Consider the following 54,377-nt stretch of genomic DNA (forward strand, 5'->3'; position numbering starts at 1 on the left):
AGTGAGGGGCGGGCATGAGCGACAGCGTCACGCGACAATTCGAGATCGTGAACGAAAAGGGCCTGCACGCCCGGGCCTCGGCGAAATTCGTCGAGGTGGTCGAGGCCTTTGACGCCACGGCCGAGGTCAGCCGCGACGGGATGTCCACCGGCGGCGACAGCATCATGGGGCTTTTGATGTTGGCAGCGGGCAAGGGAAGTTCTATTGAAGTTGAAACTTCGGGGCCCGATGCCACGGCGCTGGCCGATGCGCTGGAAAAGCTGGTGGCGGACCGCTTCGGCGAAGATATGTAGAGACGGAATTTCCGGCCCGCCGCGTAGAAGCCTGAGATCCCAGCGGTGGAAGACGAAGACAGGTGACTTGCCTTGGTAGACTCGACTGATAACCACGTCACGCGCGAGCGGGCTTCGGCCGCCGAGCCGGTCAACTATACCAAGTATGATCGCCGGTCTCTGACCTATTCCAACACCTTCGACAATGCGTTTCAGCGCAATGCGATCCGTACCCTGGAATGGTTCACCGGCAAGCTGACCATCCTGCGGCTGATCCGCAAGTTCGAGCGTCAGGGCGCCCCCCAGGGCCAGGCCTTCTGGAAGGCCTGTCTGGACGTGATGGGTATCCCGGTGGTCACCCCCGAAGAGCAATTGGCCAAGATCCCCGCCGACGGCCCCGTGGTCGTGGTGGCCAACCACCCGCACGGCATGGTCGACGGCATGATCCTGGCCGAGATGATCGGTCGCCGTCGGCTGGACTACAAGATCCTGACCCGCTCTGTGCTGACCGGTATCGACGAGGTGGCCTCGTCCTACATGATCCCGGTGCCCTTCCCCCATGATCCCGAAGCGCAGAAGAAGATGATCGAGATGCGCGCCAAGGCCATGGCGCATCTGAAGGAAGGTGGGCTGGTCGCGCTCTTCCCCTCGGGGGTCGTGGCGGCCTCCGAGACCATGTTCGGCCCGGCCATCGAGGCCGAGTGGAACGTCTTCACCGCGCAGATGATCCGCCGGTCCGGCGCCAAGGTGGTGCCGATCCATTTCACCGGGGGCAATTCGCGCTGGTATCACGTGGCCAACCGCATCTCGGCCACCCTGCGTCAGGGCCTGCTGCTGCACGAGATCGTCCATTCGCTGAACAAGCCCCAGGCGCCGATCGTCGGCGAGGTGGTGGACGAGGCGCATATGGAAGAGCTGCAAAAGAACCCGCGCGGCTTCATGGCCTGGCTGCGGGAACACACGCTGGAGCTGGGCAAGAAGGGCTGAGGGCCCGCACCCCGATTGGGCGGCAGAGGGGGCTTTGCCCCCCGGCGTGGCAGGCCACGCCTCCCCCCAGAGTATTTTCGGCCATCGAATAGATAGATCGGCGGCGCGCGCCGGACGGACCGTTGTGCACAAGGCCGGAACGGGGCGCCTGTCCTGTTGCTATTCGACGGCTGGAAATACTCCGGGGGTGCGGGGGCTGGCCCCCGCTGAATCCCTTGTGCGGGGGGGGGCCCCCGCAGCGCGCCGTCGCAAATCGCGCGACGCCTACTGGTTGCGCAGCAGGCGGAAGATTTCCGAGGCGCCCCAGCCCGCAAGGATGGCGATGACGATCGCCAGCAGCGCGTAAAGCACCCCCTGTTCGCGCGACAGCGCGTAAAGCCATTGTTCCAGCCCCACCTTGCCGACCCGGATGGCCGTTTCATGGGTCGAAACCACGGTGCCGTTGCGCACCAGGTAGACGTCGACGCTGTAGACCCCGGTGGGCAGCGACGAGGGCAGCGGCACCGAGGTGCGGAAGAGGGTCTGCTGATCGAAGCCCACGGTCTCTTCGCGCATCTGGTAAAGGCCCGCCTGCTGGCGGATCCGCACCAGGGCCTCGACGAAGGCGTCTTCGTCCGTCACCTCGTCGCCCGAGGTGATCGAGCGGATGGCGCGGGGGATCGAGATGCGGTGGCGCAGGTCTTCGGTGGCCGACAGGATCTCTGCCAGCGGGGCCGAGGTGGCCACGGCGTAGAAGCTGGGGGCCTGGCGGATGATCACCTGGTCGGCGTTGACCCAGATGCCCGCGCGGCGTTCCTTGCGCTGCACGCTGACCGGTTCGGTCGGGCCGGCGACGGTGACGATGACCTGGGCCTCGACCGGCTGGGCCGGGGCGTCGCGTTTCACCGCGCCGAAGATCAGGATCTCGGAGCCGTCGAAATTGGCGGTGATCGCCACCCGGTTCTGCGACAGGCCAAGGACCAGTTCCTCGGGGGCGGCGGCGGTGGCCTCGGGGCCGTCCTCGGCCGGGGCGGCCAGCGGCAGGGCCAGCAGCGCGGCGGCCAGCAGCGACCGGAGGGAAGCGAGGAGGGGCGGGCGGCGCATGGTCATTGCACCTCGGCCAGGGAGTAGAGCTCGGCCGGGGGCAGCACCAGGTCCAGCCCCAGCTTGAAACAGACCGACAGCACCAGCAGCGCCAGCAGGATGCGCAGCTGTTCGGCCTTCATCTTGGCGCCGATGCGGGTGCCGAACTGCGCCCCCACCACCCCGCCGATCAGCAGGAACAGCGCCAGGGCGATGTCGACCGAATGGTTGGTCACCGCGTGCAGGAAGGTGGTGACCCCAGCCACCAGGATGATCTGGAACAGCGAGGTGCCGATCACCACCTTGGTGGGCATGTGCAGCAGGTAGATCATCGCGGGCACCATGATGAAACCGCCGCCCACGCCCATCACCGCGGACAGCACGCCCACGGCGGCCCCCACCAGGAAGGGCGGGATCACCGAGATATAAAGGCCCGAGGTGCGAAAGCGCATCTTCAGCGGCAGGGTATGGACCAGTCCACGCTGCTTGCGTTTCTTCACCGGCCCGCCGCCGTGGCGCGCCCGGCGCAGCGCCGTCAGGCTTTCCACAAACATCAGCGAGCCGATGGCGCCCAGGAAGACGACGTAGCAGAGGTTCACCAGCAGATCGACATGGCCCAGCTGTTTCAGCCAGTTGAACAGCACCATCCCCAGCCCGGCGCCCACCACGCCACCGCCCTGCAAAAGCAGCCCCATGCGCATGTCCACATTGCGCCGTTTCAGATGCGCAAACAGGCCCGAGACCGACGAGGCGATGATCTGGTTGGCCGAGGTGGCCACGGCCACCCCCGGCGGGATGCCGATCAGGAACAGCAGCGGGGTGATCAGAAAGCCGCCGCCGACGCCGAACATGCCCGACAGGATGCCCACCATCCCGCCCAATCCCAGCAGCAGGAAGATGTTCACGGAAACTTCGGCAATGGGCAGGTAGATCTGCATGATGTCTCCTAGCGCGATTGCCGCGATGCCGCAACGGAGGGCTGGGCGCCTGCGGCCCCGGCGCGGGGGTCATCTTCGACTGTGCCGCGAAGCGCGGGCAAGGGCAATCACCCCGGGGTCAAGGCGAGGCCAGGTGTTGCAGTCAGGCGCGGGGCCTGGGGGGATGCGGGGAGGATGCGAGGGAGAGAGGCGCGGCAGCTGGTGCGCGCGCGGGGTCCCGGGCGGGCGGCTCGGCGCCGCCCGGGACGGGTCTTTGGTCTAGCGTTCCTTGACGTAGGGATCGCCCGAGGCGCGCGGCGGGATGGCCGCGCCGACGAAGCCCGCCAGGATCACGATGGTCAGGATATAGGGCAGCGCGTTCATGAACTGCACCGGGATCACGAAGGGCCCCAGGTCGATGTTCTGATAGCGCAGCGCGATGGCTTGCAGCAGGCCGAACAGCATCGTCGCCGACAGGCAGTACCAGGGCCGCCACTTGGCAAAGATCAGCGCCGCCAGGGCGATATAGCCCCGCCCCGCTGTCATCTCGCGGGTAAAGCCCGCTTGCAGACCGGTGGCCAGATAGCTGCCCGCCAGGCCGCAGAGCACCCCCGCGATCAGGATCGCGGCAAAGCGCAGGCGCACCACCGAGATACCCGCGGTATCCACCGCCGCCGGGTTTTCCCCCACGGCGCGCAGGCGCAGGCCAAAGCGGGTGCGGTACAGCACCCACCAGGACAGCGGCACCAGCAGGAAGGCCACATAGACCAGGATGGAATGGCCCGAGATCAGCTCGGCATAGATCGGGCCCAGCACCGGCACGTCGCGCAGCGCCTCGGCGCCGGGCAGGGGGATGCTTTGGAACCGCGCGGTTTCCAGGGTGGGCGTGCGGCCCCCCTGGGCGAACCAGGTCTGCGCCACCAGCACCGTCAGCCCCGAGGCGAGGAAGTTCAGCGCCACCCCCGAGATCAGCTGGTTGCCGCGGAAGGTGATCGAGGCCACCCCGTGGATCAGCGAGAAGCAGATCGAGGCGAAGATGCCGACCAGCAGCCCCACCCAGACAGAGCCCGAGTAGAAGGCGAAGGCGGCCGAGAAGAAGGCGGCGGCCAGGGCCTTGCCCTCGAGGCCGATGTCGACCACGCCCGCGCGTTCGGAAAAGAGGCCGGCCAGGCACATCAGCAACAGCGGCGTGCCCAGTCGGACGGTGGAATCGAGGATCTGGAGGATCGTCATCAGGTCCATGGGTCAGCTCTCCGATGTGGCGATTTTCCAGGCGGCGAAGGCGAAGAAGACGCCAAGCGCCCCCTCGATCCAGCGCCGTCCGGCGGCATAGGCCCGGCGCACGGGGGCCGAGGACAGGATCAGCGCCCAGGCCGCGTGGCAGGTGAAGGAAATGACGAAGGAGCAGGCGATGAAGGCCGCAACGACCAGCGCGCTGCCCCCCTCGGTGGCGCCGACGGCAGCGATGGCCAGCCAGAAGGCGATGGCCTTGGGGTTGGTCACCTGCATCAGGTAGCCCGAGGCGAAAAGGTGATGCGCCTTGGCGGGCGTCACCTTGGCCGCGACCACCTGCGGCGGGTTCAGCGCCTTGCGGAACGACCCCCAGGCCAGCCAGGCCAGATAGCTGGCGCCCGCCAGGCGCAGGACCTCCATCGCCCAGGCCAGCTGGCTCAGCAGCAGGCCCACGCCGACCAGGGTCAGCACGTTGATGGTCGAGGATCCGGCGGCAATGCCGGTGGTGGCCAGCAGGGCCGGGCCACGCCCGCGCGCCGCCGAGACCCCCAGCAGGAAGGCCACGGCGGGCCCCGGCGAGATCGCCGCGAAGGTCAGGATCGAGAAGGCCGCGACAAAGCGGGGCAGGTAGCTCAGAAGCTCGTCCACCTCAGCCCTCCTTCCGCAGCGCCAGGAACACCCGCTCCAGCGGCCAGCGCACCATGTTGTCCAGCGCGCCGGTGAAGAGGATCACCAGGGCCTGGATCACCACGATCAGCTCGCGCGGGATCGAGGTCCACATCGCCAGTTCGGCGCCGCCCTGGTAGAGGAAGCCGAAGAGGATCGAGGCCAGCAGCACGCCGAAGGGGTGGTTGCGCCCCATCAGGGCCACGGCGATGCCGATGAAGCCCGCGCCCTCGGCCGAGTTGAGGATCAGCCGTTCCGCCTCGCCCTGGGTGACGTTGATGCCCATCAGGCCCGCCAGACCGCCCGAGATCAGCATCGCGACGATGATGATGCGGAAGGGCGAGATGCCCGCGTATTTGGCGCCCGACTCGGAATAGCCCTGGCTGCGGATCTCGTAGCCCAGCTTGGTGCGCCAGATCAGCAGCCAGACCAGCAGGCAGGCGGCCAGGGCGACGAAGAAGGTCACGTTGGCGGGCGCGCCGCGGAACAGCGTGCCCTCGCCCCCGGCGAAGATGTCGCGGAAGTTGGGCAGATGCGTCGCCGCGGGGAAGGTGGCCGAGGCCGGTTCCATCGCGCCCACGGGGCGCAGCAGGTTGACCAGCACGTAGTTCAGGAAGGCGGCGGCGATGAAGTTGAACATGATCGTGGTGATCACGATATGGCTGCCGCGCGCCGCCTGAAGATAGGCCGGGATCAGCGCCCAGAGCGCGCCGAAGAGGGCGGCGAAGACGGTCGAGCCGACCAGCGCCAGGGTCCAGTGCGGCCAGGGGATGTAGAGACAGCACAGCGCCACGCCCAGCGAGCCGATCACCGCCTGGCCTTCGCCGCCGATGTTGAACAGCTTCGCATGGAAGGCCACCGACACGGCCAGGCCGCAGAAGATGAAGTTGGTCGCGTAATACAGGGTGTAGCCCCAGCCGGACGAACGCATCAGCGCCCCGTCCACCATCAACGCGAAGGCGTCCCAGGGGTTCTCGCCGATGGCCCAGATGGCCACGGCCGACAGGATCGCCGCCAGCAGCAGCGAGATCAGCGGGATCAGGACCACATCGGCCCAGACAGGCATCCTATCCATGTTTCGGCGCCTCTCCTTGTTCGACGGCGGCGATATTCTCTTCGACCGCCTTGAAATCCTCGGTCTCGGGTTCGCCCGAGATCCCGGCCATCATCAGGCCCAGCTCGCGCTCGTCGGTCTTGGCCGGGTCGCGGAAGCCCATGAGCTGGCCGTCGAACATGACGGCGATCCGGTCGGACAGCGACATGATCTCGTCCAGCTCGACCGAGACCAGCAGGATCGCCTTGCCCGCGTCGCGCAGGCGGACGATTTCCTGGTGGATGAACTCGATCGCGCCGATGTCCACGCCGCGGGTCGGCTGGCCGACCAGCAGCAGATCGGGGTTGCGCTCGATCTCGCGGGCCAGGACGACCTTCTGCTGGTTGCCGCCCGAAAAGCTTTTGGCCTTCAGGTAGGGATCGGGCGGGCGCACGTCGAACCGTTCCATCTTGCCCGCCGCTTCCTTCTGGATCGCGGCATTGTCCATCAGCGGGCCCTTTTGCCACTGCGGGTCGCGGTGGTAGCCGAAGACGGTGTTCTCCCAGGCGGTGAACTCCATGATCAGGCCTTCGCGCTGGCGGTCCTCGGGCACGTTGCCGATCGAGGCCGCGCGCCGCGCCGCCCCGTCGGATCCCTTGCCCGACAGGGGCAGGGGGGCGCCCAGCATGGTGATCTCGCCGGTGCCGTCCATGATGCCGCCCAGGACATGCATCAGTTCCGACTGGCCATTGCCCGCGACGCCCGCCAGGCCCAGGATCTCGCCCGCGCGGATGTCAAAGGAGATGCCCTTGACCCGCTCGACGCCCTTGCCGTCGGTCACCCGCAGGTCCTTCACCGACAGCACCACGTCGCCGGGCGTCGCCGGTTTCTTGTCGACCCGCAGCAGCACCTTGCGGCCCACCATCAGCTCGGCCAGTTCTTCGGGGTTGGTCTCGGCGGTCTTCACGGTGGCGGTCATCTCGCCCCGGCGCATGACCGAGACGGTGTCGGTGATTTCCATGATCTCGCGCAGCTTGTGGGTGATCAGGATGATCGTCTTTCCCTCGCGCCGCAGGTTGTCGAGGATGCGGAACAGGTGGTCGGCCTCTGCGGGTGTCAGAACGCCGGTCGGCTCATCCAGGATCAGGATGTTGGCCTCGCGGTACAGCGCCTTCAGGATCTCGACCCGCTGCTGGTGGCCGACCGACAGCTGTTCGATCAGCGCGTCGGGGTCCACATGCATCTCGTATTCCTCGGCAAGGCTTTTCAGCGACTTGCGCGCCTTGCGGATCGAGGGTTGCAACGAGGCCCCCTCTTCGGCGCCGAGGATGATGTTCTCGACCACCGAGAAATTCTCGACCAGCTTGAAATGCTGGAAGACCATGCCGATGCCGGCCGCGATGGCGTCCTGGCTGTCGTTGATGGTCGTCTTCGTGCCGTTGATGAAGATCTCGCCCGCGTCGGCCTTGTAGAAGCCGTAGAGGATCGACATCAGCGTCGATTTGCCCGCGCCGTTCTCGCCGATGATGCCGTGGATCGTGCCCGGCATGACGCGGATCGAGATATCCTTGTTGGCCTGGACGGGGCCAAAGGCCTTGGAAATGCCCTTCAGCTCGATCGCCGGATGGGCGCCCGGGTCCGGGGCGGGCCGGTTGGCTGGTTCTGTCATGTGCAGCGTCCCGTGAATGGAAACAGGGACCGCGCGGGGGCGGCCCCTGTGAAAGTGAAGCAGGGCCGCAAAGCCCCGCCGGACCCGATCAGAATTCCACTGCCGGGCAGGTGTTGTCGGTCGAGTAGTCGTGGACGGTGATCTCGCCCGCGACGATGCCGGCGGCGGCCGCATAGACTTCGGACAGGGTGTCGAAGTCGATCAGGGTCTCGTTGAAGCCGTCCAGGGCGAAGCCCACGCCACGGTTCGACAGGTCCTTGGTCTGCACGCCGGTTTCCAGATCTTCGCCTGCGGACATCGCGTCGTAGACGGCGTTGTCGACCCGCTTCAGCATCGAGGTCAGGATCGCGCCGGGGTAGAGGTAGTTCTGGTTGCTGTCCACGCCGATGCCGTAGATGCCTTCATCGGCGGCGGTTTGCAGCACGCCCAGGCCCGAGGCGCCAGCGGCGGCAAAGACCACGTCAGAACCTTGCGAGATCTGCGCCTTGGCCAGTTCAGACCCCTTCACCGGGTCGGCCCAGGCCGAGGGATCGGTGCCGACCATGTTGGGGATGATCGTCGCATCGGCGTTCACCGCCTTCACGCCCTGGGCATAGCCGCAGGCGAATTTGCGGATCAGCGGGATGTCCATGCCGCCGACGAAGGACACGGTGTTCGATTCGGTGGTCAGACCGGCGATCATGCCGACCAGGTACGAGCCTTCATGCTCGGAGAAGCCGATGGACAGCACGTTGGGGTTGGCTTCGGGGTCGACCCAGCCGTCGATGGTGACGAACTTGGTGTCGGGGTAGTCAGCCGCGACATTGGCGATCGGGGTCGAGAAGGCAAAGCCGGTGGTGATGACCGGCGAGAAGCCCTGTTCGGCGAAGCGGCGCAGGGCCTGCTCACGCTGGGCTTCCGAGGTCAGTTCGATGTCCTTGAACTCACCGCCGGTTTCTGCGGCCCAGCGGGAGGCGCCGACGAAGGCGGCTTCGTTGAAGGATTTGTCGAACTTGCCGCCCAGGTCGTAGATCAGGGCCGGGTCGGCGAAGGCGGCGGTGGCGGTCAGGGCCAGGCCGGTGGCGGCAGCGCCAAGCATCTTGGTCATCACGGTCATTTGGGTCTCCCAGTTTTATTGCCGTCCGGCCCGGTCCGGGCACGGCGGCCCCGCATGTGCAGATTGTTTCAATTGGCCCGATTTAGGACAGAGCGGATGAAGGTGGTCAATAGCATTCTCTGACCATTTGGTAGGGGAAAAGCGCCCGGGCCCTGGGGTTAGCTCAGGTCTTTGCCCATGATTTCAGCGTCTTTCAGGCTGCCGTCCGGGGCGCGGTAGTAGCGCGGGCGCCGCCCCTGGGCGACGAAGCCCGACGCGCGGTACAGCGCCAGGGCGGGCAGATTGTCGGCGGCCACCTCCAGAAAGGCGGTCAGGGCGCCCCGGGCGCGGGCCTCGGCCTCGAAGGCCTCGATCAGCTGGCGGCCCAGACCCTGGCGGCGGGCGGCGGGATCGACGGCGATGGTCAGGATCTCGGCCTCGTCCAGCACGCTGCGGCCCAGGACGAATCCCGCGGGCCGTTCGATCAGGAAACAGGCGGGATCGGCCAGCAGCCGGTCCAGCTCGGCCGCGGTCCAGGGGCGGGGCGTGACGAAACAGGCGGCGTGCAGACGGGCCAGGCGGGTGGTGTCGGTCACGGCAGGATCCGGGGCGGCGCGTCGCGTGGCGGGGCGGCATCGGCGGGGCGCAGGTAGAAGGGCGCGGGGGCGGGCAGCGGGGTGCCTGCGGCCTTTGCCGCGACCAGGCGGCGCGCGGCGATGCGGGCCAGGGCAGGGGCGGGGTTTCCAGGCCCCGGCGTGGCGCCGGGGGCGGCACCCAGCAGGGCGGTGCCCGGGGCTTGGGCGGGCAGATCTTCGGCCGGGCACAACTGCGGCTCGGCTGCGCTGGTCTCGGCCCCGTCTTCGGTCACCAGCTGCGCATAGACCTGGCCGCGCGGGGCGGGCAGGGTGGCCAGCACCGGGCGCGGCTGCCCTTCGGCCAGCACGTCGAAGCCGGTCACGCCCAGCACGGGCACCTTCAACCCCAGGGCCAGACCGCGCGCCAGGGCCACGGAAATGCGGATGCCGGTAAAGTTGCCGGGGCCGACGCCCACGGCCAATGCGTCGAGATTTGCCCAGGTCCGGCCCGCCTCGGCCAGCAGCTCTTCCAGCAGCGGCACCAGCCGTTCGGCCTGGCCGCGCGGCATCTCTTCGCGTCGCGCGGCCAGCAGGGTGTCACCGCACAGCAAAGCGGCCGCGCAATGCGCGGCCGATGTGTCGAAGGACAGGATCAGCGGGCCGTCAGACGGCAACGGGCCGCACCTCGGTCACCTCGGGGATGTAATGGCGCAGCAGGTTCTCGATGCCCATCTTCAGGGTCAGGGTCGAAGAGGGGCAGCCGGCGCAGGCGCCCTGCATATGCAGGTAGACGACGCCGCGTTCGAACCCGTGGAAGGTGATGTCGCCGCCATCCTGGGCCACGGCGGGGCGCACCCGGGTGTCCAGTAGTTCCTTGATCTGGCCGACGATCTCGCCATCTGGGCCGTCATGCTCGGCATGGGCCGTGGCCTGGGCCGCGCCGCCCATCACCGGTTCGCCCGACTGGTAATGTTCCATGATGGCGCCCAGCAGGGCGGGCTTCAGATGGTCCCATTCCAGCCCGTCGCGCTTGGTGACGGTGATGAAGTCGGTGCCGAAGAAAATACCGGTGACACCATCGACCGAGAACAGGCGGCGGGCCATGGGCGATTTCTCGGCCGCTTCGGCAGAGGGGAAATCGGCGGTGCCCGCGTCCAGGACGGTCTGGCCGGGCAGGAATTTCAGCGTCGCCGGGTTCGGCGTGGATTCGGTCTGGATGAACATCGGCGGACCTTTCTCTGGTTGGCCCCCGATATGCGTCTTCGGGGGCGTTCTGTCAAGAATTAGAACCGTTCTAAGGTGGCGAGCCGCGATGTGCGGCTGTGCACGGGGGCGGGTCTGTTTGCAGGCCCTCCGCGCAGGTGCTGCCGGGTTCAGGTAATGGCCTCCAGCCGGTCTTTCGACAGGTCTTCGGGCACGATGGTGATCGGCACCGGCAGCGAGCCCGCGTTGCGGCTCATCTGGGTGACCAGGGGGCCGGGACCGCCCTTGCCCGCCGAGGCGCCCAGCACCAGCACGCCGATGTCGGCGTCCTCGCGGATCTGGGTCAGGATCTGCTCATAGGCTTCGCCCTCGCGCACGATCAGCTCGGGCTCGATCTTCTGGCGGTCGCGCATCCATTTGGCGAAGACGTTGAAATGCGCCTCGATCCGCTCGCGCGCCTCGGCCCGCATGATGTCGGCCACGCCCATCCAGTGGTTGAACTCTTCCGGTGGGATGATCGACAGGATGGCGACCCCGCCGCCGGTATTGGCGGCGCGCATGGCGGCAAAGCGCATGGCGTTGAGGCATTCGCGGCTGTCGTCGAGGATGACAAGAAACTTGCGCATGAGTTTCCCCCTTTGGGCGGGATCATGGCGCAAGGGGCGGGCCGGGGCAATGGCCCCTTGGGACGGGCCCGTGGGCGCCGCCTGGGTGGCGGGGCGATTGACCGGGGCGGGCGCGCCCGCTAAGGGCAGGGCGCGCGGAGGGCCGGATGGCCGCGGGGGCAGGCTGGTAACGGCGTCTCCGAGGAAAGTCCGGACTCCACAAGGCAACGGTGCCGGGTAACGCCCGGCGGGGGCAACCCCAGGGACAGCGCCACAGAGAACAGACCGCCCTGCACGCAGGGTAAGGGTGAAACGGTGCGGTAAGAGCGCACCGCGGGACTGGCAACAGGACCGGCATGGCAAGCCCCACCGGGAGCAATGCCGAATAGGAACCTCGCGCGGGGCGGGCTGGTCGGGCAACCGAAACCGCCGTCACCGCAGGGCCGCCTTGGCCCGGAGGTTCGGGTTGGCAGCTAGAGGCGCCGGGCGACCGGCGTCCCAGATGAATGGTCGTCGAACCGGCGCGAGCCGGGGAACAGAATCCGGCTTACAGGCCCTCCGCGCATATCCGATCCGTTTTCCGCCGATCCTGGCCCGTTCCACGGCATCGGAGGGAACCCGCGCAGCCGTTGCGCTGCGGCGGGCGGAACGCCGCTGTGCCCTGTCGTGGCCCCGGAACGGCGCGCGGGGATGGGCGTTGGTCTTGCGATGATCCCGCAACCCGCGGCGATCCTGTCAAGGAGGAGACCCCGATGACGACCCTGATGCGCAGTACCAGCCGTGCCGCCCTTGTTGCCCTTGCCCTGGGCGCCACGGCCCTTGCCCCCGTCGCTGCGGTGGCCCAGTCCGCCGAGCAGAGCGCCGAACAGCCTGCCGACCCGATGCTGGTGCCCGAGGAAACGCCCCCCGCCGAAGCCCCCGGGACGCCCTCGCTGATGGAGGATACCCAGACCACCGCCGATGGCATGGGCAGCATGGAGGCCGATCCGACCGAGGGTACCCTGGCGGAAGGCGAAAACATGGCCGAGGCCGAACCCGCCAAGCCGGTGGAGGGCCAGATCACCCTGCAGGACCGTGACAGCATCCTGGCGGGGGACCTGCTGGGCGCCTCGGTCTTCAACGGCGAGGATCAGAAGGTCGGGGACATCAACGACCTGATCATCGCCCTGACCGGCGAGGTGGAAGGCGTGGTGATCGGCGTCGGCGGCTTCCTCGGGATGGGGGAAAAGGACGTCGCGGTCGAGATGGCCATGCTGGACGTGGTGCGCGAGGACGGCGCCAACCCGCGTCTGGTGACCAGCGCCACCAAGACCGACCTGGAATCGGCCCCGGCCTTTGTCACCGCGAAGGAACAGGCGCGTCAGGCCGAGGCCCTGCGGATGCAGGATGGCGCGACCGACGGTGCCGCCGTGCCGGTGGAATGACCGGTCTGGCCTCGCTGCCGCCGGGCAGAGGCTGTGGAAAAGGGGGCCCTCGGGTCCCCTTTTTGCACGTCTGTGGGCGGGAAAGCATCTTTTCCGTCGATACGTGGTTGACTCGTGGCCGACTCCCGGTAAAAGGCGGGCTTCATGAGATTTCGCGGGCGGCCCGGAGTGCGCCTGCTGTAGGAGAAGCACAATGGCGAAGCCGACGACCATCAAGATCCGTCTGAACTCGACCGCGGGCACGGGCCATTTCTACGTGACCAAGAAGAACGCGCGTACCATGACCGAAAAGATGACCGTACGAAAGTACGATCCCGTGGTGCGGAAGCATGTCGAGTACAAGGAAGGCAAGATCAAGTAAGATCTGAAACACCTTGAAGACCATGCAAAGCCGCGCCGCAGAGCGCGGCTTTTTCTTTTCGGACCGCGCCCTGTCTCCCCCCTCTCCGAATGCCCCCGGCCTGACCGGGGTGCGAGACAAGGACTGCCCTCATGCCCCTTTCTTCCGGCGACGAGACGCCCCCCGATTATTGCGACGACCTTCTTGACGATTGCCCGGATGCGGGCGCGCTGACGCAGCTGCGGCCCCGGCAGGCCGCGGCCCGGCCCGCTCCCGCGCAAAGCCCTGCCGAGACCACCCCGGCGCCCCAGGCCGCCCTGCGCGGGCGGCTGGACAGCGATCCCGGCGCCCTGGCGGCGGTGATGCCGCCGCACGCGCCCGCTCTGGCGCCGGTGCGCCTGCCCGAGGATCTGATGATCCGCCCCGGCCTGCCTGCGGATACCGAGGCGCTGAACCGGATGCTGGCGCGGTCCTACCGGGCGCTGCTGGCCCCCGACTACCCGGCGGATCTGCTGCGCGAGGCACTGCCCTTCGTGAAACGGCCCCGGCCCGGGCTGCTGACCTGCGGCACCTATTTCCTGGCGCTGGATCCGGCGGATGACCGGGTGCTGGCGGCGGGCGGCTGGACCGATACCTCGCCCTGGGGCGCGGCCGGTCGGCCCGGCGAGGGGCATGTGCGCCATGTGGCCACCGACCCCGACGTGGCGCGTCAGGGGCTGGGACGGCGGATCATGGGGCAGGTGATGCGCTCTGCCGCCTCGGCGGGGGTCGAGCTGCTGCATTGCCAGGCGACGCTGACGGCGGTGCCCTTCTACGAAAGCCTGGGCTTCGAGGCGCGCCACGGCATCGACCTGCGGCTTCCCAACGGGCTGCTCTTCCCGGCGGTGCAGATGCGCTGGCGGGCCTGAGGGCGCGCTCTTCGGTCCCTGCGGTCCCCCCTTGCGGGGGCTCAAAGAAAAAGGCCGGTCCCTGGGGACCGGCCTTCGTCGTTTTCAGATCCTGGCTGGGATCACTCGCGGTTGCCGAGGAATTGCAGCAGGAACATGAACAGGTTGATGAAGTCGAGGTAGAGTTGCAGGGCGCCCATGATCGCGGACTTGCCCAGCCATTCCTGATCCATCGAATGGGCATGTTGCAGGTAGGTGGTCTTGATGTTCTGCGTGTCATAGGCGGTCAGGCCCGCGAAGATCAGAACACCGATCGCCGAGATGGCGAAGTGCAGGGCGGGCGAGCCCAGGAAGATGTTGATGATCGACGCGACGATGATGCCGATCACGCCCATCATCAGGAAGGCGCCCCAGCCCGAGATGTCCCGCTTGGTCGTGTAGCCGTAAAGCGACAGGCCCGCGAAGGCGATCGAGGTCACCAGGAAGACCTGGGCGATCGAGATGCCGGTGAAGGCCACGAAGATCCACGACAGCGACAGGCCCATCACGGCCGAGAAGACGTAGAAGAAGGTCTGCGCGCCAGCCGCCGACAGGCGGTTGATCATCGCGCCGAAGCCGAAGACCATCAGCAGCGGGGCGAACATGATCACCCAGCCCAGGATGTTGGGTTGCAGGGTCATCGGGTCGCGGAAGATGCCGAGCAGCTCGGGCGAGGAGCCGACGGCCCAGGCCACGAGGAAGGTCAGCAGGGTGCCCACGGACATGGTGCCGTAGACTTTGTTCATATGGGCGCGAAGCCCTTCGTCGATGGCGGCGGACCGGCTACCTGCCGTTGCCTGCATCGTTCTGTAGTCAGCCATTCTTGCCTCCGATCAAACAGCAATGCCCATTGGGGGCGGATTTCAGTCTCAATATCGGGAAGGTGCGCCCCGTTTTCAAGATTTTCACGTCGCAAAACAGGGCCCTGGCGGGGCCGGGGGCGTGGCTTTGGCCGCGCGGGCCGCGCGCGAGGGCCGTGCGGGCCTTGTCCGCAAGGCGCGGCGCCGGTCCGGGGTCTTGAAAAATCAGACGAAAAAACCCGCAGGCCGGGCCGGACTTTCGGGAAAGGCCGGGCGCTGCGGGCAGGTACGGGACCAGAGGACTGGCCACGGGGAGATCGGGGCCGCGTCGCCACAACGGGAGGGCGGACGCGGCGGGCGGCAGGGAGCCGGGGGGACTGGGCCCCTGCCACCGGGGGGACGTTCGGGCCGGGACGGGCCCTCAGGCGTTCAACGCGCGGGCCGGGGCGGCCCGGGACGCCTGGACCGAACGCTTAGAGCGGGCGAACCGGGGTGTCCCAGATCGGACGGGCGGCTTCGCGGCGCGCCTGGTCGCGGGTGACACCGATGTCCGCCAGCAGGGCGGCATCCAGGTTTTGCAGGGCGCGGCGTTCACGGTGCACGCGCATCATGCCCAGCAGACGGGCGAAAGGCGCGCGGGACGCGCGCGGGGAGCAGGCGACGTCGGACGTCAGGCTTTGGGTGCTCATCGGTCTTACCTTTCTTGAATGTGATGAGTGTCGGGGGTCTTCATGATTTCTGTTGATGTATATGGGCTGCTATGATCAATATTGGAAATGAATGTTTCTGACGAAACACATCACAGGAGTTGATGATATGCGGAATCTGGACATGACCTCGCTGCGCAGCTTCGTCGCGGTGGCCGATCATGGCGGGGTCACCAAGGCGGCGGGGATGCTGAATTTCACCCAAAGCGCGGTCTCCATGCAGTTGAAGCGGCTGGAGGAAATGCTGGGGATCTCGTTGCTGGACCGGTCCAACCGGCGTATCGCCCTGACCCCTGCGGGCGAGCAGCTTCTGGGCTATGCGCGACGGATCATCGACATGAATGACGAGGCGCTGACCCGGCTGACCTGCAAGAGCTATGAGGGCGAGATTGTCCTCGGCGTGCCCCATGACATCGTTTATCCGGTGGTGCCCTCGGTCCTTCAGCAGTTCGCGCAGGAATTTCCGCGCATGAAGGTGCAGCTGGTCTCGGCCTATACCCGCAGCCTGAAGGAAAGCTTCGACCGGGGCGAGGCCGACATCATCCTGACCACCGAGGCCGAGCCCGACGCCCGGGCCGAGACCCTGGACGAACGCCCCCTGGCCTGGATCGGCGCGCCCGGCGGCCAGGCCTGGCGGCAGCGGCCGCTGCGCTATGCCTCGGGGCGCAACTGCCTGTTCCGCCCCCTGGTGATCCGCACCATCGAGGAAAGCGGCGTTGATTGGGAAAACGCGGTGGATACCGCCAGCGACCGCACGGTCGAGGCCACGGTCAGCGCCGATCTGGCGGTTACCGCGATGATCGCGGGCACCGAACCGCCGCAGCTGGCGCTGATCCAGGATGGCGGCGACCTGCCCGAGCTGGGCACGCAGAAGATCTGCATGTACCGCCAGGACCGCGGCGCGGGCGAGGTGATGGAGCGTATGGCCGAGATGCTGCGCCTAGGCTACCGCAGCACTTCGGGCGGCTACAAGGCTGCCGCCCTGCGCGAAGCCGAGGCCGGCGGCAGCGGGCTGGGCCGCTTTGCCTGGCAGCAGGAGCTGAACCGCACCCGCCGCGAACGCAACGGCCTGAGCTGAGCGCGCCCCGCCCCGCCGGATCTGGCGGGGCAGGGGGGCGATGCCTAGGGTTCGATGATCACCTTGCCCGAGGCGGCGCGGCGGCGCAGCAGGTCAAGCCCCTCCATCGCCTGCTCCAGCGGCAGGCGGTGGCTGATATGGGGATGCAGCCGCCCTTCGGCGTACCAGCCCAGCAGGGAGGCCAGAGAGTCGGTCAGCACCTTGGGGCGGAAGTGGAAATAGGCCCCCCAGTAGAAGCCGATCAGGTCGATGTTCTTGACCAGCATGTGGTTGGGCTTGATCGCGGGCGTGTGGCCCGAGGCGAAGCCGATCAGCAGATAGCGCGCCTCGCGGCGGCAGGCGCGGAAAGCGGCCTCGCCCAGGGCCCCGCCGACCGGGTCATAGACCACATCGGCGCCGCCAAGCGCCTTCACGGCCTCACGGATATCCTCGGTTTCGCTGTCCAGATAGATGTCGGCCCCGGCGGCGCGGGCGATGGCCTCTTTCTCGGGGCCCTTGGCCACGGCGATGACCCGCGCGCCCATCAGTTTGCCCAGCTCGACCGCCGTCAGCCCCACACCTCCGGTGGCGCCAAGGACCAGCAGGGTCTCACCCGGGGCCAGACGCCCGCGATGGCCCAGGGCCAGATGCGAGGTGCCATAAGCGATCTGAAGCGCGGCCGCCGCGTCGAAATCCATCCCCTCGGGCAGGGGCACGACGCGATCGGCTGTGACTGTGGCGTAATCAGCAAGACCCCCTTGCCCGGGGAAGGCCGCGACTCGCGTGTCAGTTGCAAGGTGGACGCCGTCTCCTGCGGCGCGGATCACCCCGGCAATTTCCATTCCTAAGGTGAATGGGTGAGTCGGAGTTTCCTGGTATTCCCCCCGGATCATGAGCAAATCAGCGAAGTTCAGGCCGCAGGCCCGCACTTCGATCTGCACTTCTCCGGGGCCCGGCGTCCCTGCGTCGATCTGCATCAACTCTGGTTGACTGTCTTTTTCCCGGCACCGCCATGCGCGCATGGGCTCCTCCTATTGTCGAATGATTACGGGAGGATAGTTTGATCAATTCCAAATTCCTCCACCCCCTCCGGCGAGCAATTCTTGCTGCATTGCAGCGCCCCGTGCAAGTTTTGGAAATCACGACGCTTGAAGCACATCTGTCAATTGAGTTAACTGTTGCGTCAGTCTGCTCTTTCGGGAGCTGACAAGTTGCGTAAAAGTTGAAAACTGTTACGATCCTCTCACGCTGTAGGGATGTGCGGCGTGTCAAAACTGAAATCCAAAGCTCGGCTTGGAAGCCCCCGTCGCTCGCGGGGGTAACGCCCCGGGCATGACAGGAGCCGCGAATGACTCATCCGGTCGATGTGCACGTGGGAAAACGTATCCGGCATCGCCGCTGGCTGGTCGGGATGACCCAGCAGCAGCTTGCTGAACGCGTTGGCATCAAGTTTCAACAGATCCAGAAATACGAAACCGGCGCGAACCGCGTCAGCGCCTCCCGGCTTTGGGACATTGCCGATGCGCTGGACGTTCCGGTCAGCTTCTTCTTCGAAGGCATCGAGGGCGAGGCCGCCGAGGGCGAGACCGCAGCCGCACCGACCGCTGCCGTGCCGGCAGATGTGATGGGCGACAAGGAAGCCCTGGACCTGATCCGGTCGTATTACGCGATCCCGGAAAACCAGCGTCGGCGCCTGTTCGAACTGGCCCGCGTTCTGAGCGACGTCGCCTGAAAGGGCAAACGCGCGTGATCGGACATCGGGACAGTTTGGTTTGATCCGCCGTCAAGACACGAGGTTGGCCCTGCCGGGCCGATGACGAAGGTTGGCCCTGCCGGGCCGACAGGGGCGATCGCGGTCCGGGGTGGCGGACCCGCGATCTGGGAACCCGAACCGGGAACCCGATTTTGGGGACTGTCTCAGAACGATGTTTCGGGCCGGTTGGACACCGGCCGGGGGCATCGGATCGGGACCACAGGCGCCGTGGCGCCACGAAGGCTTGCCTCGCGCAGGCTCTCGGGCTAGCTCTCGCCCGCACGGGACAAAGCGGGGAGGTGCCACGATGCGGCCGGACGAAGACGACATCCTGGCGACGGCACATGAGATGGCAGAGGCGGCCCGGGCGGCCATCCTGCCCTATTTCCGCAGCCAGACCCTTTCCGAAGACAACAAGCTGGCCGGGGGCTATGACCCGGTGACCGAGGCCGACCGCGCCGCCGAACGGGCGATGCGCGCGGTACTGGCCGCGCGGCGCCCGCAGGACGCGATCCTGGGCGAGGAATACGGCGCCCAGGCGGGCGACAGCGGGCTGACCTGGGTGCTGGATCCGATCGACGGCACCCGCGCCTTCGTCAGTGGCACCCCCACCTGGGGCGTGCTGATCGCCGTCAACGACGGTGAGCGGGTTCTGATGGGCATGGTGGACCAACCCTATATCGGCGAACGCTTCTGGGGGGGCTGCGGCCCGGCGCAGATGACCGGCCCGCAGGGCGCCCGCCCCCTGGCCACCCGCGCCGAGACGCCGGGCGGTCTGGCCGGCGCGGTTCTCTTCACCACCTTCCCCGAGGTCGGCACCGCCACCGAAGGCGCGGCCTTCCGCGCCGTGGCCGAAAAGGTCAAGCTGACCCGCTACGGCATGGATTGCTACGCCTATGCCCTGCTGGCCACCGGCCAGGTGGACCTGGTGATCGAGGCCGGTCTGAACCCCTACGACATCCAGGGGCCCCTGGGCCTGATCGAGGCGGCGGGCGGCATCGTCACCGACTGGACCGGCGGCCCGGCCTTGCAGGGCGGGCGCGTGGTGGCGGCGGCCAACGGGGCGGTGCACCGTGCCGCGCTGGACATCCTGTCGGCCTTTGCGGAATAACGGCGCATGGATCGCAGCATTCTGATCCGCAACGCGGACCACATCCTGACCATGGACGACCGGCGGACAGAGCTGTTCGGCGCCGACATCCTGGTCTCGGGCGGCACGATCCGCGCCATCGGCCCCAAGCTCTCCCAGGAGGGCGCCGAGGTGATCGACGCCACGGGTTGCGTGGTGACCCCGGGGCTGGTGAACACCCATCACCACCTGTTCCAAAGCCTGACCCGCGCCGTGCCCGCCGCCCAGGATGCGCTGCTCTTCGGCTGGCTGACCTCGCTCTACCCGATCTGGGAACGCTTCGGCCCTGAAGAGATGCGCATCTCGGCCATGGTGGGCCTGGCGGAGCTGGCCCTGTCGGGCTGCACGCTGACCTCCGATCACCTCTACCTCTTCCCCAACGGGTCGCGGCTGGACGACACGATCGAGGCAGCGGCCGAGGTGGGCCTGCGCTTTCACCCCACGCGCGGCGCCATGTCCATCGGCGTCAGCCAGGGCGGTCTGCCCCCCGACAGCCTGGTCGAGGACGAGGCCGCGATCCTCGAAGACTGTATCCGCGTCATCGACCGCTTCCACGACCCGCGCGAAGGGTCGATGCTGCGCGTCGGCATCGCCCCCTGTTCGCCCTTCTCGGTTTCGCGCGAGTTGATGCGTGACGCCGCCCTGCTGGCGCGGGACAAGCGGGTGATGCTGCACACCCACCTGGCCGAGAATGACGAGGATATCGCCTATTCCGAGGCCCAGTTCGGCTGTCGCCCCGGCCAATATGCCGAGGATCTGGGCTGGACCGGCGCGGATGTCTGGCACGCCCATTGCGTGAAACTGGACGCCGCCGAGGTGTCGCTCTTTGCCCGCACCGGCACCGGCGTGGCCCATTGCCCCTGTTCCAACTGCCGGTTGGGATCGGGCATCGCGCCGGTGCGCGCCATGCGCGACGCGGGCGTCAAGGTGGGGCTGGGGGTCGACGGATCGGCCAGCAACGACAGCGGCAACCTGGTGGCCGAGGCGCGCCAGGCGATGCTGTTGCAGCGGGTCAGCCGCGGCGCCGATGCCATGAGCGCCCGCGAGGCGCTGGAGATCGCCACCCGCGGCGGCGCCGATGTGCTGGGCCGCCCCGACTGCGGCCGCCTGGCGCGGGGCAAACGCGCCGATATCGCCATCTGGGATGTCTCTGGCGTCGACTGCGCGGGCAGCTGGGATCCCGCCGCGCTGCTGCTGGCCGGGCCGATGCGGGTGAAGCACCTGCTGGTCGAGGGGCGGCAGCTGGTCCGCGACGGGCAGATGCCGCATCTGGACCTTGCCGCCCTGGCTGCACATCAGCGCCGCCTGGCGCAGGAGCTGATGGCATGAGCGCGGCGGCGCACCGATCGGGGCGCGCCCGGCTGGCCCTGCTGGCCTGTCTGGCGCTGATGGCCTGCCAGGGCGGCACGGCGCGCCAGGCGCCCCTGGCCCCGGTGGTGGCGCCGGTGGCGCTGACCGACAAGGGTCCGGCGCCGGTGGTGACCCGTGAACAGGGGGATCTGCTGGCGGCGATCAACTATGCCCGCCAAAGCCGGGGCCGCGCGGCGCTGACCGCCGATCCCCAGGCCCGCCTGGCGGCGGAACGCCATGCGCGCGACCTGCGCCATTCGGGCAGGCTCAGCCATCAGGGCTCGGACGGCAGCACGGTGGGGGAACGGGTCAGCCGCGAGGGGATCGCCTGGTGCCGGGTGGCCGAGAACCTGGCGCGCGGCCAGGATACGGCGGCGCTGGCGGTGGCGGGCTGGCTGGCCAGCCCCGGGCACCGGCGCAATCTGCTGGGCGACTACACCCGGCTGGGCATCGCCCGTAACGGCGACCTCTGGGTCGCGGTCTTCTACAAACCCTGCTGAGCGCCCCGGGGGCGGCTTGCCGCGCCCCGCCGAGGCGCGACGCGCAGGCCGCCGCGCCCGGTCGTCTTGATCAGCTCTTGCGGGCGCGGATCACCTGCATCAGCGGCAGAACCTGGCTCATGTCCGGCCCGTGGGTCATGCCGGTCACCGCCTTGCGCAGCGGCATGAAAAGGCCCCGGCCCTTGCGGCCCGTCGCCTCTTTCACCGCCTTGGTCCAGGCGCCCCAGGTGGTCTCGTCATGGGGGCCGTCGGGCAGCATCGCCATGGCCTCGGCGATGAAATCCTCATCCTCGGGGTCGATCAGCGGCTCGGCGCCGTCGCGGAACAGGGTCCACCAGCCGGGCAGATCCTTCAGCGTGGTGATATTGTCGCGCACCACCATCCAGAAGGCCTCGGCCTTGTCCTCGGGCACCCCGGCGGCGGCCACCGCCTCGGCCACATCCGCCAGCGGGCGGGCTTGCAGGATATGGGCGGTCAGCGGGAACAGATCCTTCTCGTCGAACTTCGTCGGTGCCGAGCCGAAGGTCGACAGATCGAACCCCTCGGCCAGCTCCTCGACCGAGCCTGCCACCTCGACCGGCTGCGACGAGCCCAGGCGCGCCATCAGCGACAGCAGGGCCATCGGCTCGACGCCCTGCGCCCGCAGGTCGCGGATCGACAGCACGCCCAGACGTTTCGACAGCGCCTCGCCCTGCGGGCCGGTCAGAAGCGAGTGGTGGGCGAAACTCGGAACCGTGCCGCCCAGGGCCTGGATGATCTGGATCTGGGTGGCAGTATTGGTCACATGGTCGGACCCGCGCACCACATGGGTCACGCCCATCTCGGTGTCATCAACCACCGAGGCGAGGGTATAGAGCATCTGCCCGTCGGCCCGGATCAGCACCGGGTCCGAAACCGAGGCGGCGTCGATCGAGATCTCGCCCAGGATGCCGTCCTCCCAGTTGATCCGCTGCTGGTCCAGCTTGAAGCGCCAGACGCCGGGCCCGCGCTCTTCGCGCAGCTTCGCCTTCTCGTCGTCCGACAGATCCAGGGCGGCGCGGTCATAGACCGGCGGCTTGCCCATGTTCAGCTGCTTCTTGCGCTTCAGGTCCAGCTCGGTGGGGGTCTCGAAGGCCTCGTAGAAGCGGCCCATGCCGCGCAGCTTTTCGGCGGCCTCCAGGTAACGCTCCATCCGCTTGGACTGGTATTCGATGCGGTCCCAGGTCAGGCCCAGCCAGTCCAGGTCTTCCATGATCCCGTCGATATATTCCTGCTTCGAGCGTTCCTGGTCGGTGTCGTCGATGCGCAGGATGAACTGGCCGCCGGCCTTGCGGGCGATCAGGAAGTTGAACAGCGCGGTGCGCAGGTTGCCGACGTGGATATAGCCGGTCGGGCTGGGGGCAAAACGGGTGGTGGTCATGGCGAACTCCTGTTGCGCGCCTCTAAGCACGGCCTGCGCCGATTGTCCAGAAAACGCACGGTCTCTGAGCCGGGCCGCCCCGCCGGGCGCCCCACTTTCGAAGCCGGACGCGTGGCCCCATCCACCCAAAACGCCCCGGCCGCCTCTCCACGTCACCCCTGCTCTTTCACCGGGCCGAAACTACTCCGGGGGAGCCGCAGGCGGGGGCAGAGCCCCCCTCCGCCGCCCGCCCAGGGCTCAGCGGGTGAAATCAAGGACCTCGCGCTCGGTCACGATCATGTCCAGCGGCTGATCGGTGGCCTCGCGCGGCAGGTTCTCGGCCTCCTGCGCGGCATAGGCAAAACCGATGGCCAGCGTGGGACGCAGGCCGCGCAGCTCTTCCAGGGTGCGGTCGTAGAAGCCGCCGCCATAGCCCAGGCGCGTGCCGCTGCGGTCGAAGGCCACCAGCGGCAGGATCAGGATCTCGGGGGTGATCCAGTCGTCCACCGCCGGGACGGCGGCGCCGAAGGGGCCCTCGCGCATCGCCATGCCCGGCTCCCAGCGGGAAAAGCGCAGCGGCAGCCCGTGATCCTCGATCACCGGCAGGCAGACCGGGCCATGGGCGGCGGCCTCTTCCATGGCGGCAAGCGGCGGGATCTCGGTGCGGATCGGCCAGTAGCCCGCCAGGGGCACCCCGCGATAGCCCGCCAGAACCGAGGAGAGCATCCCGGCGCGCCCCGGCCCGGCCTCGGCATGGGCGGCCTTGCGGCGGGCGAAGGCCGCCTTGCGGGCCGCCGACTTGGCTTCGGCCAGGGCGCTCATAGCAGCACCGTCCCGGCCAGGCCCAGGAAGGCGAAGAAGCCCACCACATCGGTCACCGTGGTGACGAAGGTGCCCGAGGCCAGCGCCGGGTCGATCTTCAGCCGGTCCAGCACCACCGGCACGGCGATGCCCGCCAGTCCCGCCACCACCAGGTTGATCACCATGGCCGCCGCGATCACCCCGCCCAGGGCCGGGCTGCCGAACCAGATCAGCCCGACGATGCCCATGACCACCGCAAAGGCCAGCCCGTTGACCAGCCCCACCAGGGTCTCACGCCGCAGCACCCGCCAGACGTTCGATCCGGTCAGGTCTTTCGTCGCAATGGCACGCACCGCCACGGTCAGGGCCTGGGTGCCCGCATTGCCCCCCATCGAGGCCACGATGGGCATCAGCACCGCCAGGGCCACGAACTGCGCGATGGTCTCTTCAAACAGCGAGATCACCAGAGAGGCGATGACCGCCGTGCCAAGGTTCACCGCCAGCCAGGGCAGGCGCTGTTTCACCGTCTCGGTCACCCGGTCGTTCAGCGAGCCCTCGCCGACACCGGCCAGGCGCAGGATGTCTTCCTCGTGTTCCTCGTCCATCACGATCATCGCATCGTCGATGGTGATCACGCCGACCAGCCGCTCGTCCTCGTCCACCACCGGGGCCGAGATCATGTGATACTGGTTGAAGGCATAGGCCACCTCGCCCTCGTCCTGCATCGCGGGGATGGTGCGGAAGCTGGGCTCGGTGATCTCGGACAGTTCGGTGCGCCGCGGCGAGGCCATCAGCTTGCCCAGGGTGACATGGGCCACCGGGCGCATCTTTGGGTCGACCAGGATGACGTGATAGAACTGCTCGGGCAGATCCTCGCGTTCGCGCATCATGTCGATGGCCTGGCCCACGGTCCAGAATTCGGGCACCGCCACCACCTCGCGCTGCATCAGGCGACCGGCGGATTCCTCGGGGTAGGACAGGGCCTGTTCGACGGCGTGGCGGTCGCTGTCTTCCAGCGCGTCCAGAACCGCCTCTTGCTGTTCCTCCTCCAGGTATTCGACCAGGTCGACCACGTCATCGGAATCCAGTTCCCGCACGGCTTCCTTCAGCACGTCCGGGGTCAGCAGCTGGATCACTTCCTCGCGGATGCTGTCATCCAGTTCCGACAGGATCTCGCCGTCGAATTCGCGGTCGTACAGCAGCACCAGCCGCCGCCGGTCATAGGCGTTCACCTGTTCCAGAAGGTCGGCGATGTCGGCCGCGTGCAGCGGCTCCATCAGCTCGACCAGCTTTTCGCGGTCGCCGGTGTCCACCGCAAAGAGGATGGCCGCGACATTGCGCCGGTCGAGGGTGTAGCCGTCCTGTTCCTCGGGCGGGTCCTGCGGCTCGGGAGAGAAATGCTCGGGGCCGGTTTCGGGGTCGATTTTCTGCTCGATCTCGGTCATCGCGGGCCCTCTTTGCTCTGGCTCTGACCATATGGGACGACGGGGGCGGGAAACAATGCCGGAGGTGCGTTTACGCGCCCCGGTGGCGGCGATACTCTGGGCGGCGGTCACCGCGATGGCGACCGGGGACACAGGCGGGACAGAAGGATGGGTGCCATGGCGGAAAAGCTGCTGCTGACGGGGCGGGTGATGGATTTCACCGGCGATCCCTTCAAGGCGCCCTGGGCCGATTGCGTCGAGGTCGAAGAGCACGGCGGGCTGCTGATCGAAGGCGGTACGATCACCGCGCGCGGGCCGGTCGATCCGCTGAAGGCAGCGCATCCGGATGCGCGGGTCATCGACTATGGCCAGGGCCTGATCCTGCCCGGCTTCGTCGACGCCCATGTGCATTTCCCGCAGACCGCGATGATCGCCAGCTGGGGCAAGCGGCTGATCGACTGGCTGAACAGCTATACCTTCCCCGAAGAGATGAAATTCGCCGATCCCGCCTATGCGGCCGAGATCGCGGCGCGCTATCTGGACCTGACCACGGCCCATGGCACCACCTCGATGGTCAGCTTCTGCACCATCCATCCCGAAAGCGTCGAGGCCTTCTTTGCCGAGGCCGAGAGGCGCGGTCAGCGGGTGGTGGCGGGCAAGACCTGCATGGACCGCAACGCCCCCGACGGGCTGCGCGACGACGCGCAAAGCGCCTATGACCAGTCCAAGGCCCTGCTGGAGGCCTGGCACGGCCGGGGGCGGATCTCCTACGCGATCACCCCGCGCTTCTCGCCCACCTCGACGCCCGAGCAGCTGGCGGCGCTTGGCGCGCTTTGGGCCGAGCATCCCGAGGTGCTGATGCAGACCCACCTCAGCGAGCAGACCGACGAGATCGCCTGGGTGCGCGGCCTCTACCCGCAGGCGCGCGATTACCTGGATACCTACGAGGCCTACGGCCTGCTGGGCCAGAACGGCCTTTACGGCCATTCCATCCACCTGGAGCCGCGCGAGATCGCCCGGCTCGATGAGCTGGGCGCGGCGGTGGTGCATTGCCCGACCTCGAATACCTTCATCGGCTCGGGCCTCTTCGACATGAAGGGGATCACCCAGACCAGGATCCGCGTGGGCCTGGCCACGGATACCGGCGGCGGGTCCGACTTCTCGATGCTGCGCACCATGGCCGCGGCCTATGAGGTGGGCCAGCTGCGCCACAACCCGCTGCACCCGGCGCAATTGCTGTGGCTGGCCACCGCCGGATCGGCGGGCGCCCTGGGGATGACCGACCGGATCGGCACCCTGGCGCCGGGCTCCGAGGCGGATGTGGTGGTGCTGGATCTTGCGTCCACGCCCGCCATCGCGCAGCGCGAGGCCCAGGCCGCGGACATCTGGGAGGCCGTCTTCCCCACCATCATGATGGGCGATGACCGCGCGGTGCAGGCGGTCTGGATCGGCGGGCGCCAGGCGCTCTGAGCGGCGCGATCCCCTGGCGCGCGGTGCCCGGGGCTTGGCTCGGCCCTTGGCGCGGGCGTCGTTTCTGTGGCAAAACCGCCCGAATGCCAGCAGCGACAGGGAGGCACCGCGGCCCGCATGGGATCCTTGGTTCATCAGATCTGGATCGGATCGGTCCTTGTCATCATCTCGGTGCTGATCTCGGCGGTGATCTTCGTCGCGCTGGAAGCGATGGTGGCGCGGGCGCACCGCTGGCTGATGCGCCCGCCGCACCGCCCGAAACTGGCGCTGGTGCTGGTCGGCACGGTGATCGGGGCGCTGGCGATGATCACCATCAGCGTCTGGATCTGGGCCCTGGCCTTCCTCTGGCTGGGGGTCTTCGACGGCATCGAGGAATCGCTTTATTTCGCCCTGGAAAGCTTCACCACCCTGGGGTTCGGTGACCTGCTGGCGCCGACCGAATGGCGCATCCTGGGGGGGATGACGGCGGTCAACGGGTTCCTCAACATCGGCATGATCTCGGCCATCGTGCTGGAGGTGATCCGCTATGTGCGCCGCAACCAGATGGCCACGCCGCTTTGAGGTGCCAGGGGGTAGGGGGCGCTGCCCCCGGCTCCGTGTCGGAGCCTCCCCCGGAGTATTTTCAGCCCGGTGAATGGGAATAGGGGCGCGGGAGGCGGGGGAGACGCTTCTGTTCATTCACCGGGCTGAAAATACTCCCGCCGGAGGCGGCCGCGGGCAGACAGGCGCGCGCGACCTAGTCCGAAAGGCGCGCCACCCGCAGCCGGGCCAGGTGCTGATCGACCAGCTGGCGGTCCTCGGGCGACAGGGCTTGCGCGCGCGGATAGCGGGGCGCGGCGCGATCATCCAGCACCGGCGTTGTGTCCCAGCCATCGGTGGTGTCGAAGAACCGCGCCACGCCCGGCTCGCCGAACTCGGTCCGGTAGCCCTGCACCACCACGTCGAGGTAGGACAGCAGGATCGCACGGGGCGCCGGGGCGGGCGGATGTTTCGCCGCCGGGATCGAGTAGATGGCAATCTCCACCGGGGCGCCGTCATGGGCGATATGGGGCGTGGCGGGCAGCCGGTCGTAGGCTGCTTCGCGCAGGTCCAGCGCCGCCCAGTCGGCCCCGGGCACGGGCGCGATCAGCCCCTCGATCTCGGTGCCCGCATGGGGCACTGCCGTCAGGATCGCCACCTCATGGGGGCCGGTATGCCGCCACAGCCGCCGCCACCCCTGCGCCCGGGCGGGCCGGGCGTCGCCGTAGACATGGGTGGCGCGGTTCACCAGGCTGCCGTAGCCGAAGAAATGCGGGTCTGCCGTCACTGTTTCTGCCTCCAATCGTTTCGCTTTGATGTAGGTCAAATACATCTTGCGCCGCTGCGGTCATATCTGACGCGGATGCGATACGCCGGCCGGGGGCCGTGCCGTGTCGCGATCACCCGAGGACGGGACGCCCCTGCGCGCCCCGGAACCCAGGCGAGAGGGCACGACATGCGGCTGACGAAACGCACCAATATCTCCATGCGGGTACTGATGTATTGCGCGGTGAACAAGGGTCGGCTGGTCACCAAGGCCGAGATTGCCGAGGCCTGTAACATTTCCGAAAACCACCTGGCACAGGTGATCAACCGTCTGGGCCAGCTGGGATTCCTGATGACCCAGCGGGGCCGTAACGGCGGCATGACCCTTGGCCAGCCCGCCACCGTGATCCGCGTGGGCGACGTGTTTCGCGCCGTGGAATCGCCGGTGCCGATCGCCGAATGCTTCGCCGACAGCGCCAATACCTGCCCGCTGGTCAATGTCTGCCGCCTGCGCGAGGCGATCGACCGTGCCACCCAGGCCTTCTATGCCTCGCTGGACGACGTCACCCTGGACGAACTGGTGTGCGAGAACCCCGGCCTGGCGGAATTGCTGAGCCCGGTGGCCTGTCCCGCCTGATTTTTCCCCACGTGGGTCCCCGTGCGCCCCGGACGGCGGAATGCGACCTTTGAAGAGGCTTGCGCGACCCGCATCTTTGGCTGTATCCGGGACGCGTCGGAACGGGAGAACTGGCCGCAAGGCCGGTGCCGAAGGAGCAACCGCCCCGGAAACTCTCAGGCTTCAGGACCGCCCGACATACAGACTCTGGAGAGAGGCCCGCAGGACGGGTCCGCCGAAGGGATAGCGATCTCAGGCAGAAGAACAGAGGGGGCATCAAGGCGCGGCAAGACCGTGCGATGATGCCCGGCGCATTGGCCCCGGGACCTGAGGGAGTAAGCCATGGGCCAGGACGGACCTGCCGAAGATTTGATCGACCTGCCGCTGGCGGGGCTGCACGCCGAGCTGGGCGGCAAGATGGTGCCCTTCGCGGGCTATTCCATGCCGGTGCAATATGCCGCCGGCGTGATGAAGGAACACCAGCACACCCGCGCCGCCGCGGGCCTGTTCGACGTCAGCCACATGGGGCAGGTGATCCTGCGGGGGGCGGCGCCCGAGACCCTGGCGCTGGCCTTCGAAAGCCTGACGCCTGCCGCCGTGCTGGGCCTGAAGGAAGGCCGCCAGCGCTATGGCCTGCTGACCAATGCGGCGGGCGGGATCCTGGATGACCTGATGTTCGCCAATCGTGGCGATCACCTGTTTGTCGTGGTCAACGCCGCCTGCAAGGGCGCCGACATCGCCCATATGCGCGCCAATCTGCCCGGCATCGAGGTGGAAGAGATCACCGACCGTTGTCTGCTGGCCCTGCAAGGCCCCGGCGCCGAGGCCGCCCTGGCGCGTCTGGCGCCCGAGGTGGCCCGGATGCGCTTCATGGACGTGGGCTATGTTACGCTGGAGGGGGCCGAGTGCTGGATCTCGCGCTCGGGCTATACCGGCGAGGACGGGTTCGAGATCTCGATTCCCAACGAGGCCGCCGAGAGCGTGGCGCGTGCCCTGCTGGCCGATGAGACCGTGCTGCCCATCGGGCTGGGCGCCCGTGACAGCCTGCGGCTGGAGGCGGGGCTCTGCCTTTACGGCCATGATATCGACACCACCACGACCCCGGTCGAGGCCGCCCTGACCTGGTCGATCCAGAAGGTGCGCCGTGCGGGCGGCGACCGCGCCGGGGGCTTCCCCGGGGCCGAGCGCATCCTGGCCGAGCTGGAAAGCGGCCCGGCCCGCCTGCGCGTCGGCCTGCGCCCGGAGGGCCGCGCGCCGATGCGCGAGGGCGTGACGCTGCACCAGGACGGCGCCGAGGTGGGCCGGATCACCTCGGGCGCCTTCGGCCCCACGGTGGCAGGCCCCGTCGCCATGGGCTATGTGCCCGCCCCGCTGGCCACCCCCGGCACCGCGCTGACGGGGGCGTTGCGCGGCAAGATGCTGCCCGTCAGCACCGCCGCGCTGCCCTTCCTGCCCGCCAATTTCAAACGCTGACCCATCACAGAACAGACCGGCGCGCATCGCGTCCGGCCCAAAGATCCCAGGGAGACCATGGACATGAAATTCACCGAAGAACACGAATGGCTGCGCCCCGAAGACGACCTGGTGGTCGTGGGCATCACCGAACATGCCGCCGAACAGCTGGGCGACATCGTCTTCATCGAGCTGCCCGAGGTGGGCGCCCAGGTGAACAAGGACGACGAGGTAGTGGTGATCGAAAGCGTCAAGGCTGCCTCCGACATCCTGGCGCCGATCGACGGCGAGATCACCGAGGTCAACGAGGCCCTGGTCGAGGATCCGGGCAAGGTGAACGAGGACCCGACCGGCGACGCCTGGTTCTTCAAGATCAAGCCCGCCGATCCGAGCCAGATGGACGAATACATGAGCGAAGCCGCCTACATGAAATACGTCGGCTGATCCTGACCTGATCGACCCGGACCCGGCCAGCCAGGGCCGGGTCCCTTCTCCCCGCAATGGCCCCGGGTTTCCGGGGCGCCCCCCGATGCCCCGCCGGGCACCGGCCCGTTTCCTGCATCCTGCCCAAGGGATGCCCCAGCCCGCCCGCAAAGGAGCCGCAGATGCCCTTCACGCCCACCGATTACCGCCCCTATGATTTCGCCAACCGCCGCCATATCGGCCCCTCGCCCGCCGAGATGGCCGAGATGCTGACGGTGATCGGCGCCGACAGCCTTGATGCGCTGATCGACGAGACCGTGCCCAAAGGGATCCGCCAGGACGATCCGCTGGACTTCGGCCCGGCCCTGTCCGAGGCGGATCTGCTGAAGTTCCTGCGCGGGGTGGCCGGAAAGAACCAGGTCTTCACCTCGCTGATCGGCCAGGGCTACGCCGATACGATCACGCCGCCCGCGATCAAGCGCAACATCCTGGAAAACCCCGCCTGGTACACCGCCTATACCCCCTATCAGCCCGAGATCAGCCAGGGCCGGCTTGAGGCGCTGCTGAACTATCAGACCATGGTCAGCGACCTGACCGGGCTCGACATCGCCAATGCCTCCCTGCTGGACGAGGCGACGGCGGCGGCCGAGGCCATGACCATGGCGCAGCGGGTGGCCAAGTCGAAGGCCGGGGCCTTCTTCGTGGATGAGAACTGCCATCCGCAGAACATCGACGTGATCCGCACCCGCGCCGAACCCCTGGGGATCGAGGTGATCGTCGGCGCCCCCGAGGATCTGGACGCCACCCGCGTCTTCGGCGCCGTCTTCCAGTATCCCGGCACCCATGGCGGGCTGACCGACTTCACTCCCCAGATGGAGGCGCTGCACGCCGCCAAGGCCGTGGGCATCGTCATTGCCGACATTATGGCGCTGTGCCTGCTGAAGGAACCGGGCGCCATGGGCGCCGATATCGCCGTTGGCAGCACGCAGCGCTTCGGCGTGCCCCTGGGCTATGGCGGCCCGCACGCCGCCTATATGGCCTGCCGCGACGCCTACAAACGCTCGATGCCGGGGCGGATCGTGGGGGTGTCCATCGACGCCCGCGGCAACCGCGCCTACCGGCTGGCGCTGCAAACCCGCGAACAGCATATCCGGCGCGAAAAGGCCACCTCGAACGTCTGCACGGCGCAGGCGCTCTTGGCGGTCATGGCCTCGATGTATGCGGTGTTCCACGGGCCCCAGGGCCTGAAGGGCATCGCGCAGCGCATCCACCGCAAGGCGGTGCGCCTGGCCAAGGGCTTTGAAGAGGCCGGGTTCCAGGTCGGCCCCGAGGCCTTCTTCGACACGATCCATGTCGAGGTGGGCGCCCTGCAAGCGGCGGTGCTGAAATCGGCCCGGGACGAGGGGCTGAACCTGCGCGCCGTGGGCGCCACCAAGGTGGGGATCGCCCTGGACGAATGCACCCGCCCGGCCACCATCGAGGCCGTCTGGCGCGCCTTCGGGATCGAACGGACGGACGCGGTGGAACCCTATGAATACCGCATCCCCGACGCCCTGGCGCGTGAGACCGCCTATCTCGACCACCCGATCTTCCACATGAACCGGGCCGAGACCGAGATGACCCGCTACATGCGCCGCCTGGCCGACCGCGACCTGGCGCTGGACCGGGCGATGATCCCGCTGGGGTCGTGCACGATGAAGCTGAACGCCGCCGTGGAGATGGAGCCGATCTCCTGGCCCGAGTTCGCCGCCCTGCACCCCTTCGCCCCGACCGAGCAGGCGGCGGGCTATGCCCAGCTCTTCGGCGATCTGTCGGCCAAGCTCTGCGACATCACCGGCTATGCGGCCTTCTCGATGCAGCCCAATTCGGGGGCGCAGGGGGAATATGCCGGGCTGCTGACCATCCGCCGCTATCACGCGGCGCGTGGCGAGGGGCACCGCAATATCTGCCTGATCCCCACCTCGGCCCATGGCACCAACCCGGCCTCGGCCCATATGGCGGGCTGGCAGGTGGTGCCGGTGAAGGCGCGGGAAAACGGCGATATCGACCTGGGCGATTTCCTGGAAAAGGCGCAGAAATATGCCGCCGATCTGGCCGCCTGCATGATCACCTATCCCTCGACCCATGGGGTCTTCGAGGAGACTGTGCGCGAGGTCTGCAAGATCACCCATGAGAACGGTGGCCAGGTCTATATCGACGGCGCAAACATGAATGCCATGGTGGGCCTGTCGCGCCCCGGCGATCTGGGCGGCGACGTCAGCCACCTGAACCTGCACAAGACCTTCTGCATCCCCCACGGCGGCGGCGGCCCCGGCATGGGCCCCATCGGGGTGGCGGCGCATCTGGTCGAACATCTGCCGGGGCATGTGGCCACGGGCGGCAGCGGGGCGGTCTCGGCCGCGCCCTACGGCTCGCCCTCGATCCTGCCGATCTCCTGGGCCTATTGCCTGCTGATGGGGGGTGCCGGTCTGACCCAGGCCACCAAGGTGGCGATCCTGAACGCGAACTATATCGCGGCGCGGCTGAAGGGGGCCTATGAGGTGCTCTACAAGGGCCCGCGCGGCCAGGTGGCCCATGAATGCATCCTCGACACCCGCCCCTTCGAGAAGAGCGCGGGGGTGACCGTGGATGACATCGCCAAGCGGCTGGTCGACTGCGGCTTCCACGCGCCCACCATGTCCTTCCCGATTCCCGGCACGCTGATGGTGGAGCCCACCGAAAGCGAGACCCGGGCCGAGCTGGACCGCTTCTGCGACGCCATGCTGGCGATCCGCGCCGAGATCGCGGCGATCGAGGCAGGCGCGGTGGCGCCCGACGCCAGCCCGCTGAAGTTCGCGCCGCATACGGTCGAGGATCTGGTGGGCGACTGGGACCGTGCCTATGGCCGCGAACAGGGTTGCTTCCCCCCCGGTGCCTTCCGGGTCGACAAGTACTGGCCGCCGGTCAACCGTGTGGACAATGCCTGGGGCGACCGCAACCTGACCTGTACCTGCCCGCCCATGTCGGACTATGCCGAGGCGGCGGAATAGCAGGCCCGCCGGGCAGGGGGCTCTGCCCCCGTCTCCGTTGGAGACTCCCCCGGAGTATTTCTGGCCATCGAATGGAAGAAGGACTCTCTTTTTTCCCATTCGATGGCTGAAAATACTCTGGGGGGAGGCCCGGAAGGGCCGGGGGGCGAAGCCCCCTAGTCCCGCGCCCGCAGCACCTGCGCCGGGCGGGCCGAGAGCGGCCGCCAGGCGAAGAGAAGCCCTGCGGCGAGGTTCAGCGCCAGCCCGCCCAGCACCACCGCCAGGGCATTGGGCCAGATCACCCGGAAGGACGTCTCCAGCACGAAATGGCTGATCGCCCAGGCGCCCAGGAGGCCGGTCAGCAGGGCCACCAGCCCGGCGCCCGCGCCCAGAAGCGCCGCGCGCAGGGCAAAGCTGCCCAGGATCCGCGCGCGCGAGGCGCCCAGGGTCCTCAGCAGCGCCGCCTCGTAGCGCCGCGCCCGTTCCCCCGACAGCGCCGCGCCGATCAGCACCAGGAACCCCGTCACCAGCGTCGCCCCCGCCCCCCAGGAGGTGGCGGCGGCTATCGAGCCCATCAGGTCGCTGACCAGGGCGATGGCATCGCGCACCGAGATGGCCGTAACACTGGGGAAATCGCGGCCCAGGTCGCGCAGGATCGCCGCCTCGGCCTCTGGCGCGGCATAGATCGTGGCGATCCAGCTGTGCGGGGCGCCCGCCAGCGCCGCCTGGTTCATCACCAGGATGAAGCCCATCCCGGCGGTCGAGAAATCGACGGCGCGGAACGAGGTGATCTCGGCCTCGATATCACGGCCCAGCACGTTGACGGTCAGCCGGTCGCCCAGGTTCAACCCCATCTCGGCCCCTTCCTCGGCAGAGACCGAGACCTGGGGCGGGCCGGTGTAGCCCTCGCCCCACCAGTTCCCGGCGGTGATCGTGGTATTCTCGGGCAGGGCATCGGCATAGCTGACGCCGCGGTCGCCGTTCAGCACCCAGTGCTCGCCCGCCACCTCTGTGGCCGGTTGGCCGTTGATCTGGGTGATCACCCCGCGCAGCATCGGCGCCCGGTCGACGCGGCTGACCGCCGGGTCATTGGTGACCCGGTCAAGGAAGGCCTCAAGCTGCCCCGGCTGGATGTCGACGGCGAAGAAAGAGGGCGCGCGGGTCGGCAGTTCCTCGGCGATGGCGGCGCGCAGGTTGCCGTCGATCTGGCCCACCGAGGCCAGCACCGACAGGCCGAGGCCCAGCGACAGCACCACGGGCAGGGCCTCTGTTCCCGGCCCGGCGATGGCGGCGGCGGCCCAGCGAAGCGCTGGGCGGCCGCGCGCGGCGCGGGTCAGGGGCCGCGCGGCCCGGCGCAGCAGGGCGGCGGCGCCCGCCAGCAGCACCAGCGCCAGGGCGATCCCCGCGAAGGTCCAGAGCGTCAGTTCCGCCGCCCCCGAAAGCCAGGCGGCGCTGCCCACCAGACCCGCCAGCAGCAGCGCCAGCACCAGAAGATAGGGCAGGCGCGGCCAGACCCGGCCCCCCTGCGGGTCGCGGAACAGCTGCGCCGCGCGCAGCTCGTCCAGGCGGGCCAGGGGCCAGAGGGTGAAGATCAGCGCGGTCAGCGCACCATAAAGTGCGGCCTCGGCCAGCGGGCCGGGGTAGAGGCCGAAATCGGCCGGGATCGGCAGTATCCCCGCCAGGGTCGGCGCCAGCAGCAGCGGCAGCGCCGCGCCCAGGATCAGGCCCAGAGCGATCCCCAGGGCGGCCAGGGCGCCGATTTGCAGGAAATAGGTCAGGAAGATCACCCGCCGCGTCGCCCCCAGGGTCTTCAGCGTGGCGATGATGCGGACCTTGCCCGCCAGATAGGCGCGCACGGCGGCCGAGACCCCGACGCCGCCCACGGCCAGCCCGGCCAGGCCGACCAGCACCAGAAAGGCCGCCAGCCGCTCGACAAAGGCCGAGATCCCCGGTGCGCCGTTGCGCGCGTCGCGCCAGCGCGCGCCGCTGGTGGCGAACCGCGCCTCGGTGGCGGTCTCTAGCGCGTCCAGATCCGTGCCGGGGGGCAGGGTCAGGCGGATGCGGCTGTCAAACAGGGTGCCGGGGGCCAGCAGCGCGCTGCCCTCCAGCGCGGCGCGGGCCACCAGGCTGCGCGGCCCGAGGGAGAAGCCGGAGGCATTGGCGTCAGGCTCTGCCACCAGCGCGGCCATCAGGGTGAAGGGCAGGCCGCCGATCTCGACCGGGTCGCCCAGCGACAGATCCAGCCGGGCGATCAGCGCGGGCGCCATGACCACGCCGGGGCGCTCGCCGTCGCCTGCCAGGGCCTGGGCCAGGGGCAGGGCGGGGTCCAGCGCCACCTGGCCCGTCAGCGGATAGGCGTCATCGACGGCCTTCACCTGGGTCAGCGCCCGCGCGCCCGCCTCTGCCGTTGTGGCCATCGAGCGGAAGTCGGCGATTTCCGACAGGGCGGTGCTGCGTTCGGCCAGCCAGGCGCGCTCCTCGGCATCGGCGAAACGGTAGGTCAGCGAGACCTCGGCGTCGCCGCCCAGCATCTCGGCCCCCTGTTCCGACAGGCCGCTTTCGATCGCCTGGCGGACCGATCCGACGGCGGCGATGGCCGCCACGCCCAGGGCCAGGCAGGCGATCAGGATACGGAAACCGGCCAGGCCGCCGCGCAGCTCACGCGCCGCCAGGCGCAGGGCCTGGCGGGCCTCCCGGGTAGCCGCGTTCATGCCGGGGTGCCTGCGGGCGTGGCCAGCCGCCCGTCGCGCAGCGGCACCACCCGGTCACAGCGGGCGGCAAGGTCGGGGGCATGGGTGACCATCACCAGGGTCGCCCCGTGGCGGTCGCGCAGGCCAAAGAGCAGGTCCATGATGGCGGCGCCGGTGCTTTCGTCCAGATTGCCCGTGGGTTCATCCGCCAGCAGGATCTCGGGGCGCGGCGCGGCGGCGCGGGCCAGGGCCACGCGCTGCTGCTCGCCGCCCGACATCTGGCTGGGATAGTGATCGGCGCGATGCGCCAGGCCGACCTGGGCCAGTTCCTCGGCCGCGCGCGCGAAGGCGTCCGGCTGGCCTGCCAGTTCCAGCGGCGTGGCGACATTTTCCAGCGCCGTCATGGTGGGGATCAGGTGGAAGCTTTGAAAGACCACCCCCATATGTTCCCTGCGGACCCGCGCCAGGGCATCTTCGGAAAGGCCGGTCAGGTCTTGCCCCAGAACCGACACCCGGCCCGCGCTGGCCCGTTCCAGCCCGCCCATAAGCATGAGGAGCGACGATTTGCCCGACCCCGAAGGCCCGATGAGCCCCAGCGTTTCCCCCCGCGCCACCTCCAGGTCGATGTCGCGCAGGATGGCGACCGGCCCGGCATTGCCGTCCAGGGTTAGGGCAGCGCCGGAAAGCGCGATCACGGGGTCGGTTTGGGGCATGGTCTGGCGGTCCTGTCTGGCGGGGCTGCGGCGCTTCTCTCGATATGGGCGCGGCGCGGGGCTGGGCAAGGGACGCCGCGCATTCGCTCGATATTCCGCCCTCGCCGCCCTGGCGCTGCTGCCTGCATTGGCAGGGGCGGGCCGGGCGGCAGAGGCCGAGGGGCGGGTAGAGCTGCTGGCCTTCGGTGACAGCCTGACCCAGGGCTATGGCCTGCCCCAGGGCCAGGGGCTGGTGCCGCAGCTGGAGGGCTGGCTGACGGCGCAGGGCCGGGCGGTGACGGTGATCAACGGCGGCGTCTCGGGCGACACCACGGCGGGCGGGCTGTCGCGCATCGCCTGGTCGCTGACGCCCGAGGTGGACGCGGTGCTGGTGATCCTGGGCGGCAACGACCTGCTGCGCGGCCTGGCTCCCGAAGAGACGCGCGCCAACCTCGACGGCATCCTGGCCGAGATCACGGCGCGCGACCTGCCGGTGATGCTGGTGGGGATGCAGGCGCCGGGCAACTACGGCGCCGCCTACCAACAGGCCTTCGACGCGCTCTACCCCGAGCTGGCCGAGACCTACGGCGCGGTCTTCGCCCCCTCTTTCCTGGCGCCCCTGATGGGCGATCCCTCGGCCCCCGACCCGGCGGCGGCCCGCGCCTTCCTCCAGGCCGACGGCATCCATCCCAATGGCGAGGGCGTGGCGCGGATCGTGGCCACCCTGGGCCCCCAGGTCGAAACGCTGCTCGACCGCGCAACCACGCCCTGAGACCCGGGGCACCAACCCCGGGACCGGCGCGCCCCGCCCCTCTCTTCTCGTTTGCCAGAAATATCCCGGGGGGCATTGAGCCCGCCAGGGCTCAAGGGGAGCAGAGCCCCCTTCCTGCCCCGCCTCAGTCCACCGTCAGGTTGATCGCCGAAAGGCGGCCGTCGCGGCCTTCCTTCAACTCGAAGCGCACCCGCTGGTTGTCGGCCAGCCCCGGCAGGCCCGAGCTTTGCAGCGCGGTTACATGCACGAAGATGTCCTTGGCGCCGCCTTCGGGCGCGATGAAGCCGTAGCCCTTGGTTTCATTGTACCACTTCACGATTCCGGTCTGCATCGGTCTGATCCATCCTGGGTCGGCGGCCCCGTGACGTGCAGGCAGGGGGGCACAGGCCGAACATCCTGCCCGCGACATGCGGCAGGCTGGCCCGGTGCGGCGGCCCGCGCGGTCCCGGGTCAGGGCCTGCGCGCGCGCCTCCGTTGCCCCGTCACGATTTGCCGATTCTCGCGCCCGATCAAGTGTTTCGCGCGCCCGCTCACGGGGTTTTGCCGCGCCGTACCGCCCCGGCGAGGAAAGCGGGCAGGCGGCGCAGCACGGCGCGGGCCATGTCGGGATATTCGATCTCGCCCGCCAGCAGCCGCATGTAGAGCTGGCGCAGGTGCCCCGACCGGCGGAAGGCCGACAGGAACGCCGGGCGGAAGAGCGGCGCAAACAGCAAAAGCCGGATCGCCCGCGCCTGGCGGATCGCCCGGTGGATCGGGCGCAGGGCGGCGCGGTAGCGGGCCAGGGCGGTGGCGGGCGCTCCTGCGGCCAGGGCGCGGGCGGCGGCCCGGGCGGCCAGCTGGCCGCTTTTCATCGCATAGGCGATGCCTTCGCCGGTGATCGGATCGACCAGCCCCGCCGCATCGCCCGCCAGCAGCACCGCGCCGCGCCCGGGCCGAGCGGGAAAATCGCCGAAGGGCAGGTGGTGACCCTTCACCGGCAGCGCGGGATCCTGCCCCAGCAGGGCCAGATAGTCGGCCATCGCCGCCTTCATGTGGGGATTGCGCGCCTGCACCCCGCCAATGCCGATGGTGGAACTGCCGCTTTTTGGGAAATGCCAGCCATAGCCCCAGTGTGCGGCGCCAAAGTCGATGCGCAGGGGGGCGGTGGCATTGCCGGGGGCGGCAGGCGCCTCGACCTCAAGGCCGAAGCCCACCCGGGCGCGGTCATGGGCCTGGCCGAAAAGCGCCCGCGCCACCGCCGAATGGACCCCGTCGGCGCCGATCAGCACCCGGGCGGTCAGGCGCCGCCCGTCGGCCAGGGTGACCGCCGGGCCCTCGGGGTCGATCCGGGCGATGCGCTGGCCGGTCAGATCCGCGGCGCCCGCGGCCAGGGCCCGGGCCACCAGCTCGGCGTCGAAGGACCAGCGCATGGTCAGATGCATCGCCGGGATCTGCGGCAGGTGGCCCAAGGGCTGGCCCTCGGCGTGGAACTCGACCGCGGTCTTGCTGTCGATCAGCGCGGGCGGCAGGGGGCTGCCGAAGATGTCCTGGAAGTATCGGGCCGAGCGGCCGGTCAGACCGCCGCCGCACAGCTTGGCCCGGGGAAAGCGCGCCTTGTCCAACAGCGCGACCGACAGCCCCTCGGCCCGGGCAGTGCGGGCCGCCGCCGCCCCCGCCGGGCCTGCGCCCAGCACGATCACATCGAAATCGCAGGCGGTGGCGGCGGGCGGGGACAGGTCGGCCAAGGGTCAGTCCTCGTCGAAGAAGAAAGCGTGAATATCGTCGAACAGCCGCCGCGAGGTGACGAACAGCAGGTGCCCCTGTCCTTGATAGTAAGTAATTTGATCCGCCGGAAGGCGCGCGGCGAGGCGGCGCGCCATGGCGGGGGTGAACACCGTGTCGGCGTCACCGTGAAACAGCCGCACCCGGGTGCCCGACAGCACGCCGGGCCGGTCCAGGGTCCAGGTCATCAGGCTGAGGGTATGGGCCAGGGTGCGCCGCAGCGAGGGGGTGGACATATTGGCACGCTGCGCCTCGGCACGGGCGGCGCTGTCCTGGGCGCGGGCCGGATCCTCCAGCCCCTCGTCGCCGTAAAGCAGGGTGCGGTAATTCTCGGTCCAGGCGTCGCGCGGGCGCAGCGAGCGGCTGCGCAGCATGGCGCGCACCACCTCGACGCCCGAGCGCAGCGAGGACATCACCCCGGCGGGGGCTGGCCCGGCGGTCGAGATCAGCGCCAGCGAAACCTCGCGCGCCTCCAGCCTCTGGGCCGTCTCGATGGCGATCGGGCCGCCGGTGGAATAGCCCAGCAAATAGACCTCTTCGGCGCCCAGGTCGTTGACGTAGTCGGCGATCAGCTGGGCCGAGCCGTCGATCTGCACCCGGTGGTCCAGCGGCAGACCGTCCATGTCGGGGAAGCGGTAGACGATGAAGGCGCTGTCGGGCACCTGCCAGTCCAGCACCGGGGCGAAGATATTGACCGAGGCGAAGGCGCCGGGAATGGCGACGATGGCGCGTTTCACCCCCGGTTGCGCCCGGCCGTCCTGAAGCAGGGGGAAGGTGCCCGCGCGATCCGGCCCGGGCAGCGGGGCGCAGCCCGCCAGGGACAGGCCCAGCACCAACAGCGGCGCCCAGAGGCGCCGCGCGTTTGCGATCAGTCGAGAGAGCGCGGCCCGCAGGCCCCGGGCCGGGCGCATGGCCCGGTCAGAGCACGGTGACCTGGGTGCCGATCGGCACCTGCTTGTAAAGCGAGATCACGTTCTCGTTCAGCATCCGGAAACAGCCGGAAGAGGCATTGCGCCCGATAGAGCTGGGCTGGGTGGTGCCGTGGATGCGGATCGCCGTATCCCGCCCGTCCTGGTAGAGGTAGAGGGCGCGGGCGCCCAGCGGGTTGCCGGGGCCGCCGGGCATCCGGTCGTTGTTGCCCGCGAACTTGCCATAGATGCCCGGATCTCGGGCGATCATGTCCGGCGTCGGCCGCCAGGAGGGCCATTCCACCTTGCGCCCGATGACCGCGGTGCCGGTGAAGCCCAGACCGGGGCGCGCCACGGCGATGCCATAGCGCATCGCCTCGCCCGGGGCGGTGACGTGGTAAAGGAAATAGGCGCGCGGCAGGATCACGATCGACCCTTCCGCGTAGTCGCGCGAGAAGCTGACCCGCTGCGCGGCCAGGATCGGCGGGCCCTGCACGGCGGCGGCGGGACCGGCCAGGGCGACAAGCGCGGGGGCGGCAAGGGCGGAGGCAAGGAAGGAGCGGCGGCGGATCATCGGCGGTAACCTTTGGGAATCACGGTAACATTCGACTGCGTTTATGCGGTCGATCCTGCCGGACAAACACATGTCGAGCTGTTAACGTTCCCGTGGGAAGCGTTTTGGCTTGCCGCCTGTTGCAGGGATGTCACGGCGCGGCATGGGCTGCTGGCCCCGGTGCCTGCGGAAAGGACGCTGCGGCGGTGCCGTCCTCTGCTATGCAAAGGAAAAATAAACGCTTCGTCCGCTAAGCCAGAGGGCGACGGCCTGCCCCAGGGGACGGTCGCGGCTCCGCAAGCGGGCGCAGAGGGAAGACCCCGGGGAACCCCCGGGCCAGAAGGAACGGTGCCAGAATGGACATCACGCCGACGGATCTGCCCGAGGTCCTGATCCTGACCCCCCGCCGCTTCGGCGATGCCCGGGGGTTCTTCAGCGAGACCTGGAACGCCGCCCGCATGGCCGAGGCGGGGCTGGATCTGACCTTCGTGCAGGACAACCACTCGTTTTCCCAGGCGGCGGGCACCCTGCGCGGGCTGCATTACCAGGCGCCGCCCCATGCCCAGGGCAAGCTGGTGCGCTGCGGGCGCGGGAGGCTGTGGGATGTGGCGGTGGATTTCCGCCCCGCCTCGCCCCGGTTCGGCCAGTGGGTGGGGGTCGAGCTGAGCTTTGACAACGGCCGCCAGCTGTGGATCCCGCCGGGGTTCCTGCATGGCTTCGTCACCCGCGAGGCGGACACGGAAATCTGCTACAAATGCACCGACTTCTACGCCAGCGAGACCGAGGGCGCGGTGCGATGGGACGACCCCGACCTGGCCATCGACTGGGGCGTGACCGACCCGGTCCTGTCCGACAAGGACGCCGCCGCCCCGGCCTGGGGCGCGGTTCAAAGCCCCTTCACCGGCGCATGGGAGGGGGGCGCATGAAGATCCTGGTGACCGGCGGCGCGGGGTTCATCGGCTCTGCCGTGGTGCGTCTGGCGGTGGCGCGGGGCCATGCGGTGGTCAACCTCGACGCGCTGACCTATGCCGCCTGTCCCGAGAATGTCGCCAGCGTCGCCGACAGCCCGCTTTATGCCTTTGAACGCGCCGACATCCGCGATGCGGGCGCGCTGCGGCGGATCTTCGACGACCACGCCCCCGATGCGGTGATGCATCTGGCGGCGGAAAGCCATGTGGACCGCTCGATCGATGCGCCGGGCGATTTCGTCGACACCAATGTCATGGGCACTGCCACCCTGTTGCAGGCCGCGCGCGGCTATTGGCAGGGGCGGGGGCGGCCCGAGGGGTTCCGCTTTCACCACATCTCGACCGATGAGGTTTTCGGCAGCCTGCCCGCCGATCCCGGGCAGCGGTTCAGCGAAACGACGCCCTATGCCCCCAGCTCGCCCTACGCGGCGTCCAAGGCGGCCTCGGACCACCTGGTGCGCGCCTGGGGCGCGACCTATGGCCTGCCGGTGGTTCTGTCGAATTGTTCCAACAATTACGGGCCCTTCCACTTTCCCGAAAAGCTGATCCCGGTGGTGATCCTGAACGCGTTGGCGGGGCGGCCGATCCCGGTTTACGGCGACGGCGCCCAGGTGCGCGACTGGCTTTATGTCGAGGATCACGCCGAGGCGCTGCTGACGGTGCTGAGGCGCGGCCAGACCGGGCGCAGCTATAACGTTGGCGGCGATGCCGAGGTGACCAATCTGGATCTGGTGCGCCGGATCTGCCGTCTGCTGGACGCGCGCCGCCCCGGGGGCGCGCCGCATGAGGATCTGATCACCTTCGTTGCCGACCGGCCGGGCCACGACCGGCGCTATGCGATCGACGCCAGCCGCCTGCGGGCCGAGCTGGGCTGGCGGCCCTCGGTCACCCTGGACGAAGGGTTGGCGCGCACGGTGGATTGGTATCTGGACAATCGCGCCTGGTGGCAACCGCTGCTGGCGCGGGCCGGTCTGGGCACCCGCCTTGGCCTGGGGGAAGGGGTATGAGCGGCGGCATCCTGGTCTTCGGGCGCGCGGGGCAGCTGGCCCGCGCCCTGGCGCGCCAGGCGCCGGTCACCGCCCTGGGCCGGGCCGAGGTGGACCTGATGCGCCCCGGCGCCGCCGAGGCGGCGATTGCCGCCCGAGCGCCGGATCTGGTGATCAATGCCGCCGCCTTTACCGGCGTCGATCAGGCCGAAAGCGAGGCCGGGGCGGCCTATCGCCTGAACGCCGAGGCCCCGGGCGAGATGGCGCGCGCCTGCGCGGCGCGCGGCCTGCCCTTCCTGCATGTCTCGACCGACTATGTCTTCGACGGCAGCGGTACGGCCCCCTGGGCCGAAGACGCGGTGCCCGCCCCCTGCAACCTTTACGGCGCCTCGAAACTGGCCGGGGAAAAGGCGGTGCGCGACGCGGGCGGGGCCTGGGCGGTGCTGCGCACCTCTTGGGTGTTTTCCGCCCAGGGGGCGAATTTCGTCCGGACCATGCTGCATCTGGCCGAGACCCGCGCCTCGCTGCGGGTGGTGGCCGATCAGATCGGCGGGCCGACCCCGGCGGCCGACATCGCCAAGGCGCTGCTGCACATGGGGCGACAGATGGCGGCGGGCCACCCCGGGGGCCTTTACCACTTCGCCGGTGCCCCGGCGGTCAGCTGGGCCGGTTTCGCGCGCGAGATCTTCGCCCGCGCCGGGCGTGCCGTCACGGTCGAGGAGATCCCGACCGAGGCCTACCCGACCCCGGCGGCACGGCCGCGCAATTCGCGCCTCGACTGCCGCCGGATCACCGCGGATTTCGGCATCGCCCCGCCCGACTGGCGCGTCGCGCTGGACGCCGTCCTGTCAGAGCTGGAGGAAAGCGCATGAGCAAGGCGCGCAAGGGAATCATCCTGGCCGGGGGCTCGGGGACGCGGCTTTATCCCATCACCATGGGGGTGTCGAAACAGCTGTTGCCGGTCTTCGACAAGCCGATGATCTACTACCCGCTGTCGGTGCTGATGCTGGCCGGGATCCGCGAGATCGCAATCATCACCACCCCGGAAGATCAGCCGCAGTTTCAGCGCCTTATGGGTGATGGCCGCGCCTGGGGCCTGTCGCTGACCTGGCTGGAACAACCCCGTCCCGAGGGGCTAGCCCAGGCCTATCTGCTGGCCGAGGACTTCCTGGATGGCGCGCCCTCGGCCATGGTGCTGGGCGACAACCTGTTCTTCGGCCACGGCTTGCCAGAACTGCTGCAAGAGGCCTGCGCCGCCGAGGGGGGCACGGTCTTTGGCTATCGCGTGGCCGACCCGGAACGCTATGGGGTGGTGGATTTCGACGACGCAGGCCAGGTGCGCGCCATCGTCGAAAAGCCGAAGGTCGCGCCCTCGCCCTTTGCGGTGACGGGGCTGTATCTGCTGGACGGCACGGCGCCCGCCCGGGCGCGCCAGGTCACCCCCTCGGCGCGGGGCGAGCTGGAGATCGTTTCGGTGCTGGAAAGCTACCTGGCCGAGGGTGCGCTGCGGGTCTGCCAGATGGGCCGGGGCTATGCCTGGCTGGACACCGGCACCCACGGCTCGTTGCTGGACGCAGGGAATTTCGTGCGCACCCTGTCGGAACGGCAGGGCCAGCAGATCGGCTCGCCTGACGAGATCGCCCATGCCCAGGGCTGGATCGACGACGACGCCCTGCGCGCCCGGGCCGAGGTCTTCGGCAAGAATGCCTATGGGACATATCTGCTGGGGCTTCTGGGAGAGGCGCCCTGAGGCGCGGCGCCCCGGCGTGGCGCACGGTGGCAAGAGAGGCTGTTTACCCTTCGGGGCCTAGCGTCTGGGCGATCTCTCCGATTGCCGGAAGAATGCGAGGAGCCCCCGATGCCGGAACTGTCCGCCCGCCTGTCGATGCCTTATCTGCAACCCAGCCAGGCGCAGAAACATGTCACCCATAACGAGGCGCTGCTGATCCTCGACGCGCTGGTGCAACTGGCGGTGGCCGACCGGGATCTGACCGCGCCCCCGGCGGGCCCGGCCGAGGGCGACCGCTATATCGTGGCCTCGGGCGCCACCGGCGACTGGGCGGGCGAGGACGGCCGGGTGGCGCAGTTCGACGGCACGGCCTGGGTCTTTCACGCGCCGCAGCCGGGCTGGCGCGCCTGGGTGGTGGACGAAGAGCGGCTGGTCACCTGGCGCGGTGGCGCCTGGGCGGACGACAGCGGTCTGCCGCTGGAGGCCGCCCAACTGGGGGTGAACACCAGCGCGGATGCGGTGAACCGTCTGGCCGTCGCCTCTGGCGCGACGTTGCTGACCCATGCGGGCAGCGATCACCAGCTGAAGATCAACAAGGCCGGGGCCGGGGATACGGCCAGCCTGCTGTACCAAACCGGGTGGAGCGGCCGGGCCGAGATGGGTCTGGCGGGCGAAGATGACTTCTCGCTCAAGGTCTCCGCCGATGGCAGCGCCTGGGTGACCGCGCTGCGCCTGGCGGGGACCTCTGGCCTGGCCAGCGGCGCGGCGGTGCAGGCCACGGTGGCGGATGACACGGCGGGGCGGCTGATGACTGTGGGCGCCTTCGGGCTGGGCGCGGGCGCGGTGGCCGCGCCGGGCGACGATGCCGACGGCTGCACCCTGGGCGGGATCTATGGCTTCACCGCTTCGGGCGCCAATTGTCCGGTGGGCGATCCCTCGGGCGGCAGCCTGCTGGCCCTGCCGGGCGGCACTGGCACGCGCCAGATCTTCGCCGCCGAAAGCGGGGCGCTGTGGCTGCGCAGCCATGACGGCAGCAGTTGGGGGGCCTGGTCGGCGCTGGTCACCCGGGCCGATACGGTGGGGACCGTGGCGCAAAGCGGCGGCGTGCCCACGGGGGCGGTGATCGAAAGCGGCAGCAATGGCGACGGCGAATACACCCGCTGGGCCGATGGCACCCAGATCTGCACCAATGGCGGCGCCGCGATCACCACCGACCCCGCCGCCTTCACCGGCACGCCGGTCTCGATCGACGGGGCCAAGCTGAAGATCGGGCGCTGGTTCTGAGCCATGGCGCCGGGGCGGCCCGATCCCGGCTGCGCGGCGCGCATCGACGCGGTGATCACCCTGGAAGCCCGGGTGACTCTGCAAGGCGCCGCCCTGGCCGGGTTGCTGAGCTATGAGGAGGCCGCGCTGTGGCGCGATGGCCAGGAATGGATCCTCGACATGATCCGGGCGGGCCGCGCCATGACGGCCGACCCGGGCCGCTGCGGCGACTGGCCCGTTCCGCCCGTCGGGCTGCGCGCCCTGGCGCGCCGGTTCAGCGCGGTTTAGCGGCGCAGGATTTCGCGGTAGTGACGGCGCAGGAACAGCAGGCCGAAGGCCAGGCTGATCAACCCGATCAGCGCCACATAGGCGGGAGAGGCCCAGCTGGCGTCATAGCTGGGATAGACGCCGCGCCGCAGGATCGCGATCACATGCACCATCGGGTTCCACCACAGCCAGTCGCGCCAGGGCTGCGGCACGCTTTCGAACAGGAAGAAGATGGTCGAGATGATGAACATCGGGCGCATCAGGATCGACCAGAGATGCACCCAGATCCCGATCATCCCCTGCAACAGGCAATTCAGCGTCCCCAGCCCCAGGGCCAGCAGGGCGCAGAGGCTGTAAGCCTCTACAATTGCGCCGAAATCCAGGATGGCGCGGGTGCGGAAGATCCACAGGATTCCGGCCAAAAGGATGTAGCTGATCATCAGTTGGGTCATCAGGTTCAGCACGAATCGCGCCACGATCGCCTCGCGCCAGCCGACCCGGGGCAGGGCCAGCAGCGGGCGTGAGAAGTCCAGCGCCCCGGCGATGCGCGACACCAGCAGGGTGAACATGCCGAAGGGCAGCATCCCGGTGGCGTAGAACAGCGGGAAGGTGACACCTAAGCCGGGGCTGCGGAAGGCCATGGAAAAGATCCAGGATAACAAGGCGATACCCGCCACCGGTTCCAGCACCGCCCAAAGGTAGCCCCCGGGCGAGCGGCCATGGCTGGTGGCCATTTCCCGCAGCATCAGCGCACAGATCACCCGTGGCCGGTCGCCCGGCCCCACGGGGCGCACCTTCAGCGGCGGCGGATGGGTCATCTGGTCGGTCAAAGGCGGCTCTTAACCCTTTTCTGACGTTTGCCGCGCTAGCCTTGCCCAGATGAATGAACAAGTCGCAAACAAAGTCGTGGCAGAAAGCCTGCCCGCCCTGACCCAGCCGAAACCGCCCCCGGCCAAGGCGCGGCGCCCGGCCCTGCGTCCGGCGGGGCGGCGGCATCGGCGCGTGGTGGTCAGCTTTCTGGCCTGCGTCCTGCTGCCGCTGATCCTGGCGGGCTGGTATCTGTGGGCGCGGGCGGCGGATCAATATGCCTCGACCCTGGCCTTCACCGTGCGCTCGGAAGAGCAGACCCCCAGCCTCGACTTTCTCGGCGGGCTGTCGGATCTGACCGGCAGCCGCACCCCCGATACCGACATCCTCTACAGCTATCTGCAAAGCCAGGGCCTGGTGGCGGCGGTGGCGGCCGAGCTGGACCTGCGCGCCATCTGGTCGCGTCCGGGCATCGACTGGCGCGGGGGCGATCCGGTCTTTGCCCTGGATCCCGAGGCCCCGATCGAGGATCTGGTGGATCACTGGCGGCGCAAGGTGAAGGTGTTCTACGACGGCGGCACCGGCTTGATCGAGCTGCGGGTGCTGGCCTTCACCCCGGATGAGGCAACGGCCATCGCAGACCAGATCGTGGCGAAAAGCAGCTACATGATCAATGCCTTGTCCGATGCGGCGCGGGAGGACGCCATTGCCTATGCCCGGCAAGAGGTGGACCTGACGCTGACCCGGCTGAAGGCCGCGCGCCGCGCCATGACCGAGTTCCGCAACCGCCACCAGATCGTCGATCCCGGCGCCGAGATGGAGGCCCGGGTCGGTCTGCTGGGCGAGCTGCAAAGTCAGCTGGTCGAGGCCCAGCTGGAGCTGGACATGCTGCTGGCCCGACCAGCGCGCAACCAGGTGCAGACCGCCAATGCCGAGCTGAAGATCGCCACCATCGAACGCCGGATCGAGGCCGAGCGCGCCCGGCTGGGCCTGATCGCCCCCGAGGGCGGAGAAGAGGTGTTTGCCGGGATCATCGGCCGGTTCGAGGAACTGGCGGTGGAACGCGAATTTGCCGAGGCCACGCATCGCGCGGCCTTGGCGCGCTTTGACGCCGCCCAGGCCGAGGCGCGACGGCAAAGCCGCTATCTGGCCGCCCATGTGCAGCCGACCCGCGCCGAAACCGCGCGCTATCCCGAGCGGGGGCTGCTGCTGGCCTGCGTGGGCCTGTTCCTGGCGCTTGGCTGGGCCATTGCCGTGCTCAGCGCCTATGCGGTGCGCGATCGGGGCAGCGGATGATTCGCCTGCAGGACCTGAGCAAGGAGTACCGTCGCGATGGCCAGCGGATCCTGGTCGCCGACCGCATCTGCGCCACCTTTCCGGCGCGCCGCTCGGTCGCCCTGCTGGGGCGCAACGGGGCGGGAAAATCGACCCTGCTGAAACTGATCGCGGGGACCGAGGACGCCAGCGGCGGCGCGGTGATCTCGACCGGCACCATCTCCTGGCCGGTGGGATTCGCGGGCGCCTTCCACCCCCGGCTGACCGGGGTGCAGAACATCCGCTTCGTGGCGCGGATCCACGGGGTCGACAGCGACGCCCTGCTGGAATTTGTCGAGGATTTCGCCAAGCTGGGGGCGCGGATCCGGCTGCCCTACAGCTCGTACTCTTCGGGAATGCGGGCGCGCATGGCCTTTGGCCTGTCCATGGGGCTGGGGTTCGACACCTATCTGGTGGATGAGATCACCGCCGTGGGCGATGCCGCCTTTCGCCGCCGCAGCGCGGACCTGTTCCGTGAACGGCTGACCCGGGCGGGCGCCATCGTGGTCAGCCATTCCATGCCGCAACTGCGCGAGCTTTGCGACATGGGCGCGGTGTTGGAGAACGGGCAGCTGTCGCTTTACGACGATCTGGAAGAGGCCATCGCCCATCACCAGGAGACGATGGCCCGCGCGGCCTGACCCCCGGGCGCGCCGCCCCGGATCCCGCGCATTGTGCGCAGTTTCCCGGCGCGGATTAACGCCGCTGCAAGATCCGCCCACTAGGGCAGAGGGAACGCAACCTTGCCGAGGAGCAAAGAGGCATGGGCCTATTCGGACACAGGGCAACGAGTGCCAGCGGCACCTCGGCGGATGATGCCGCGGTGCTTCAGATCGTCGAGACCACCCAGGCGGTCATCCATTTCGACCCGTCCGGGCGCATCCTGGGGGCGAATCAGAACTTTCTCGACGCGCTCGGCTATCGCGCCGAAGAGGTGGTGGGGCAGCACCATTCGCTCTTTGTCGATCCCACCTATGCCGCCAGTTCGGAGTACACCCGGTTCTGGGATCGACTGCGCAGCGGCGAGCCGCTGGCGGATCAGTATCCGCGGGTGACCAAGTCGGGCGGGCGGATCTGGATCCAGGCCACCTATGCCCCGGTCCGCAATGAGGCCGGAGAGGTGGTGCGGGTGACCAAGATCGCCACCGACGTGACCAAAAGGCGCACCGCGATCGAGCGGCTCAGCGCCGCCCTGGAAAAGCTGAGCCAGGGGGATTTGAACTCCCGCGTACCGGCGCCGGGGATCCCGGATCTGGATGCGCTGGCGCAGGCCTATAACAACTCGATGGACAACCTGGGCCGGATCATCGGTGAGGTGCAGTCGGTGGTTGTCGATGTCGAGGGGGTCAGCCAGCAGATCGGCACCACCACCGACGACCTGTCGCGACGCACCGAAAGCCAGGCGGCGACCCTGGAACAGACCGCCGCGGCCATCGAAGAGCTGAATGCCAGCGCGCGCATCGCCGCGGACGGGGCCATGGGGGTGAAACGCTCGGCCGATGAGACCCGGAGCGCGGCGCAGACCAGCGGTGACCTGATGGATCAGGTCACCAATGCGATGGAGCGGATCGAGCATTCCTCCAAGGCGATCGCGGAAATCCTGTCGGTGATCAACGACATTGCCTTCCAGACCAACCTGCTGGCGCTGAACGCGGGCGTCGAGGCAGCGCGCGCGGGCGAGGCCGGTCTGGGCTTTGCGGTGGTTGCCAGCGAGGTACGCTCTCTGGCCAGCCGGACATCGGATTCCGCACGGGAAATCAAGACCTTGATCGACCAAAGCTCGAACCATGTGACCCATGGGTCGAGCCTGGTGCAGCAGACCAGCACCGAATTGCGCGGCATCTTCGACCGGGTCGCGGCGATGACCCAACAGATCGACGATGTGGCCCTGGGGATCTCGCAGCAGACCACCACGATTGGCGAGATCAACAGCGCGGTCACCAACCTGGACCAGGTCACCCAGCGAAACGCGGCGATCGCCATCGAGACCGCCGAGGCCACGCGCAGCCTGTCGCAGAAGAACGCGCAGCTGCGCGACCAGATGTCGACCTTGCAGATTCGCGGCGGCGGCGGGTCCTGGGATATGCTGGCAGGCCAGGAGCATGTCCGGGCGGGCTGATCCCGGCGCGGGTGACGGGCCCGGATCAGGCGCGTCGCTGGCGACCCCGGAAGGACTCGAACCCTCAACCTGCCGATTAGAAGTCGGCTGCTCTATCCAGTTGAGCTACGGGGCCGCATGAGGGGCTTTTCGGGCAAAGTGCCGCGCTTGGCAAGGCTAGGCAGCCCGCCCACAGCAAATTCCGCGCCCTGTCTAGAGCCCTGCCGAGAGCAGTTGCAGAAGCCCCAGAAGGGCCAGAATAGCCACGACCCCGACCAGCACATACCAAAAGGTTGGCTGCTGGAGCGCCGTCTTTTCGCAATAGCATTTCCCGCAATGGTTGCCGGAGAACCGCATGTGGTGCCCGCAATCCTTACACGTAAAAACCCTTAGCGCCATGAGCGGATGTTCCCCATTCCGTTCCTGCTGGCGCATACCGCGCCGAAAAAATTGATTGTCCCCCTATCGGCCTACAACTCCATGCCCGGGCAACGCAATATGTAAACGTAGCGGCGGCGGGATTCATTGTGGATTGGTCGCGATTTGCAAGTGACTTGCCAGTTCAGACATCGAACTGGGCGGAAAAACCCTTATTCCGCAAGGGTTTGCAATTGGTCTATTAAATGGGCGGATTTAAAATGCAATTCACCCATTTCCATACGGCTGTGCCGAGAAATGGACGCGCGGCTGGCGCGCAGATGTGCATTTGGGGGGAAGGTACAACACCTTTAAACAGGTGTCAAATGTTTGCGCGGCCCCGGGGGCCGCGCAACAGCTGTGCGGGAAAGTTCAGTGAGTCCAGACGCTGCGGCGGTTGGTGGCGAAGTTCTCGCCATAGCCGAAGGGACGCACGTTAGGCTTGCGCTCGTGCGGTTCGGTGACCACGGCGTCGATCCCATGTTCGGCGGCATAGTCCAGTGCCGCTTCCTTGCTGTCGAAGCGCAGCTTGACCTGGGTCTGAGTGTCCGAGGACGAGGTCCAACCCATCAGCGGGTCGATGTCGCGCGGCGTCTCGGGGAAATACTCCAGCACCCAGAGGTGGGTCTTGGCGGTCCCGGATTGCATGGCGGTCTTGGCGGGGCGGTAGATTCTTGCGCGCATGGCAAACCTCCTGAAATGACGCTTCCTTATCGGGAATTTCTTGCCAAAGAGCAAGCGGCGGCACGTCCGGGCGCCCTTTGTCAGGGTCCGGGCGGCGGCCGGGGTTGAACCTGCGCGAAAAGAGGACAAATCTGGAACAAACCCGATCGGAGAGCCCATGGCCTACGCCCATAACGACAGCCTGCCGGCGCAGATGCACGCCCCCGCGCCCGATGTGAAGACGCGCGAAAAGCTGGAGGGCGGCAAGCGCCTGGTGATGCAGACCAGCTTTGCCCCTGCGGGGGACCAGCCGACGGCGATCGCCGAACTGGCCCAGGGGGTCATCGACGGTGACCGCGATCAGGTCCTGCTGGGCGCCACCGGCACGGGCAAGACCTTCACCATGGCGAAGGTCATCGAACAGACGCAGCGCCCGGCCATCATCCTGGCGCCCAACAAGACCCTGGCGGCGCAGCTTTACGGCGAATTCAAGGGCTTCTTCCCCGACAATGCGGTCGAGTATTTCGTCAGCTACTACGACTACTACCAGCCCGAGGCCTATGTGGCGCGGTCGGACACCTATATCGAGAAGGAAAGCCAGATCAACGAGCAGATCGACCGGATGCGCCACTCGGCCACCCGGGCGCTGCTGGAACGTGACGACGTGATCATCGTCGCCTCGGTCAGCTGCATCTACGGCATCGGTAGCGTCGAAACCTACGGCGCCATGACCCAGGATCTGAAGGTGGGCGGCGAATACGACCAGCGCGCGGTGATCGCCGATCTGGTCGCCCAGCAGTACAAGCGCAACGATCAGGCCTTTCAGCGCGGCAGCTTCCGGGTGCGCGGCGACAGCCTTGAGATCTGGCCCGCCCACCTTGAGGATCGCGCCTGGAAACTGTCCTTCTTCGGCGAGGATCTGGAAAGCATCACCGAGTTTGACCCGCTGACCGGCGAGAAGACCGACAGTTTCCAGCAGGTCCGCGTCTACGCCAACAGCCACTACGTGACGCCGAAACCGACGATGAACCAGGCCGTGATCGGCATCAAGAAAGAGCTGCGCCAGCGGCTGGACCAGCTGGTGGGCGAGGGCAAGCTGCTGGAGGCGCAGCGCCTGGAACAGCGCACGAATTTCGACCTGGAAATGCTGGAGGCCACCGGAGTCTGCAACGGGATCGAGAACTATTCCCGCTATCTGACCGGTCGCGCCCCGGGCGAGCCGCCGCCGACCCTGTTCGAGTTCATTCCCGACAATGCCATCGTCTTTGCCGATGAAAGCCATGTCAGCATTCCGCAGATCGGCGGCATGTACCGGGGCGACTACCGGCGCAAGTTCACCCTGGCCGAACACGGTTTCCGCCTGCCGTCCTGCATGGACAACCGCCCCCTCAAGTTCGAGGAATGGGACGCGATGCGCCCGCAGTCGGTCTATGTCAGCGCCACCCCCGGCAGCTGGGAAATGGAGCAGACCGGCGGCGTCTTCACCGAACAGGTGATCCGCCCCACGGGCCTGCTGGATCCCCAGGTCGAGATCCGCCCGGTCGAGATGCAGGTGGATGACCTGCTGGACGAGGTGCGCAAGGTGACGGCGGACGGTTACCGCACGCTGGTCACCACCCTGACCAAGCGCATGGCCGAGGATCTGACCGAGTACATGCATGAGCAGGGGATCAAGGTCCGCTACATGCATTCCGACATCGATACGATCGAACGCATTGAAATCCTTCGGGATCTGCGCCTTGGCGCCTTCGATGTGCTGATCGGGATCAACCTGCTGCGCGAGGGGCTGGATATTCCCGAATGCGGGCTGGTGGCGATTCTGGACGCCGACAAGGAAGGGTTCCTGCGCTCGGAAACCTCGCTGATCCAGACCATCGGCCGGGCGGCGCGGAACGCCGACGGGCGGGTGATCATGTATGCCGACCGGATCACCGGATCCATGGAACGCGCCCTGGCCGAGACCGAGCGGCGGCGCGAAAAACAGATCGCCTATAACGAGGAACACGGCATCACGCCCGAGACGGTGAAGAAGAATGTCGACGACATTCTGGCCGGGCTCTACCAGGGTGACACCGACCAGAGCCGCGTCACGGCGAAGATCGACAAACCCCTCATGGGGGCCAATCTTCAGGCCCATCTGGACGGGCTGCGCGACGAGATGCGCAAGGCCGCCGAGAACCTGGAATTCGAAGAGGCCGCCCGGTTGCGCGACGAGATCAAGCGGCTGGAGGCTGTGGACCTGGCCGTGGGCGACGACCCGATGGCGCGGCAATCGGCCATCGAGGCGGCGGGCGAGGCGGCGACCAAATCCCGCGGCCGCTCTACCGCCGGTCGCCCGGGCCAGCGCGGCGGCAATGTGAAGCGGCGCAAGCGCTAGGCGCGGGCGATGACCCCCACTGCCCTGATCCTCGGTGCCGCCGTGCGCCCCGATGGCAGCGCCTCGCCGATGTTGCGGCGGCGAGTGCTGCGCGGCGCGGCGCTGTACCACCGGGGCGAGGTGGGGCGCGTCGTGCTTTGCGGCGGGGTGGGGCGCCATGGCCCCTCCGAGGCGGCGGTGATGGCCCGGATCCTGCGGGCCGAAGGGCTGCCCGACGCGGCGCTGGTGCTGGAAGAGCGCTCGACCGACACGATCAGCAACATCGGCAATGCCCTGGCGCTGTGCCCGGACCTGCGCGAGGTGGTGATCGTCACCGACAGCTTCCACGCCCGCCGCGCCCGGGTGATCGCCCGGCATCTGGGCCTGCGCGCCCGGGCCGCCTGCCCGGCAGAAGGCCCCCGGGGGGTGAAGCTGAAGGCGGCGCAACTGCGCGAGGCGGCGGCGCTGCTGAAGGTGGGCATCTGGATGGTCAGCGGCCACCGTCTGGGGCGCTGAGGGAACCTTTGCCGGGGGGATGCGCGTTGAGAGGGCAGACACGCCACCAACGGAGCTGACCAATGGAATATGGACTTCTGGGACTGATCGTCCTGATCGCCGACATCTACGCCATCTACCAGGTGCTGACCTCTTCCGCCTCGGGCGGGGCCAAGATCCTGTGGACCCTGCTGATTCTGATCCTGCCGGTTCTGGGCTTCATCATCTGGCTGCTGGCCGGGCCGCGCGGGGGCCGTTCGGTTCATATCTGATTCAGTCCGACCCGGACCGGATCCTGCGCCTGACGGGGCCGCTGCGCGACAGGCGCGGCGGCCCTTTTGCCGTGCCGCGCCGGGTCTGCCGCGACCGCCAGGTCTTTGGCGTGAATGGCAAGTAACCCATTGAACGCGAAATTGAAAAGCGCATTGGCTTTCTGGCGCAATCGGGTCACAGCCGCGGCGCGATCGGGCCGGGGGCCGCTTTCCTCTGGCCCGGATTT

56 protein-coding genes, 1 tRNA gene, 1 other RNA gene and 2 riboswitches (1 of these 60 running past the window's edge) are annotated in these 54,377 nt (G+C 68.4%); of the genes, 30 read left to right on the forward strand and 28 right to left on the reverse strand.

Annotation, left to right across the window (positions count from 1 at the left end):
• Nucleotides 1-14 precede the first annotated feature (14 nt).
• Both ACRARE_RS10590 and ACRARE_RS10595 read left to right on the forward strand, forming a co-directional pair.
• Nucleotides 15-293: an HPr family phosphocarrier protein gene (locus ACRARE_RS10590; protein WP_432656403.1), complete on the forward strand. Its 279-nt coding sequence runs from the start codon at nt 15-17 to the stop codon at nt 291-293.
• A 72-nt stretch (nt 294-365) separates the two neighbouring features.
• The gene (locus ACRARE_RS10595) at nt 366-1,259 is read left to right on the forward strand and encodes a lysophospholipid acyltransferase family protein (RefSeq protein ID WP_432656404.1); all 894 of its coding nucleotides are present in this window, start codon (nt 366-368) and stop codon (nt 1,257-1,259) included.
• Between the two features lie 264 nt (nt 1,260-1,523).
• On the opposite strand, the gene ACRARE_RS10600 is transcribed toward ACRARE_RS10595, so the two are convergent.
• The 11 genes from ACRARE_RS10600 to ACRARE_RS10650 form a co-directional block, all read right to left on the reverse strand.
• Complete coding sequence (locus ACRARE_RS10600; protein WP_432656405.1) at nt 1,524-2,348, reverse strand: TIGR02186 family protein; 825 nt, start codon at nt 2,346-2,348, stop codon at nt 1,524-1,526.
• Nucleotides 2,345-3,259: a sulfite exporter TauE/SafE family protein gene (locus tag ACRARE_RS10605; RefSeq protein ID WP_432656406.1), complete on the reverse strand. Its 915-nt coding sequence runs from the start codon at nt 3,257-3,259 to the stop codon at nt 2,345-2,347. Before ACRARE_RS10605 ends, ACRARE_RS10600 begins: the two co-directional genes overlap by 4 nt.
• Before the next feature lie 258 nt (nt 3,260-3,517).
• Nucleotides 3,518-4,480: an ABC transporter permease gene (locus ACRARE_RS10610; protein WP_432656407.1), complete on the reverse strand. Its 963-nt coding sequence runs from the start codon at nt 4,478-4,480 to the stop codon at nt 3,518-3,520.
• A gap of 3 nt (nt 4,481-4,483) precedes the next feature.
• Nucleotides 4,484-5,119, reverse strand: coding sequence for a LysE family translocator (locus ACRARE_RS10615; protein ID WP_432656408.1), 636 nt, complete (start codon nt 5,117-5,119; stop codon nt 4,484-4,486).
• Between the two features lies 1 nt (nt 5,120).
• Complete coding sequence (locus tag ACRARE_RS10620; RefSeq protein ID WP_432656409.1) at nt 5,121-6,212, reverse strand: ABC transporter permease; 1,092 nt, start codon at nt 6,210-6,212, stop codon at nt 5,121-5,123.
• Nucleotides 6,205-7,839, reverse strand: a complete 1,635-nt coding sequence (locus tag ACRARE_RS10625) for an ABC transporter ATP-binding protein (RefSeq protein ID WP_432656410.1) — start codon at nt 7,837-7,839, stop codon at nt 6,205-6,207. Before ACRARE_RS10625 ends, ACRARE_RS10620 begins: the two co-directional genes overlap by 8 nt.
• 88 nt (nt 7,840-7,927) lie before the next feature.
• Complete coding sequence (locus ACRARE_RS10630; protein ID WP_432656411.1) at nt 7,928-8,935, reverse strand: BMP family lipoprotein; 1,008 nt, start codon at nt 8,933-8,935, stop codon at nt 7,928-7,930.
• Nucleotides 8,936-9,093: 158 nt separating this feature from the next.
• On the reverse strand, nt 9,094-9,510 hold the full coding sequence (rimI, locus tag ACRARE_RS10635) for a ribosomal protein S18-alanine N-acetyltransferase (protein ID WP_432656412.1): 417 nt from the start codon (nt 9,508-9,510) through the stop codon (nt 9,094-9,096).
• Entirely contained in the window at nt 9,507-10,163 is a 657-nt protein-coding gene (gene tsaB / locus ACRARE_RS10640) for a tRNA (adenosine(37)-N6)-threonylcarbamoyltransferase complex dimerization subunit type 1 TsaB (protein WP_432656413.1), read from the reverse strand. The genes rimI and tsaB overlap by 4 nt, the downstream gene beginning before the upstream one ends.
• Nucleotides 10,153-10,713 (reverse strand): NifU family protein, encoded by a 561-nt coding sequence (locus ACRARE_RS10645; RefSeq protein ID WP_432656414.1) that lies wholly within the window; start codon nt 10,711-10,713, stop codon nt 10,153-10,155. Before ACRARE_RS10645 ends, tsaB begins: the two co-directional genes overlap by 11 nt.
• Nucleotides 10,714-10,862: 149 nt before the next feature.
• Nucleotides 10,863-11,318 (reverse strand): universal stress protein, encoded by a 456-nt coding sequence (locus ACRARE_RS10650; RefSeq protein ID WP_432656415.1) that lies wholly within the window; start codon nt 11,316-11,318, stop codon nt 10,863-10,865.
• Between the two features lie 134 nt (nt 11,319-11,452).
• On the opposite strand from ACRARE_RS10650, the gene rnpB reads away from it, so the two are divergent.
• The 4 genes from rnpB to ACRARE_RS10670 all read left to right on the forward strand — a co-directional run bounded on the left by rnpB (nt 11,453) and on the right by ACRARE_RS10670 (nt 13,969).
• An RNA gene (rnpB, locus tag ACRARE_RS10655) (RNase P RNA component class A) lies at nt 11,453-11,863 on the forward strand.
• Between the two features lie 186 nt (nt 11,864-12,049).
• A complete protein-coding gene (locus ACRARE_RS10660) occupies nt 12,050-12,721 on the forward strand; it encodes a PRC-barrel domain-containing protein (protein ID WP_432656416.1) in 672 nt (223 codons plus the stop codon).
• 193 nt (nt 12,722-12,914) lie between these two features.
• Entirely contained in the window at nt 12,915-13,082 is a 168-nt protein-coding gene (rpmG, locus tag ACRARE_RS10665; RefSeq protein ID WP_007799108.1) for a 50S ribosomal protein L33, read from the forward strand.
• 131 nt (nt 13,083-13,213) lie between these two features.
• A complete protein-coding gene (locus ACRARE_RS10670) occupies nt 13,214-13,969 on the forward strand; it encodes a GNAT family N-acetyltransferase (protein ID WP_432656417.1) in 756 nt (251 codons plus the stop codon).
• 101 nt (nt 13,970-14,070) lie between these two features.
• Here ACRARE_RS10670 and ACRARE_RS10675 read toward each other — a convergent pair whose 3' ends face one another.
• Complete coding sequence (locus ACRARE_RS10675; RefSeq protein WP_432656418.1) at nt 14,071-14,808, reverse strand: Bax inhibitor-1/YccA family protein; 738 nt, start codon at nt 14,806-14,808, stop codon at nt 14,071-14,073.
• Between the two features lie 452 nt (nt 14,809-15,260).
• Complete coding sequence (locus ACRARE_RS10680) at nt 15,261-15,476, reverse strand: DUF1127 domain-containing protein (protein ID WP_432656419.1); 216 nt, start codon at nt 15,474-15,476, stop codon at nt 15,261-15,263.
• Between the two features lie 127 nt (nt 15,477-15,603).
• On the opposite strand from ACRARE_RS10680, the gene ACRARE_RS10685 reads away from it, so the two are divergent.
• A complete protein-coding gene (locus ACRARE_RS10685; protein ID WP_432656420.1) occupies nt 15,604-16,572 on the forward strand; it encodes a LysR family transcriptional regulator in 969 nt (322 codons plus the stop codon).
• A gap of 44 nt (nt 16,573-16,616) precedes the next feature.
• Here the strand turns inward: ACRARE_RS10685 and ACRARE_RS10690 are convergent, their stop codons facing one another.
• The gene (locus tag ACRARE_RS10690; RefSeq protein ID WP_432656421.1) at nt 16,617-17,573 is read right to left on the reverse strand and encodes an NADPH:quinone oxidoreductase family protein; all 957 of its coding nucleotides are present in this window, start codon (nt 17,571-17,573) and stop codon (nt 16,617-16,619) included.
• Nucleotides 17,574-17,899: 326 nt separating this feature from the next.
• Here ACRARE_RS10690 and ACRARE_RS10695 point away from each other — a divergent pair, with 326 nt between their 5' ends.
• From ACRARE_RS10695 to ACRARE_RS10710, 4 genes are all read left to right on the forward strand, one after another.
• Nucleotides 17,900-18,283 (forward strand): helix-turn-helix domain-containing protein, encoded by a 384-nt coding sequence (locus ACRARE_RS10695; RefSeq protein WP_432656422.1) that lies wholly within the window; start codon nt 17,900-17,902, stop codon nt 18,281-18,283.
• Nucleotides 18,284-18,611: 328 nt separating this feature from the next.
• Nucleotides 18,612-19,415 (forward strand): histidinol-phosphatase, encoded by an 804-nt coding sequence (gene hisN, locus ACRARE_RS10700; protein WP_432656423.1) that lies wholly within the window; start codon nt 18,612-18,614, stop codon nt 19,413-19,415.
• Between the two features lie 6 nt (nt 19,416-19,421).
• Nucleotides 19,422-20,762 (forward strand): 8-oxoguanine deaminase, encoded by a 1,341-nt coding sequence (locus ACRARE_RS10705; protein WP_432656424.1) that lies wholly within the window; start codon nt 19,422-19,424, stop codon nt 20,760-20,762.
• Entirely contained in the window at nt 20,759-21,283 is a 525-nt protein-coding gene (locus ACRARE_RS10710) for a CAP domain-containing protein (RefSeq protein ID WP_432656425.1), read from the forward strand. Before ACRARE_RS10705 ends, ACRARE_RS10710 begins: the two co-directional genes overlap by 4 nt.
• 70 nt (nt 21,284-21,353) lie before the next feature.
• Here ACRARE_RS10710 and gltX read toward each other — a convergent pair whose 3' ends face one another.
• From gltX to mgtE, 3 genes are all read right to left on the reverse strand, one after another.
• The gene (gltX, locus tag ACRARE_RS10715; protein ID WP_432656426.1) at nt 21,354-22,682 is read right to left on the reverse strand and encodes a glutamate--tRNA ligase; all 1,329 of its coding nucleotides are present in this window, start codon (nt 22,680-22,682) and stop codon (nt 21,354-21,356) included.
• A gap of 237 nt (nt 22,683-22,919) precedes the next feature.
• On the reverse strand, nt 22,920-23,483 hold the full coding sequence (locus ACRARE_RS10720) for a 5-formyltetrahydrofolate cyclo-ligase (RefSeq protein ID WP_432656427.1): 564 nt from the start codon (nt 23,481-23,483) through the stop codon (nt 22,920-22,922).
• Nucleotides 23,480-24,907, reverse strand: coding sequence for a magnesium transporter (mgtE, locus tag ACRARE_RS10725; protein ID WP_432656428.1), 1,428 nt, complete (start codon nt 24,905-24,907; stop codon nt 23,480-23,482). Before mgtE ends, ACRARE_RS10720 begins: the two co-directional genes overlap by 4 nt.
• Before the next feature lie 156 nt (nt 24,908-25,063).
• Between mgtE and guaD the strand changes: the two genes are divergently transcribed.
• Nucleotides 25,064-26,356: a guanine deaminase gene (gene guaD / locus ACRARE_RS10730; protein WP_432656429.1), complete on the forward strand. Its 1,293-nt coding sequence runs from the start codon at nt 25,064-25,066 to the stop codon at nt 26,354-26,356.
• Between the two features lie 117 nt (nt 26,357-26,473).
• Entirely contained in the window at nt 26,474-26,917 is a 444-nt protein-coding gene (locus tag ACRARE_RS10735; protein WP_432656430.1) for an ion channel, read from the forward strand.
• 175 nt (nt 26,918-27,092) lie between these two features.
• Here ACRARE_RS10735 and ACRARE_RS10740 read toward each other — a convergent pair whose 3' ends face one another.
• The gene (locus tag ACRARE_RS10740; protein WP_432656431.1) at nt 27,093-27,677 is read right to left on the reverse strand and encodes a gamma-glutamylcyclotransferase family protein; all 585 of its coding nucleotides are present in this window, start codon (nt 27,675-27,677) and stop codon (nt 27,093-27,095) included.
• Between the two features lie 153 nt (nt 27,678-27,830).
• Between ACRARE_RS10740 and ACRARE_RS10745 the strand changes: the two genes are divergently transcribed.
• The 4 genes from ACRARE_RS10745 (at nt 27,831) to gcvP (ending at nt 33,160) form a co-directional block, all read left to right on the forward strand.
• A complete protein-coding gene (locus ACRARE_RS10745; protein ID WP_432656432.1) occupies nt 27,831-28,277 on the forward strand; it encodes an RrF2 family transcriptional regulator in 447 nt (148 codons plus the stop codon).
• A gap of 91 nt (nt 28,278-28,368) precedes the next feature.
• Nucleotides 28,369-28,458: riboswitch (glycine riboswitch) on the forward strand.
• A 3-nt stretch (nt 28,459-28,461) separates the two neighbouring features.
• Nucleotides 28,462-28,526, forward strand: a riboswitch (glycine riboswitch).
• 72 nt (nt 28,527-28,598) lie between these two features.
• Nucleotides 28,599-29,729, forward strand: coding sequence for a glycine cleavage system aminomethyltransferase GcvT (gcvT, locus tag ACRARE_RS10750; protein ID WP_432656433.1), 1,131 nt, complete (start codon nt 28,599-28,601; stop codon nt 29,727-29,729).
• A 63-nt stretch (nt 29,730-29,792) separates the two neighbouring features.
• Nucleotides 29,793-30,152 (forward strand): glycine cleavage system protein GcvH, encoded by a 360-nt coding sequence (gene gcvH, locus ACRARE_RS10755; protein ID WP_432656434.1) that lies wholly within the window; start codon nt 29,793-29,795, stop codon nt 30,150-30,152.
• Nucleotides 30,153-30,313: 161 nt separating this feature from the next.
• Nucleotides 30,314-33,160: an aminomethyl-transferring glycine dehydrogenase gene (gene gcvP, locus ACRARE_RS10760; protein WP_432656435.1), complete on the forward strand. Its 2,847-nt coding sequence runs from the start codon at nt 30,314-30,316 to the stop codon at nt 33,158-33,160.
• 155 nt (nt 33,161-33,315) lie between these two features.
• On the opposite strand, the gene ACRARE_RS10765 is transcribed toward gcvP, so the two are convergent.
• Complete coding sequence (locus ACRARE_RS10765; RefSeq protein WP_432656436.1) at nt 33,316-35,850, reverse strand: ABC transporter permease; 2,535 nt, start codon at nt 35,848-35,850, stop codon at nt 33,316-33,318.
• Nucleotides 35,847-36,542, reverse strand: a complete 696-nt coding sequence (locus ACRARE_RS10770; protein ID WP_432656437.1) for an ABC transporter ATP-binding protein — start codon at nt 36,540-36,542, stop codon at nt 35,847-35,849. The genes ACRARE_RS10765 and ACRARE_RS10770 overlap by 4 nt, the downstream gene beginning before the upstream one ends.
• Between ACRARE_RS10770 and ACRARE_RS10775 the strand changes: the two genes are divergently transcribed.
• Complete coding sequence (locus ACRARE_RS10775; RefSeq protein WP_432656438.1) at nt 36,541-37,293, forward strand: arylesterase; 753 nt, start codon at nt 36,541-36,543, stop codon at nt 37,291-37,293. The two genes, ACRARE_RS10770 and ACRARE_RS10775, sit on opposite strands and share 2 nt — an antisense overlap.
• 124 nt (nt 37,294-37,417) lie before the next feature.
• Here the strand turns inward: ACRARE_RS10775 and ACRARE_RS10780 are convergent, their stop codons facing one another.
• From ACRARE_RS10780 to ACRARE_RS10795, 4 genes are all read right to left on the reverse strand, one after another.
• Nucleotides 37,418-37,624, reverse strand: a complete 207-nt coding sequence (locus ACRARE_RS10780; protein WP_432656439.1) for a cold-shock protein — start codon at nt 37,622-37,624, stop codon at nt 37,418-37,420.
• Between the two features lie 199 nt (nt 37,625-37,823).
• On the reverse strand, nt 37,824-39,017 hold the full coding sequence (locus ACRARE_RS10785; RefSeq protein ID WP_432656440.1) for a geranylgeranyl reductase family protein: 1,194 nt from the start codon (nt 39,015-39,017) through the stop codon (nt 37,824-37,826).
• A gap of 3 nt (nt 39,018-39,020) precedes the next feature.
• On the reverse strand, nt 39,021-39,965 hold the full coding sequence (locus ACRARE_RS10790; RefSeq protein WP_432656441.1) for an alpha/beta fold hydrolase: 945 nt from the start codon (nt 39,963-39,965) through the stop codon (nt 39,021-39,023).
• A 7-nt stretch (nt 39,966-39,972) separates the two neighbouring features.
• The gene (locus ACRARE_RS10795; protein ID WP_432656442.1) at nt 39,973-40,536 is read right to left on the reverse strand and encodes a L,D-transpeptidase; all 564 of its coding nucleotides are present in this window, start codon (nt 40,534-40,536) and stop codon (nt 39,973-39,975) included.
• A gap of 335 nt (nt 40,537-40,871) precedes the next feature.
• On the opposite strand from ACRARE_RS10795, the gene rfbC reads away from it, so the two are divergent.
• The 6 genes from rfbC to ACRARE_RS10825 all read left to right on the forward strand — a co-directional run bounded on the left by rfbC (nt 40,872) and on the right by ACRARE_RS10825 (nt 45,749).
• Nucleotides 40,872-41,441 carry a dTDP-4-dehydrorhamnose 3,5-epimerase gene (gene rfbC / locus ACRARE_RS10800; RefSeq protein ID WP_432656443.1) on the forward strand — a complete coding sequence of 190 codons (570 nt, stop codon included), beginning with the start codon at nt 40,872-40,874 and terminating at the stop codon, nt 41,439-41,441.
• On the forward strand, nt 41,438-42,490 hold the full coding sequence (gene rfbB / locus ACRARE_RS10805; RefSeq protein WP_432656444.1) for a dTDP-glucose 4,6-dehydratase: 1,053 nt from the start codon (nt 41,438-41,440) through the stop codon (nt 42,488-42,490). The genes rfbC and rfbB overlap by 4 nt, the downstream gene beginning before the upstream one ends.
• Nucleotides 42,487-43,341 carry a dTDP-4-dehydrorhamnose reductase gene (gene rfbD / locus ACRARE_RS10810; protein WP_432656445.1) on the forward strand — a complete coding sequence of 285 codons (855 nt, stop codon included), beginning with the start codon at nt 42,487-42,489 and terminating at the stop codon, nt 43,339-43,341. The genes rfbB and rfbD overlap by 4 nt, the downstream gene beginning before the upstream one ends.
• Nucleotides 43,338-44,219 (forward strand): glucose-1-phosphate thymidylyltransferase RfbA, encoded by an 882-nt coding sequence (gene rfbA / locus ACRARE_RS10815; protein WP_432656446.1) that lies wholly within the window; start codon nt 43,338-43,340, stop codon nt 44,217-44,219. Before rfbD ends, rfbA begins: the two co-directional genes overlap by 4 nt.
• Before the next feature lie 108 nt (nt 44,220-44,327).
• Nucleotides 44,328-45,482, forward strand: coding sequence for a DUF2793 domain-containing protein (locus ACRARE_RS10820; RefSeq protein ID WP_432656447.1), 1,155 nt, complete (start codon nt 44,328-44,330; stop codon nt 45,480-45,482).
• A gap of 3 nt (nt 45,483-45,485) precedes the next feature.
• Nucleotides 45,486-45,749: a hypothetical protein gene (locus tag ACRARE_RS10825; protein ID WP_432656448.1), complete on the forward strand. Its 264-nt coding sequence runs from the start codon at nt 45,486-45,488 to the stop codon at nt 45,747-45,749.
• Here the strand turns inward: ACRARE_RS10825 and ACRARE_RS10830 are convergent.
• Nucleotides 45,746-46,558 carry an ABC transporter permease gene (locus ACRARE_RS10830; protein WP_432656449.1) on the reverse strand — a complete coding sequence of 271 codons (813 nt, stop codon included), beginning with the start codon at nt 46,556-46,558 and terminating at the stop codon, nt 45,746-45,748. The two genes, ACRARE_RS10825 and ACRARE_RS10830, sit on opposite strands and share 4 nt — an antisense overlap.
• 76 nt (nt 46,559-46,634) lie before the next feature.
• On the opposite strand from ACRARE_RS10830, the gene ACRARE_RS10835 reads away from it, so the two are divergent.
• From ACRARE_RS10835 to ACRARE_RS10845, 3 genes are all read left to right on the forward strand, one after another.
• A complete protein-coding gene (locus ACRARE_RS10835) occupies nt 46,635-47,831 on the forward strand; it encodes a KpsE/RkpR family capsule polysaccharide export protein (RefSeq protein ID WP_432656450.1) in 1,197 nt (398 codons plus the stop codon).
• The gene (locus ACRARE_RS10840) at nt 47,828-48,490 is read left to right on the forward strand and encodes an ABC transporter ATP-binding protein (RefSeq protein ID WP_432656451.1); all 663 of its coding nucleotides are present in this window, start codon (nt 47,828-47,830) and stop codon (nt 48,488-48,490) included. The genes ACRARE_RS10835 and ACRARE_RS10840 overlap by 4 nt, the downstream gene beginning before the upstream one ends.
• Before the next feature lie 122 nt (nt 48,491-48,612).
• A complete protein-coding gene (locus ACRARE_RS10845) occupies nt 48,613-49,968 on the forward strand; it encodes a methyl-accepting chemotaxis protein (RefSeq protein WP_432656452.1) in 1,356 nt (451 codons plus the stop codon).
• Nucleotides 49,969-50,006: 38 nt separating this feature from the next.
• Here the strand turns inward: ACRARE_RS10845 and ACRARE_RS10850 are convergent.
• Nucleotides 50,007-50,083 (reverse strand) — tRNA-Arg (locus ACRARE_RS10850).
• 653 nt (nt 50,084-50,736) lie between these two features.
• On the reverse strand, nt 50,737-51,048 hold the full coding sequence (locus ACRARE_RS10855) for an ETC complex I subunit (protein ID WP_432656453.1): 312 nt from the start codon (nt 51,046-51,048) through the stop codon (nt 50,737-50,739).
• Between the two features lie 157 nt (nt 51,049-51,205).
• On the opposite strand from ACRARE_RS10855, the gene uvrB reads away from it, so the two are divergent.
• The 3 genes from uvrB to ACRARE_RS10870 all read left to right on the forward strand — a co-directional run bounded on the left by uvrB (nt 51,206) and on the right by ACRARE_RS10870 (nt 54,150).
• The gene (gene uvrB, locus ACRARE_RS10860; protein WP_432656454.1) at nt 51,206-53,404 is read left to right on the forward strand and encodes an excinuclease ABC subunit UvrB; all 2,199 of its coding nucleotides are present in this window, start codon (nt 51,206-51,208) and stop codon (nt 53,402-53,404) included.
• A 9-nt stretch (nt 53,405-53,413) separates the two neighbouring features.
• Nucleotides 53,414-53,899, forward strand: coding sequence for a YdcF family protein (locus ACRARE_RS10865; protein ID WP_432656455.1), 486 nt, complete (start codon nt 53,414-53,416; stop codon nt 53,897-53,899).
• A gap of 62 nt (nt 53,900-53,961) precedes the next feature.
• A complete protein-coding gene (locus ACRARE_RS10870; protein WP_432656456.1) occupies nt 53,962-54,150 on the forward strand; it encodes a PLDc N-terminal domain-containing protein in 189 nt (62 codons plus the stop codon).
• On the opposite strand, the gene ACRARE_RS10875 is transcribed toward ACRARE_RS10870, so the two are convergent.
• On the reverse strand, nt 54,141-54,377 hold the 3' portion of the coding sequence (locus ACRARE_RS10875) for a hypothetical protein (RefSeq protein WP_432656457.1). It continues 15 nt past the right edge of the window; the window shows 237 of its 252 coding nt (coding positions 16-252); its start codon lies off the right edge, out of view — the gene reads right to left on this strand; the stop codon is at nt 54,141-54,143. The genes ACRARE_RS10870 and ACRARE_RS10875 overlap by 10 nt on opposite strands.

Source organism: Pseudooceanicola aquaeponti (assembly GCF_050897975.1).
Lineage (GTDB): Bacteria > Pseudomonadota > Alphaproteobacteria > Rhodobacterales > Rhodobacteraceae > Pseudooceanicola.

Bases quoted from the DNA above. Each gene is read 5' to 3' on its own strand.
- ACRARE_RS10770 (WP_432656437.1), bottom strand. From the start codon at position 36,542: ATGCCCCAAACCGACCCCGTGATCGCGCTTTCCGGCGCTGCCCTAACC.
- ACRARE_RS10600 (WP_432656405.1), bottom strand. From the start codon at position 2,348: ATGACCATGCGCCGCCCGCCCCTCCTCGCTTCCCTCCGGTCGCTGCTG.
- rfbA (WP_432656446.1), top strand. From the start codon at position 43,338: ATGAGCAAGGCGCGCAAGGGAATCATCCTGGCCGGGGGCTCGGGGACG.
- ACRARE_RS10670 (WP_432656417.1), top strand. From the start codon at position 13,214: ATGCCCCTTTCTTCCGGCGACGAGACGCCCCCCGATTATTGCGACGAC.
- ACRARE_RS10780 (WP_432656439.1), bottom strand. From the start codon at position 37,624: ATGCAGACCGGAATCGTGAAGTGGTACAATGAAACCAAGGGCTACGGC.
- ACRARE_RS10820 (WP_432656447.1), top strand. From the start codon at position 44,328: ATGCCGGAACTGTCCGCCCGCCTGTCGATGCCTTATCTGCAACCCAGC.
- guaD (WP_432656429.1), top strand. From the start codon at position 25,064: ATGGCGGAAAAGCTGCTGCTGACGGGGCGGGTGATGGATTTCACCGGC.
- ACRARE_RS10870 (WP_432656456.1), top strand. From the start codon at position 53,962: ATGGAATATGGACTTCTGGGACTGATCGTCCTGATCGCCGACATCTAC.
- ACRARE_RS10720 (WP_432656427.1), bottom strand. From the start codon at position 23,483: ATGAGCGCCCTGGCCGAAGCCAAGTCGGCGGCCCGCAAGGCGGCCTTC.
- gcvH (WP_432656434.1), top strand. From the start codon at position 29,793: ATGAAATTCACCGAAGAACACGAATGGCTGCGCCCCGAAGACGACCTG.
- ACRARE_RS10650 (WP_432656415.1), bottom strand. From the start codon at position 11,318: ATGCGCAAGTTTCTTGTCATCCTCGACGACAGCCGCGAATGCCTCAAC.
- rfbB (WP_432656444.1), top strand. From the start codon at position 41,438: ATGAAGATCCTGGTGACCGGCGGCGCGGGGTTCATCGGCTCTGCCGTG.
- ACRARE_RS10680 (WP_432656419.1), bottom strand. From the start codon at position 15,476: ATGAGCACCCAAAGCCTGACGTCCGACGTCGCCTGCTCCCCGCGCGCG.
- gltX (WP_432656426.1), bottom strand. From the start codon at position 22,682: ATGACCACCACCCGTTTTGCCCCCAGCCCGACCGGCTATATCCACGTC.
- hisN (WP_432656423.1), top strand. From the start codon at position 18,612: ATGCGGCCGGACGAAGACGACATCCTGGCGACGGCACATGAGATGGCA.
- ACRARE_RS10630 (WP_432656411.1), bottom strand. From the start codon at position 8,935: ATGACCGTGATGACCAAGATGCTTGGCGCTGCCGCCACCGGCCTGGCC.
- rfbD (WP_432656445.1), top strand. From the start codon at position 42,487: ATGAGCGGCGGCATCCTGGTCTTCGGGCGCGCGGGGCAGCTGGCCCGC.
- ACRARE_RS10695 (WP_432656422.1), top strand. From the start codon at position 17,900: ATGACTCATCCGGTCGATGTGCACGTGGGAAAACGTATCCGGCATCGC.
- ACRARE_RS10795 (WP_432656442.1), bottom strand. From the start codon at position 40,536: ATGATCCGCCGCCGCTCCTTCCTTGCCTCCGCCCTTGCCGCCCCCGCG.
- ACRARE_RS10765 (WP_432656436.1), bottom strand. From the start codon at position 35,850: ATGAACGCGGCTACCCGGGAGGCCCGCCAGGCCCTGCGCCTGGCGGCG.
- ACRARE_RS10590 (WP_432656403.1), top strand. From the start codon at position 15: ATGAGCGACAGCGTCACGCGACAATTCGAGATCGTGAACGAAAAGGGC.
- ACRARE_RS10705 (WP_432656424.1), top strand. From the start codon at position 19,422: ATGGATCGCAGCATTCTGATCCGCAACGCGGACCACATCCTGACCATG.
- ACRARE_RS10675 (WP_432656418.1), bottom strand. From the start codon at position 14,808: ATGGCTGACTACAGAACGATGCAGGCAACGGCAGGTAGCCGGTCCGCC.
- ACRARE_RS10610 (WP_432656407.1), bottom strand. From the start codon at position 4,480: ATGGACCTGATGACGATCCTCCAGATCCTCGATTCCACCGTCCGACTG.
- ACRARE_RS10620 (WP_432656409.1), bottom strand. From the start codon at position 6,212: ATGGATAGGATGCCTGTCTGGGCCGATGTGGTCCTGATCCCGCTGATC.
- ACRARE_RS10625 (WP_432656410.1), bottom strand. From the start codon at position 7,839: ATGACAGAACCAGCCAACCGGCCCGCCCCGGACCCGGGCGCCCATCCG.
- gcvP (WP_432656435.1), top strand. From the start codon at position 30,314: ATGCCCTTCACGCCCACCGATTACCGCCCCTATGATTTCGCCAACCGC.
- ACRARE_RS10685 (WP_432656420.1), top strand. From the start codon at position 15,604: ATGCGGAATCTGGACATGACCTCGCTGCGCAGCTTCGTCGCGGTGGCC.
- ACRARE_RS10745 (WP_432656432.1), top strand. From the start codon at position 27,831: ATGCGGCTGACGAAACGCACCAATATCTCCATGCGGGTACTGATGTAT.
- gcvT (WP_432656433.1), top strand. From the start codon at position 28,599: ATGGGCCAGGACGGACCTGCCGAAGATTTGATCGACCTGCCGCTGGCG.
- rpmG (WP_007799108.1), top strand. From the start codon at position 12,915: ATGGCGAAGCCGACGACCATCAAGATCCGTCTGAACTCGACCGCGGGC.
- mgtE (WP_432656428.1), bottom strand. From the start codon at position 24,907: ATGACCGAGATCGAGCAGAAAATCGACCCCGAAACCGGCCCCGAGCAT.
- ACRARE_RS10690 (WP_432656421.1), bottom strand. From the start codon at position 17,573: ATGCGCGCATGGCGGTGCCGGGAAAAAGACAGTCAACCAGAGTTGATG.
- ACRARE_RS10855 (WP_432656453.1), bottom strand. From the start codon at position 51,048: ATGCGCGCAAGAATCTACCGCCCCGCCAAGACCGCCATGCAATCCGGG.
- ACRARE_RS10845 (WP_432656452.1), top strand. From the start codon at position 48,613: ATGGGCCTATTCGGACACAGGGCAACGAGTGCCAGCGGCACCTCGGCG.
- ACRARE_RS10710 (WP_432656425.1), top strand. From the start codon at position 20,759: ATGAGCGCGGCGGCGCACCGATCGGGGCGCGCCCGGCTGGCCCTGCTG.
- uvrB (WP_432656454.1), top strand. From the start codon at position 51,206: ATGGCCTACGCCCATAACGACAGCCTGCCGGCGCAGATGCACGCCCCC.
- ACRARE_RS10865 (WP_432656455.1), top strand. From the start codon at position 53,414: ATGACCCCCACTGCCCTGATCCTCGGTGCCGCCGTGCGCCCCGATGGC.
- ACRARE_RS10645 (WP_432656414.1), bottom strand. From the start codon at position 10,713: ATGTTCATCCAGACCGAATCCACGCCGAACCCGGCGACGCTGAAATTC.
- ACRARE_RS10605 (WP_432656406.1), bottom strand. From the start codon at position 3,259: ATGCAGATCTACCTGCCCATTGCCGAAGTTTCCGTGAACATCTTCCTG.
- rfbC (WP_432656443.1), top strand. From the start codon at position 40,872: ATGGACATCACGCCGACGGATCTGCCCGAGGTCCTGATCCTGACCCCC.
- ACRARE_RS10775 (WP_432656438.1), top strand. From the start codon at position 36,541: ATGGTCTGGCGGTCCTGTCTGGCGGGGCTGCGGCGCTTCTCTCGATAT.
- ACRARE_RS10825 (WP_432656448.1), top strand. From the start codon at position 45,486: ATGGCGCCGGGGCGGCCCGATCCCGGCTGCGCGGCGCGCATCGACGCG.
- ACRARE_RS10840 (WP_432656451.1), top strand. From the start codon at position 47,828: ATGATTCGCCTGCAGGACCTGAGCAAGGAGTACCGTCGCGATGGCCAG.
- ACRARE_RS10735 (WP_432656430.1), top strand. From the start codon at position 26,474: ATGGGATCCTTGGTTCATCAGATCTGGATCGGATCGGTCCTTGTCATC.
- ACRARE_RS10660 (WP_432656416.1), top strand. From the start codon at position 12,050: ATGACGACCCTGATGCGCAGTACCAGCCGTGCCGCCCTTGTTGCCCTT.
- ACRARE_RS10790 (WP_432656441.1), bottom strand. From the start codon at position 39,965: ATGCGCCCGGCCCGGGGCCTGCGGGCCGCGCTCTCTCGACTGATCGCA.